Annotated in this window: 35 protein-coding genes; 24 read left to right on the top strand and 11 right to left on the bottom strand. The window is 56.2% G+C overall.

What is annotated here, in order from left to right:
- Positions 1-22 precede the first annotated feature (22 nt).
- Positions 23-271 carry a hypothetical protein gene (locus tag ABSG47_RS05520; RefSeq protein ID WP_424167458.1) on the bottom strand — a complete coding sequence of 83 codons (249 nt, stop codon included), beginning with the start codon at positions 269-271 and terminating at the stop codon, positions 23-25.
- A 451-nt stretch (positions 272-722) separates the two neighbouring features.
- Here ABSG47_RS05520 and ABSG47_RS05515 point away from each other — a divergent pair, with 451 nt between their 5' ends.
- From ABSG47_RS05515 to ABSG47_RS05495, 5 genes are all read left to right on the top strand, one after another.
- Complete coding sequence (locus ABSG47_RS05515) at positions 723-1,955, top strand: ATP-binding protein (protein ID WP_424167456.1); 1,233 nt, start codon at positions 723-725, stop codon at positions 1,953-1,955.
- Positions 1,952-2,983 (top strand): EcoAI/FtnUII family type I restriction enzme subunit R, encoded by a 1,032-nt coding sequence (hsdR, locus tag ABSG47_RS05510; protein ID WP_424167454.1) that lies wholly within the window; start codon positions 1,952-1,954, stop codon positions 2,981-2,983. Before ABSG47_RS05515 ends, hsdR begins: the two co-directional genes overlap by 4 nt.
- A 177-nt stretch (positions 2,984-3,160) precedes the next feature.
- Positions 3,161-3,523, top strand: coding sequence for a PadR family transcriptional regulator (locus ABSG47_RS05505; protein ID WP_424167451.1), 363 nt, complete (start codon positions 3,161-3,163; stop codon positions 3,521-3,523).
- On the top strand, positions 3,520-4,638 hold the full coding sequence (locus tag ABSG47_RS05500) for an alpha/beta fold hydrolase (RefSeq protein WP_424167448.1): 1,119 nt from the start codon (positions 3,520-3,522) through the stop codon (positions 4,636-4,638). The genes ABSG47_RS05505 and ABSG47_RS05500 overlap by 4 nt, the downstream gene beginning before the upstream one ends.
- Positions 4,635-4,895, top strand: a complete 261-nt coding sequence (locus ABSG47_RS05495; RefSeq protein ID WP_424167446.1) for a hypothetical protein — start codon at positions 4,635-4,637, stop codon at positions 4,893-4,895. Before ABSG47_RS05500 ends, ABSG47_RS05495 begins: the two co-directional genes overlap by 4 nt.
- A gap of 49 nt (positions 4,896-4,944) precedes the next feature.
- Here ABSG47_RS05495 and ABSG47_RS05490 read toward each other — a convergent pair whose 3' ends face one another.
- The 3 genes from ABSG47_RS05490 to lpxB form a co-directional block, all read right to left on the bottom strand.
- Entirely contained in the window at positions 4,945-5,346 is a 402-nt protein-coding gene (locus ABSG47_RS05490) for a DUF6262 family protein (RefSeq protein ID WP_424167444.1), read from the bottom strand.
- A gap of 490 nt (positions 5,347-5,836) precedes the next feature.
- Positions 5,837-7,831 carry a M1 family aminopeptidase gene (locus ABSG47_RS05485; RefSeq protein WP_424167442.1) on the bottom strand — a complete coding sequence of 665 codons (1,995 nt, stop codon included), beginning with the start codon at positions 7,829-7,831 and terminating at the stop codon, positions 5,837-5,839.
- 51 nt (positions 7,832-7,882) lie between these two features.
- Positions 7,883-9,103, bottom strand: coding sequence for a lipid-A-disaccharide synthase (lpxB, locus tag ABSG47_RS05480; RefSeq protein WP_424167440.1), 1,221 nt, complete (start codon positions 9,101-9,103; stop codon positions 7,883-7,885).
- 119 nt (positions 9,104-9,222) lie between these two features.
- Between lpxB and ABSG47_RS05475 the strand changes: the two genes are divergently transcribed.
- Positions 9,223-10,140 (top strand): lysozyme inhibitor LprI family protein, encoded by a 918-nt coding sequence (locus ABSG47_RS05475; protein WP_424167438.1) that lies wholly within the window; start codon positions 9,223-9,225, stop codon positions 10,138-10,140.
- Here the strand turns inward: ABSG47_RS05475 and ABSG47_RS05470 are convergent.
- The 3 genes from ABSG47_RS05470 to ABSG47_RS05460 form a co-directional block, all read right to left on the bottom strand.
- Positions 10,126-11,235 (bottom strand): 3-deoxy-7-phosphoheptulonate synthase, encoded by a 1,110-nt coding sequence (locus ABSG47_RS05470; RefSeq protein WP_424167436.1) that lies wholly within the window; start codon positions 11,233-11,235, stop codon positions 10,126-10,128. The genes ABSG47_RS05475 and ABSG47_RS05470 overlap by 15 nt on opposite strands.
- A gap of 24 nt (positions 11,236-11,259) precedes the next feature.
- On the bottom strand, positions 11,260-11,595 hold the full coding sequence (locus ABSG47_RS05465) for a hypothetical protein (RefSeq protein ID WP_424167433.1): 336 nt from the start codon (positions 11,593-11,595) through the stop codon (positions 11,260-11,262).
- A gap of 87 nt (positions 11,596-11,682) precedes the next feature.
- Positions 11,683-12,621: a DUF1684 domain-containing protein gene (locus tag ABSG47_RS05460; protein ID WP_424167430.1), complete on the bottom strand. Its 939-nt coding sequence runs from the start codon at positions 12,619-12,621 to the stop codon at positions 11,683-11,685.
- Between the two features lie 285 nt (positions 12,622-12,906).
- Here ABSG47_RS05460 and ABSG47_RS05455 point away from each other — a divergent pair, with 285 nt between their 5' ends.
- The gene (locus tag ABSG47_RS05455; protein WP_424167427.1) at positions 12,907-13,743 is read left to right on the top strand and encodes a TIGR03435 family protein; all 837 of its coding nucleotides are present in this window, start codon (positions 12,907-12,909) and stop codon (positions 13,741-13,743) included.
- Positions 13,744-13,958: 215 nt separating this feature from the next.
- Here ABSG47_RS05455 and ABSG47_RS05450 read toward each other — a convergent pair whose 3' ends face one another.
- Both ABSG47_RS05450 and ABSG47_RS05445 read right to left on the bottom strand, forming a co-directional pair.
- Positions 13,959-15,752 (bottom strand): VWA domain-containing protein, encoded by a 1,794-nt coding sequence (locus ABSG47_RS05450; protein WP_424167425.1) that lies wholly within the window; start codon positions 15,750-15,752, stop codon positions 13,959-13,961.
- A 27-nt stretch (positions 15,753-15,779) separates the two neighbouring features.
- Positions 15,780-16,904, bottom strand: a complete 1,125-nt coding sequence (locus tag ABSG47_RS05445) for an acyltransferase family protein (RefSeq protein ID WP_424167422.1) — start codon at positions 16,902-16,904, stop codon at positions 15,780-15,782.
- Between the two features lie 159 nt (positions 16,905-17,063).
- Between ABSG47_RS05445 and ABSG47_RS05440 the strand changes: the two genes are divergently transcribed.
- The 6 genes from ABSG47_RS05440 to ABSG47_RS05415 all read left to right on the top strand — a co-directional run bounded on the left by ABSG47_RS05440 (position 17,064) and on the right by ABSG47_RS05415 (position 23,279).
- Positions 17,064-18,206, top strand: a complete 1,143-nt coding sequence (locus ABSG47_RS05440) for an HrcA family transcriptional regulator (protein ID WP_424167419.1) — start codon at positions 17,064-17,066, stop codon at positions 18,204-18,206.
- 164 nt (positions 18,207-18,370) lie between these two features.
- The gene (gene grpE / locus ABSG47_RS05435) at positions 18,371-18,967 is read left to right on the top strand and encodes a nucleotide exchange factor GrpE (RefSeq protein ID WP_424167417.1); all 597 of its coding nucleotides are present in this window, start codon (positions 18,371-18,373) and stop codon (positions 18,965-18,967) included.
- Positions 18,968-19,081: 114 nt separating this feature from the next.
- Positions 19,082-20,221: a molecular chaperone DnaJ gene (gene dnaJ / locus ABSG47_RS05430; protein ID WP_481133018.1), complete on the top strand. Its 1,140-nt coding sequence runs from the start codon at positions 19,082-19,084 to the stop codon at positions 20,219-20,221.
- 118 nt (positions 20,222-20,339) lie between these two features.
- Positions 20,340-21,410 (top strand): type III polyketide synthase, encoded by a 1,071-nt coding sequence (locus ABSG47_RS05425; protein WP_424167414.1) that lies wholly within the window; start codon positions 20,340-20,342, stop codon positions 21,408-21,410.
- 7 nt (positions 21,411-21,417) lie between these two features.
- A complete protein-coding gene (locus ABSG47_RS05420; RefSeq protein ID WP_424167412.1) occupies positions 21,418-22,143 on the top strand; it encodes a methyltransferase domain-containing protein in 726 nt (241 codons plus the stop codon).
- Complete coding sequence (locus ABSG47_RS05415) at positions 22,119-23,279, top strand: NAD(P)/FAD-dependent oxidoreductase (protein WP_424167410.1); 1,161 nt, start codon at positions 22,119-22,121, stop codon at positions 23,277-23,279. The genes ABSG47_RS05420 and ABSG47_RS05415 overlap by 25 nt, the downstream gene beginning before the upstream one ends.
- Positions 23,280-23,283: 4 nt before the next feature.
- On the opposite strand, the gene ABSG47_RS05410 is transcribed toward ABSG47_RS05415, so the two are convergent.
- Both ABSG47_RS05410 and ABSG47_RS05405 read right to left on the bottom strand, forming a co-directional pair.
- The gene (locus ABSG47_RS05410; RefSeq protein WP_424167408.1) at positions 23,284-25,083 is read right to left on the bottom strand and encodes an ABC-F family ATP-binding cassette domain-containing protein; all 1,800 of its coding nucleotides are present in this window, start codon (positions 25,081-25,083) and stop codon (positions 23,284-23,286) included.
- A complete protein-coding gene (locus ABSG47_RS05405; RefSeq protein WP_424167405.1) occupies positions 25,083-25,847 on the bottom strand; it encodes a 4'-phosphopantetheinyl transferase family protein in 765 nt (254 codons plus the stop codon). Before ABSG47_RS05405 ends, ABSG47_RS05410 begins: the two co-directional genes overlap by 1 nt.
- Positions 25,848-26,275: 428 nt before the next feature.
- Between ABSG47_RS05405 and ABSG47_RS05400 the strand changes: the two genes are divergently transcribed.
- The 11 genes from ABSG47_RS05400 to ABSG47_RS05350 all read left to right on the top strand — a co-directional run bounded on the left by ABSG47_RS05400 (position 26,276) and on the right by ABSG47_RS05350 (position 51,880).
- The gene (locus ABSG47_RS05400) at positions 26,276-30,517 is read left to right on the top strand and encodes a non-ribosomal peptide synthetase (protein ID WP_424167402.1); all 4,242 of its coding nucleotides are present in this window, start codon (positions 26,276-26,278) and stop codon (positions 30,515-30,517) included.
- Positions 30,514-31,356 (top strand): ABC transporter ATP-binding protein, encoded by an 843-nt coding sequence (locus ABSG47_RS05395; protein ID WP_424167399.1) that lies wholly within the window; start codon positions 30,514-30,516, stop codon positions 31,354-31,356. The genes ABSG47_RS05400 and ABSG47_RS05395 overlap by 4 nt, the downstream gene beginning before the upstream one ends.
- On the top strand, positions 31,353-32,168 hold the full coding sequence (locus ABSG47_RS05390) for an ABC transporter permease (protein ID WP_424167397.1): 816 nt from the start codon (positions 31,353-31,355) through the stop codon (positions 32,166-32,168). The genes ABSG47_RS05395 and ABSG47_RS05390 overlap by 4 nt, the downstream gene beginning before the upstream one ends.
- Before the next feature lie 60 nt (positions 32,169-32,228).
- Positions 32,229-32,954: a thioesterase II family protein gene (locus tag ABSG47_RS05385; RefSeq protein ID WP_424167395.1), complete on the top strand. Its 726-nt coding sequence runs from the start codon at positions 32,229-32,231 to the stop codon at positions 32,952-32,954.
- Positions 32,951-36,364, top strand: a complete 3,414-nt coding sequence (locus ABSG47_RS05380) for a beta-ketoacyl synthase N-terminal-like domain-containing protein (RefSeq protein ID WP_424167392.1) — start codon at positions 32,951-32,953, stop codon at positions 36,362-36,364. Before ABSG47_RS05385 ends, ABSG47_RS05380 begins: the two co-directional genes overlap by 4 nt.
- Positions 36,361-38,592 carry a type I polyketide synthase gene (locus ABSG47_RS05375; protein ID WP_424167389.1) on the top strand — a complete coding sequence of 744 codons (2,232 nt, stop codon included), beginning with the start codon at positions 36,361-36,363 and terminating at the stop codon, positions 38,590-38,592. The genes ABSG47_RS05380 and ABSG47_RS05375 overlap by 4 nt, the downstream gene beginning before the upstream one ends.
- Positions 38,589-45,104, top strand: coding sequence for an amino acid adenylation domain-containing protein (locus ABSG47_RS05370; RefSeq protein WP_424167386.1), 6,516 nt, complete (start codon positions 38,589-38,591; stop codon positions 45,102-45,104). Before ABSG47_RS05375 ends, ABSG47_RS05370 begins: the two co-directional genes overlap by 4 nt.
- Positions 45,104-49,360, top strand: coding sequence for a type I polyketide synthase (locus tag ABSG47_RS05365; RefSeq protein ID WP_424167384.1), 4,257 nt, complete (start codon positions 45,104-45,106; stop codon positions 49,358-49,360). The genes ABSG47_RS05370 and ABSG47_RS05365 overlap by 1 nt, the downstream gene beginning before the upstream one ends.
- Positions 49,357-49,638, top strand: coding sequence for a phosphopantetheine-binding protein (locus ABSG47_RS05360; RefSeq protein ID WP_424167382.1), 282 nt, complete (start codon positions 49,357-49,359; stop codon positions 49,636-49,638). The genes ABSG47_RS05365 and ABSG47_RS05360 overlap by 4 nt, the downstream gene beginning before the upstream one ends.
- 546 nt (positions 49,639-50,184) lie before the next feature.
- A complete protein-coding gene (locus ABSG47_RS05355) occupies positions 50,185-50,727 on the top strand; it encodes a prolipoprotein diacylglyceryl transferase (RefSeq protein WP_424167379.1) in 543 nt (180 codons plus the stop codon).
- 16 nt (positions 50,728-50,743) lie between these two features.
- Positions 50,744-51,880 (top strand): arabinofuranosidase catalytic domain-containing protein, encoded by a 1,137-nt coding sequence (locus ABSG47_RS05350; RefSeq protein ID WP_424167376.1) that lies wholly within the window; start codon positions 50,744-50,746, stop codon positions 51,878-51,880.
- Positions 51,881-52,128 lie beyond the last annotated feature (248 nt).

The following is a 52,128-nucleotide window of genomic DNA, read 5'->3' as shown; positions in this document are numbered from 1 at the left end:
ACGACGCCCGTCTTTCTGAAGCTCACGAAGGGCGCTCAAGGATGCCGCCATCTTTTGGTTCGGTGTCGCCATGGCAATCCTCCCTGCGGGTTATTACGCGTTTATTATGCCGCGCAAATACAAGTATATTATGATGCGTCAAGACGAGTACAACATGCTGCTCCAACGCAGGTAATTGATGACCAACCACGGTGCAATCGGCACTCTTGCGCTCCCGTTCAAACCGATTTAGATTGTTCCAGTAGTTCTTTTGCCCGCCAGCCCCGATCATCAACACAATCCAGCAAACTCCAGATCGAGGAGATGAACTATGCCCAAACTATGCCTAAACAGCCCAAAATGGGCCTCACAGGACCGCATAGAACCTCACCGTCGCGAGGCTTAACCTATTGTAAATAAAGGAAAACAAGAGGTTTGTTTCTTCACAGATAGGGACTCAAAATCCGCCGAGGGCAACCTCGTGGGGGTTCGACCCCCCTCCAGGCACCAATAAAATCAATGGTTTACAAAATAAACGCATTTTCGGATGCGTTTTTCTGTGCCCAAACTGTGCCCAAACTGCCGAACGCTGTTCTAAATGAATGCCAGCAGCGGTCGATAGAACTTCTGGATCCCCTCAAAAGTCTCTTGAACCGGAAATGTGATCTCAATAGAGCGACTGCTTTTACTCTTCTATAAGTTAGACCTTGCATTTCTGCCGCCGTGTGGAATAATTGCAGGGTATGATCCGACGCGATGCAGAAGAGCGGCTTGTCCAACTACTCAGGCGGTTTCCTGCTGTTGCGCTGCTTGGGCCCAGACAGGTAGGCAAAACAACTCTCGCTCTGAGCCTGGTGGGAGAGGCCGACGTTCCACCCCATTATCTCGACCTGGAGCTTCCTTCAGACCGGGCTAAACTAGCCGACCCCGAGTTGTATCTATCCGCCTATCAAGATCGCTTGGTGATTCTGGATGAGATCCATCGTTTTCCAGGAATTTTCCAGACACTTCGTGGTTTGATCGATCAAAGAAAGCGGAAAGGCAAGCGCACAGGCCAGTTTCTCCTCCTCGGATCAGCATCCATCGATCTTTTGCAACAATCGGCCGAAACTCTTGCAGGCAGGATCGCCTACATGGAGTTGACGCCCTTCCTCGATGACGAGGTCGCCAGTCTCGCCCCCAACGCTACCTCGACACTCTGGGTGAGGGGCGGGTTTCCGGATAGCTTTCTAGCCGAGACCGAAGTTGAGAGCTTCGAGTGGCGCTCCGCATTTATTCAAACCTATCTGGATCGCGATGTGCCGTCTCTCGGGCCGCGCATCCCTGCCGAGACGCTTCACCGCTTCTGGCAGATGCTGGCCCACAACCAAGGGCAGATGTTGAATGCCGCACAGTTAGCATCCGGGTTGGGGATTAGCGGTCAGACGGTCGCTAGGTATCTGGATATCATGGTCGATCTCCTGCTCGTGCGACGCCTGCAGCCGTGGTCTGCCAATGTAGGAAAGCGGCTGGTCCGCTCCCCTAAAGTTTACGTGCGGGATAGTGGTTTGCTCCATACTCTGCTCGGTATACGCGACCAAGAGACCTTGCTAGGGCATCCCGTGGTCGGAGCTAGTTGGGAAGGGATGCTCATCGAAAATATCTTGAGCACAATGCCGGCAAGTACCCCCGCATGGTTTTACCGAACTGCCGTAGGTGCAGAGATTGACCTCGTGCTGGAGGTCAAGCCGAACCAGCGCTGGGCGATCGAGATCAAACGTTCTCTCGGCGACCCAAAGCCGCGGAGAGGGTTCTTTATCGGTTGTGAAGACATCGGGGCTGTAAGGCAAATCGTGCTTTATCCAGGCGATGAGAGTTACAAGCTCGATGCAAAGACTGATGTCATGCCATTGCAGCAACTTCTCTCAGTCGAATTTCCAGGGCTGTTTGCTGCAGATACTTCCCGTTCTGAAGCAGTCCCTGAGGCCAACGGATGAATAAGAAGGATCTTACGGAAGCAGACATCCGCACGAAGTACATCACTCCTGCGGTCCTGGGTCTAAATGGTTCGAAATGGGACTCGATGACTCAGGTCCGCGAGGAATTCTACTTCACCAAGGGCCGGGTGATCGTACGGGGTAAGAGCGTCAAACGCGGCGAAGCAAAAAAAGTCGATTATCTGCTCTACTACAAGCCCAATATTCCCATCGCGGTCATTGAGGCCAAGGACAATGCGCACGCGCTTGGCGATGGCATGCAGCAGGCTCTCGACTACGCCGAGCTCCTAGACATTCCTTTTGCTTATAGCTCCAACGGCGACGGCTTTCTTGAACACGATCGTACAGGAACCGGAGGCCCGGTTGAACGAGAGATTCCCCTGCACCAATTCCCGACTCCAGAAGAGCTATGGGCACGGTACAGCGCGGCAAAGGGATTCTCTCCGGCGCAGGAATCCATTGCGAAACAGGAATATTACGATGACGGTTCCGGGAAGACGCCGCGCTATTACCAACTCAACGCTATCAACCGTACAGTCGAGACCATTGCTCAAGGTGAAGATCGAATTCTTCTGGTCATGGCTACAGGCACCGGTAAGACCTACACGGCATTTCAGATCATCTGGCGTCTTTGGAAGTCCGGGGCAAAGAAACGCATCCTCTTCCTCGTAGACCGCAATATCCTTGCCGACCAAACCAAGACAAATGACTTCAAGCCGTTTGGTCAGGCGATGACCAAAATCACCAACCGCACCGCCGACAAAGCGTTCGAAATCTATCTGGCGCTCTATCAGGCTGTCACCGGGACCGAGGAAGACCAGAACATTTACAAGCAGTTTTCCCCCGACTTCTTCGACCTGATCGTGGTGGACGAGTGCCACCGTGGCAGCGCCGCCGATGATGCAGCATGGCGAAAGGTGCTCACCTACTTCTCGTCAGCCACGCAGATCGGCATGACCGCGACGCCCAAGGAGACGGAGCACGTCTCCAACATCGAGTACTTCGGCGAACCTGCTTTCATCAACTGACAGCGATCTACATGGTCGGGCGAAACCAGAAAGCGACCAAGCCGGTATCGGTGTCTTGCTTTTCCGGCGCTGAGCTTCTCGCTCCAAACCGCTCTTCGCATACCGTTTTTTCCACAGAGACAAATTGACATGTATCGGAAAATGATATATCTATATGTGATATAGGGAATCCTTTGGATGAATCCATCAGCTTCACTCAATAATGACTTGCAAGAGATGCTACCGCTTTCCTCGGCGATCTTCTTCGTACTTTTTGCTCTCGCGGATGGCGAGAAGCATGGATACCTGATCATGCAAGAGATAAAGGTCTTGTCGGACGGCAAACTCCAAATGGGGCCCGCGACTCTCTACACCACGATCCAAAAACTCGCAGACCAGTCGCTCATTGAAGAGGTAGAGAACGACAGCCAGGACCGTCGTCGAAGCTACCGCCTCACACGAACGGGCAAGCAGCTACTCAACGCCGAGTTCTCGCGACAAAACGAAGTTCTTCTTTTAGCGAAAGTAAAAAAGGTGTTTCCACTGAGAGGTAAAGTGTGAGCTCAGTCCTCGAACTCAGTTGCTGGGTCTATAAGCGGATGCTCCCGCTGTATGCAGACAATCTGCGCTACCGGTACGGCGATGAGATGGAGCAGCTCTTCAGGGAGCAGCTCATGGACGCCAGGAAAGAAGGGGTCTCGGGAATTGGCAGGGTCTGGCGATCTGCTGTCTACGATGCGGTCTCTTTAGTGGGGCCAGCCTATCTTGAGCCGGTCAGGCTATGGACTGTGGCGACCCTGCTATCCGCTTCGGTCATCTTTTTAACCACGCTCAGCTTCTGCACCTTCAGGAACACTGGCGTCGTCTACGGTTGTGCGCTGGAGCCAGAGCTGCAGGCAGCGCAGACGAGTGGTCCAGATCCAACCGGCCATCTTGTTCCGATCTCCCAGGGACACAAGATGTTTCTTGAATGCACGGGAGAATCTCAAGGGAAGCCGACCGTCATTCTGGCGACGGGCCGCGGGCTCGGTGCTTCTCAGGACTGGTCCCTGGTCCAGTCGCGTGTCTCGGAGTTCGCCCGTGTGTGCAGTTACGATGCGCTTGGCGTTGGTCAAAGCGATCATGTTCCGGGAGATGATTCGATAAGCGATGTCGTCGAGAACATGCACGATCTCTTTCACTCTGCGCAGTTGCCAGGCCCCTACATTCTTGTTGGGATATCGGCGGGAGGCATTCTCGTTCGACACTATGAGGAGCATTATCCCTCCGATGTGGCAGGCTTCGTCTTCGTCGACTCAGCTCACGAAGAGCAGGTATGGAGAGACGCAGCCATCTCCCCCGCGTTTCCCGGTTCAGACATGGATCTGAAAAGCCTCCAACGTGATGGTCTGCTCCCGCCGCCGCAGCACCTCACCTGGCACGACGACGTCCCGATCATCGTGCTTGAACGGACCGACCTGCCTCCCTGCAGCGCCTTCCCCAGCCTCAGCCAGAGTCAATGCGACCAAATCAATGCCGCCTGGCACAGCTTCCAGGTTGATCTGTCAAGCAGATCGAAATACGGTCAGCTTCGGGCCGTCGTGGGTTCAGGACATGCCATGCACCAGCAGAAACCTGAGGCAATCGCTCAGGCCATTCGCGATGTTTTGGAGGAAGTGAAGCAGCAGAAACTATGACGATTGCGAGAAAGCTGATTTTCCCTTCTGAGCGTCGAGAAGTCTCCAAGCTCCGGGTCACTCCCGAATCACCGCCCACCCGTCAATTACTGGTTGGAAAAACAGCGCCACGCACCTCCGGCGCCGATGATGCTGCCTCAGTCCTTTTTTCCAACTCTGGCGGCATCATGTTGTCCGGAGTGGCGGAATTGAGTGTATTCAGCATCCAAATGGAAATACGTCCAAAAAGGAAAGTTGCCACGAGGTTGCTGGCTTAATCGTCTTGCGCTCCTTTGGTTAGAAGACGCACCCGAACGCCTTAACGCATTATTCTGATGTTTGGTGTAGTGACCCCAGCTTCGGCTGTACCACCGCAAGCCTGCCGTAGGCGGCTTCGAGCTGCTCTTTCAACTCGCGATTGATTACCTCCAGAGTTAGAATGCGGATTCTGAGAGTCGCCACGACTCGTTCGTGCGAGAGCCGCTGCCGATGTTGCAAATTCTCGCCGGCGGAAACGGGCGACGTATTGCGGATCTTCACGATCTTGTCCCGAACGGCCTTCGTTCCGTAGAGCCAGGCCGTCGATACTTTCGCCCGCGTAGCGACACTGCGGAAATTGATCTCCGTTTCTTCAGATAGCATCAGTAGGATCGCCGCGGTCGTACGCCGCATTGCATCCTCGCTGCGACTTCGGGCGTTGCGCTTTAGGCCATCGGTATTCCTAATCATGACTTGCCGGGTGCCCCAGGTCTCCCTCTTTTGGAGACCTGGGATGCCACAAAAGCCAGCCCGTCTTTCTGTCGCCAGCAACCTGTCAGCGGACGTTACTAAAGTCCATTGCCCTTTCGTAACATCCCACCCCAAAGATAATTTGCATGCAATTAAGGGGTTTTGTGCTTTACTCATAATCAGCAGAAGAAAAACCCACGGCCCGAACCCCAAAAGGTTCGGGCCGTCGTCATTTCGCGGAGAATTTATCGATGGCTTTAAGGCTTTTATCAATAACGCTGACCCCTGATCCCTGATCCCTGATCCCTCGGAACTGTGCATACATGCACAGTTCCGAAATGAGGATCGCATAAAGATTTTTCCAGAAACTGTGCAATCCTTCGCAATTCGCACAAAAAAATCATGTTATAAACCAACCCCGCACAGGCTAACTACCGGCATTGTCCGGAACCGAACACTGCACACCAAGCCTGCGGAATCGCCAACCGTCCTATTCAGATTCGGGGCGGGTATAGGGTTTCTGCAGATAGAGGCGGGCTTCGTTGATGGCTCCCTGGGTATTGTCGTTGGTCTGCACGGCAAGGCGGTACTGCTCGACGGCTCGGTCGCGCTGGCCGGTGAGGTCGAAGATTTTGCCGATCTCGATGTGAGCCCAGACTTCGGTCCAGCGGGGCTCGTCATCGCCGCGCAGAGCGTCGCGGTAAGAGTTGATGGCGGACTGGTAGTTGTGCTGGGCGAGAAGAACTTCGCCGATGCGATAGCTGGCGAGCGAGCTTTGCGGATTGGCTTCGAGCGCTTTCTGGTACTCATTGAGGCCGCCGGTGAGGTCGCCCTGAGCGACGAGCTGCTGGCCTTTGAGAATGGCGATGCGAACCTGTAGGTCGGGCGTCGATTTCAGGACCCAGTTTTGCGGGTCGATGCTGATGCGGCGCGGGCGGCCAAAGGTATCCACAACGTACTGCGACTCGGTGCCGACGACATCGACGCGCTTGATCTCGGTCTTGCCTTCGGTTTCGACGCGCAGCTCGACAGGCATGCGGAAGAGATCGAGATCCTGGTTGATTTCGCCGATGGTGCGGAAGCCTTTGTTATTGCCGAGGCGGTAGACAGCGTACTTATTCACGAATGTGGGCGCGCCGGTGCCATCGACCCACTGGGCGAAGAAGGGCGTGAGGTTCTGGCCGGTCTGGGCTTCACACACTTTGGTGAGGTCAGAGCCTCGGATGCCCTGATCGGTATATTGCGAGAGCGTGCCTTTAAGCGAGGCGAGGAACGGCTTGTCGCCGACCTCCCAGCGGAGCATGTGGAAGATCATGGCGCCCTTCCATTGGGTCTGGGACTGAAATTCAGGCGAGAAAGGGCTGAGGCGGCCTGAGGTGGAAAGCGGCGTGATGTCGTAGGCGAGCGCGCCGGCTGCAACATCCTGGAGAGCGGTGTGCATAGCTCCTTTGCCCTGCTCATCTTCGACATACATCAACTCGGCGTAGCTGCTCATGCCGTTGGTGATCCATGCGTCGGAGAGAGTTTTGGGGCTGACCTCAGAACCCCACCACTGACGTGCAAGAGTGTTGGCGAGAAGACGGATGCCGGATTTGTCGCCAGTGCGAGAACCCATGATGGCGGCGATCTCGGGCGCCCAGAAGGCCGGAAGTGTGTCGTCAGGCAGCTCGACAACATTGATATGGGTGGTTTCAGGCTGGCCGAAACTGTCGACGAAGAAGTCGAATTCTTTGGACGCGGTCTGGGCGAGCTGCTCGGCAGCGGCGCGATGCGAGACGGTGAGATAGACCTTGACGGGGCCCGCCGTGGCGGGATCGACGTAGCGGCCGGCGATGACGGTGCCGGGGAAACCGGGTTTGCTCCAGTTGAAGTCGTACTGGTCGCCGGGCTTGCCGTTGGAGAGGCTCACGTTGTGCGGAGCGCCGGTCTGGCCGCTGGCGAAGACGCGCATGCCCTGGGGGACGCGGATTTGCATCTGCGCCGTGAAACGGTTGGTCATGTAGCCGGTGGAAGGGAACCAGCGTGAGGGATAGAAAAGGTAGGTGATGGGCTCCTGAATGGCTGCGAGCTTAAGGCCTTCGATGGGACCATCCTCATTGCCGGTGATGACTCCTTCGTACTCGAAGGTCCAGTGTGCGGGGATGCCGGAGGAGACGGGGGAGTTGGGCACAATGCGGACGGAGCCGTCCGCGGTGCGCTCGCCGGTGAGGAGCTTGCCGGAATCGTCTGTGATCTTGGAGATTTTGAGGGCTGGATGGAAACCGAAGGTGATGAGATCGGAGTTGTCCGGCGCGGTGAAGGTGACGGTAACTTTGGCCTGGAGATGGTGCGCGGTGGGGTCGATCTCTGCGTCAATGGTGTAAGCGGAGACGGTGAGCGTGGGGCGCTCGATGCGCTGGGCCGCGAGGAAGCCGGTGGGGAGCAGGACGAGAAGCGCGAGGATTGATGAGAAGCGGCGGGAGAGAGTGATGGGCGAGCTGATCATGATTGGGTCCTTGCGGTCGGGTCCTGGCGGCGCAGTATCCTTGCGGGAATCTTAACTCTTTTCAACGAGAGCAGTGGCAGCCGGAGTAAGAGAGAGTTGCTGAAGCACGATTTCCGCGACACGGTAGATGGCTGTCTGGCCGTGATGCGGATTAAGCATACCCCTGAGAGCGGCTAACCCCTGCATCATGGACGCTCGTTCGGGGCCATCGGATAGCAAGGGGCGAAGCTCTCTGACGATATTGGACGCGGTGAAGTCGTTTTGGATGAGTTCGGGGACGAGACGGCGGCCCGCGATGAGGTTGGCCATGGCAACGTGGGGGACGGTGACGACGCGTTTGGCAATGGCGTAAGTGAGCGGGGAGACGCGGTAGACGACTACGAAGGGATTGCCGATCAGTGCGGCTTCCACGGTAGCTGTGCCGCTGGCTACGATGCTGGCTCGGGCGTGGTGGAGGGCGTCGCGGGCGTCGTGGACTAGATGGATGGGCAGGCCGGGCATGTGGGTAGCGATGAGCTGGCGGACTTCTTCGCGCTGCGTGGTGGTGAGTGTGGGTGCGAGCGGGAGAAGAAACTCTGGCTCAGGCCATTGCAGGCCGAGGCGGGCGTTTTCGGCGTAATCGTCGTGCAGAAAAAAGGCCGCCTTGAGCGTCTCCGGGAGGTTGGCGCGGATTTCTTTGATGCGGCTGCCGGGGAGGAGGCCGATCCATTGCTTTGTGGAGTCAAGGCCGCTTTCCAGTGCGAATTGATCGCGGGAGATGGTAGGGAGTGGGAGATCAGCTAAGGGATGGCCGACGAATTCGGCGCTGACGTTGCGCTCGCGGTAGAAGGGCTCTTCGAAGGGGAAGATGACGAGCATCTTGTCGATGTATTTCTGAACGAGCTTGATGCGGTGCTTTTTCCAGGCCCATAGCTGAGGGCTGACGAAAAAGATGACGGGGATGCCCTGGGCGTGGAACTCCTTGGCGAGGGCGAAGTGGATGTCGGGGAAGTCGATGAGGATGGCTATGTCAGGTTTGCGACGGCGGATGGAGGCTTTGAGCTTGCGGAATTCGGAGTAGATGCGGGGCAGGTGGCGGACGATTTCCGTGATGCCCATGACGGCTACGTCTTCTGCGCGGACAATGCGGTCGAGACCTGCTTCAACCATGCGCGGGCCTCCCATGCCTATGAAGTTGAGTTCTGCCGGGGATTGTTTGCGGAGGGATTCCATTAGCATTGCGCCGTAATGTTCGCCGCTGGCTTCGCCTGCCGAGATGAAAAGGGTGGGCATGAAAGTACAGGTTACAGGTTTGAGGGGGAGGGAAGGTGGCGATAGGGGGCATTGGTGTAAGCGGGTATTCATGATTCGGAGTCTAAGTTTGCGATAATCTTCGGTCCACAGAGGTTCCTATGAGATTTGACGCTCTATCGAGCGGCTTCCGGGCGAGTTTGTGTTTTGCTGTGGTTCTTGTGATCAGGTGCGTAGTTGTGGCACAAGCTCCCGCTCCGCAGGCAGATGGGCAACAGGGTGCGCAGGTTAATGTGCCGCCTCCGCCGCAGGCTGAGTTCTTGAATCGCATTCCAGCGACGCAGATGACGTTTCTCAATGATTATGCGAACAAGACTACAAAGGAATTGTGGAAGGATAAGCGGTTCAAGGAGCTGTTAAAGGCTATTACGCCGCGGACGACATATCACTATGGGCGCGATTTGGGGCTCTCCGACGCGCTTGAGGAGGTGCTGACTGGAAGCCCGCTGCCGGTAGATGTGCAGGATGGGCGGTATGTGCTGGTGACGAGCCAGGGAGGGCCGATTCTGCAGGGGCGCGGGTTTGTATGGTTCGACATGCAGGAGGGTATTGGGCTGGGCGGTGTGTACTTTCACCCGGTGAATGGTGAGCCTACGCCGACGCTGGCTGTCTTTTCGAAGCAACTGAAGACGGATGCGTTGGCGTGGAGCCAGTTGCCGGCAGCCTTTCGACAGGCCGCGATGGGGTGGTCGCGCAGCTCCCAAGTGCCGGTGATTACGGTGACGTATTTCATTCCGGAGAATGGGAAGAAGTATGCGCTGATTCATGATGAGGATTACTGCGTGCCGAGGGCTGCCGCGGACGATCTGTGCCAGCAGCGGAACGCCGATGCCGCCGACGCGGATATGAATGCAGCCTACTTTATGGATGAGACCGGGCACGCGGCCAATGCCACGGCGTGGATGCTGAATGGCGAGCAGACGGCCTGGATCGGGATCCGGCAGAGCACGTGCGGCGCCGCGCTGGCCTGCCGGATTGCGGTGACGCGAAGAAGGACGACTGTACTACTTCGCCGCTGAGGCGGTGACAGCGACTTCCGCGGGCTGACTGGCGGTGCGGCGGGAGCGGACAGCGGCGGCTAGCTCGGTGAGCATGCCGTGGGTTGTGCGCCAGTCGACGCAGCCGTCAGTAATGCTTTGGCCGTATACGAGTTTGTTGAGGGGCGTGCCGGATTCCAGCTTCTGTGCACCGGCGATGAGATTGCTCTCGATCATGACGCCGAGAATGTCGCGGTTGCCCGCTGCGATCTGTTCGGCGATCTCATGGCAGACGATGGGCTGGCGGTTGTAATCCTTGCTGCTGTTGGCGTGGCTACAGTCGATCATGATGCGCGGGTCGAGGCCGGCGGCTACCATGCGGCGGCTGACTTCCTCGACGCTGGCGGCGTCGTAGTTGGTGGTGTTGCGGCCGCCGCGGAGAATGATATGGGTGTCGCGGTTGCCGGTGGTGCGGAAGATGGCGGATTGGCCGTTCTTGGTGTGGCCCAGGAAGGTGTGCGAGATGGCGGCGGAGAGGAGGGCGTCAATGGCGATCTGCACGTTGCCGGAGGTGCCGTTTTTGAAGCCTACGGGGCAGGAGATGCCGCTGACCAGTTCGCGGTGACCCTGGCTTTCTGTGGTGCGCGCGCCGATGGCTCCCCAGGCGACAAGGCCGGCGAGATACTGCGGGGAGATCATGTCGAGAAACTCGGTGCCGGAAGGGACGCCCATCTCGTTGAGATCGAGGAGCAGGTTGCGAGCAAGGCGCAGGCCGTCGTTGATCTGGAAGGATTCATTGAGAAACGGGTCGTTGATGAGCCCCTTCCAGCCTACGGTGGTGCGGGGCTTCTCGAAGTAGACGCGCATGACAATGCGGAGGTCGCGTCCGAATTCTTTGATGGCGGATTGCAGCTGGCCGGCGTATTCGACGGCGGCTTTGGTGTCATGGATGGAGCAGGGGCCGACGAGGACCAGCAGGCGCGAGTCACGCTTGGCGAGAATCTGCGTGATGTCGATGCGCGAATTGAAGATGGTGGCGGCGGCGTTTTCCGAGACCGGCCGCTCTTCTTCGAGGAAAATCGGGGGGAGAACGACTTTATTGGAGAGAATCCGGAGATCTTCAATTAAGGGCTGCATCGTTATGGGTTCCTGCAAAGAGAATTAGGCGCTTTCAAGACGTACGAGGCGACGCTCGTGGCCTCGGGCGATTTCGGCCAAGACTTCGAGGCCCGCGCGTTGCGATTCGATAGCTTTGTATTGAAATTCGGTATCTGTGCGTTGCGATTCGATGGCTGCCTGTTGAGCAATTGCAGCGTCGCGGAGGGCTTCGCTGCTCATACGCAGAGCTTCAAAATCTGCGCGGTGGGATTCCACTGACTCGCTTAGCCTGGTGGTGGAAGCCTGGAGGGCGTGGACGTCGGCGGTGAGGATTTCGAGCGACTGGGCGAGCGCTTCGTGGCGTTCTGTGAGCCGATCCAGTCTTTCGTCGATTGTCATGCCCATCTCCGTCCGAATGCGCCGTTTCAGATCTGTATGTCTGTTACTTCATATTTTGACATAAAGCAGTCTGAAAGGATGGTGCGTTCAGTGGGAGTAGCGCTGCTCGCCGGCTTCGATGGGGATGGTAAGGCGGTTTTGCGGGGGTGGGAGCGGGCAGGTGGCGTAGGGAGTGTAGGCACAGGGAGGGTTGTAGAGCTGGTTGAAGTCAAGGATGAGCGTGCCGGGCTTGTCGAGGCCGTGATCGGGGAATGGGGTGCGGAGAAAGCGTGCGGCCTCATAGGTGGTGGTCTTGCTGGTTTCATCGCGGAGGATGAAGAAGAGCGTGGAGTCGTGCGGGTCTTCGATGACTGGCTCGAGACGGAGGGTTTTGCCGTTGAGGGTGAATTCGGCGAGGCCAGGCGCGGGCAGGTTGAGCGTGGTGCCGATGATGGTGGGGATTTTTTCAGTGTGCCCCGGCGGATAGGGGATCCATTTGGCTTCAACGGCGTAGTTGAGATCCGGGGCGTACCAGTGGAGGCCGTTGAAGCCAGTACGGGCAGGCGAGTTGGCATCCTTGATGCGGAGGGCGTAGCGGTCGCCGCGTTCGAGGACGACCATGGTGATTCCTTGCCAGGTCATGGTGGAGGGATTGTCGCCGTCGGTTGAGAGCTTGTCCTCGCGGGCGGGCTTGCCGTTGACCTGGAAGTTGGCGGGAAAGCCGGTGGGGTAGGAGAGAAGCTGGATGGTCTTGCCGGAAACGGTGATGATGCCGAAGTGCTCGGGAGCCTTGGCTTTGATGGGGACGGAGTTGTCGGCAGCGGCGCCGAAGCTGTTGCCGCCGGATTTGAGCCATTCGAGACCGATCAGGGTGAGCCAGCCGTCAGGTGCGGAGAGTTCTTTGTCTCGCTGTGCGCGCCAGGTGGCGATGCGCTGTTTCCATTGGGCTGCGGCGTCGGCAGCGTTTTTGGGCGCGGCGGAGGTTTGGGCAGGGAGCGCTAGCGCAGAGGAAAAGATGCTCGCGAGGAGAATGATCCGCTTCAGCATGACGCTTCTATTATGACGCTTTGGCTGTGGCGCCGTTTGGAATTCACTGGTTGATGATCATGGAACGTTAATCGGAGATTGAGCGATGAGATGCACGTTTCCAGGAACCTTTCTCGCGTCATTTCCGAAAACGCAACTTTGTGGGAACCTCGGCGGAAAGACGCAAAACAGACAATGCTATGGGCGTTAGTGCTAAACTTCACCGCATTCAGGCCTGTATGTCGCTGGCGTCATCTGATCATCTTTCTATCGCTTGATGAGGTTTTCAACTCTTGAGGTTTTCGCGTGGATATTATCCTCCATAGGAGCGGCCTCATCTCTCTCCTTATCCTCACAGCACTTGCGAGGCTATCCATCGTAGCGCAGGTCACCGCGCCCTCTTTCGCGGTCGTCTCCATAAAGCCCAACTTGGACGGCCACAACGGCAACATCATGTTCACGCGTGATGGCTTTTCTGGAACGAACTACGAGCTCTCAGAACTCATCCGAGACGCCTTTCGTCTGCGTAGCCCCGTCCAACTCGTTGGTCTCCCATCATGGGCGCGGTCAGCGCACTACGACATTGAAGCAAAGATCGATCCCGACGATGCCTCAACGTTTCAGGCCCTGTTCAAGCAGCCTGACGGCTATCATCACGCGCAAGCTATGCTCGAGCCGGTGCTGACCGACCGCTTCACCCTGCGCTTCCATTGGGAACAGCGCGTGCTGCCCATTTATTCACTCGAACTCATTCACAACAGTAGCCATCTACACCCCTCCAACCCTGCCGACGCAGACAAACCCTTGCACCTGGGCGAAATGACGTTCTATCCGGGAAGCATAGCGCGCACGCGAGACGGCAAAGTCGTTGCACACGGCATCCACCTTAAGTTCCTTGCCGACATGCTTATGGGCGAAACTCACACCATCGTAGAAGACGATACTCATCTCGCGGGTCTTTACGACATCGATATGCAGATACCTGATGCTCCCGCTACTGACGCGCCCATTGCAACATCATCGCTCGATAGCGGAGATTCACTCATAGATGAGCTTTATCAGCTCGGTCTAAAGCTCGTCCCAATCAAAGCGACGGAGCAAGTTCTCGTTATTGACAGCATTCAACGCCCATCGGCCAACTAGGCGCGACGACCCGATAAAGACAGAAGGGTTTCGCGGACTTGCTGGATAATTCCCCCCCAAAGCGTTTTAGGAAACTCCTGGGATTGGTGCCGACAAGTCGGCTTGCAGGAAGTTATGCATAGCGCCAGTGATGGTTTTCCGTAAATCTGAAATTTCAAAATGATCCGCTGCCGAGGCTTTCTACGAAATGGCGCAGACCGGGTGGGTGCGCCAGGTTACTTGCCGGACGGGTGTCGTGCGGCGACGTTGAGAGGGATTTCGATTGATCCGGAGCGATTGCCGCTTTCGTCCACTATGGCGGCGCGGAGGTAGACGTAGCCGCTGGGGAGGTCGATCTCCTGATGAAACTGCAGGCCGGAGGCGAGGTATTTCTGGTACAGCGAAGTATCGAGGCTGATGTCGCCGCCGTCTTTGACCTGGTTGAGGAGTTTTCCGCTGGTGTCATAGGCGACGAGGACGAGCGAGAAGGCGCCTTTGCGGGAGCCGTCCGTCTGTTGCGTGAAGGGGATGCCGTGGAGATCGACGATCCAGTTGATCCTGTAACGCATGGTAGTGGAGTTGGCTGCTGGTTGGATGCCTTCCTTGGGTGTAGCGCTGAGCTTGAAGAGGATTTGCGCAGATGAGGGAGCGCCGTGGAGCAGCACAAAAGAGACGTCTGTGGAAGATGGAATTCTTACGGTAGAAGGCAACGAGGCGGGATCTTCGGCGAAGTAGCCTCGCCGGTAATCGAGGCGAGCCTTCGGGGAATCGGCTTTGATAGCGATCTTGCGGAATTTGCCGTCGTAGGCGGTGTCGGTGGGTGCGTAGGCGATGGTGTAGTAGTGCGAGCCGATCTGCTGCACGGAGCGGATGGCTGCGCCGAGATCGGTACTGGAATAGAAAGCGCGGCCTCCGGTCTGGTCGGCGAGAGCGTTCATTGTGCTGTGCGCATCGATTTCGCTGGAGGCCTGGTCGTTATCCTGACCTAGCGTTCTGCTGGAGTCATGCAGCGTGCCGGTGTTAGGCATATCCGTATTGAACATGGTGTTGCCGGCGGGGCCGCTGGCAAGCACGGGATAGATTGCCACGCGCGCCCGCGATACCAGCTCACTTGTCGAGCTGACGGCCGAGGAATAGTCGCGGGAGGATTCGCTGCGCATTGCATTGTCATGACCAACGCCGCTGAGCGAAAGGGGAAACGAGCCGGAGAACCAGATCACATTTTTGCGCCCTGGCAGCGCACCGAGATAGGCGGCCAGCGATCGTATGGCATCAAGCGTAGGACCTACGCGCGCGTCGTCACGCAATGTCTCCTCGTGTGACACGTAGGTGGCTTTAAGCCCGGTTGCCTCTGCGGCTACAGCGCTGCTGCCGGTGAATGGGTCGGGAATCCCATCGTAATAGGAGTCATGGCCGGGATCGTCGGTGAGGCGGGATTGCTTTGGCCGGGCGTTGAGTTGATTCAACGCGGCGCTGAGGACGGAGGGATCTGCGTTGAAGCCCTGGACCATGCTGAGGTGTTCGTTGAGGGCGAAGATGGCGATCTGGACTCCGGCAGGAACCAGACGGAGGTATTGGAGCATCGCAAGGTGGACTTTTGCCTGGTCAGCTATAGGGGTATTGAGAGAGTCCATGAGCAGGACAAGGAACGGGCCGTGGGTGGGAGCGGATTGGAAGTTTGAGTAGACGTCGGGTGGAAGCTGGAGGGGTGGCGCGTTGGATGCGGGTGTGTTCGAGGGTAGTGCGTCGTTGTGCTCTTCAAAGAATACGACGGTTTGTGGCGCGCCGTTTTCAGTGATATGTAGTTGCTCTTTTGTAAGGCCTCGAATGGGCTGGCCATTGTTGTCGGTGACAACGACGTCAACGAGGACGTTGTTGACGGTTTTCTTGAGGATGGTTTGATTGTCGGGCGACGCGGGAGGCACTTGTGCGGCGGATAGGGAGACGGCGAGAAAGAAAGAGGCAAGCAGGAACGGGTATTTCCGCATGAGAAAGACAGCCTCCGCAGGAAAGAATTTGCTGCCTCTCATTATGACTCCAGGGAGTTGCAGTAAGTTTCAGACGATACGGCGCAGGGCGGGAAGGCGGACGAGCGGATCGCTTAAAAGCCAGCAAGCGACGATGGTAAGCGAGCCTGTGACGGCGAATTTGATGAGGGCGGGAGCAGACCAGCCGTGGAGCAGCAGCGAGATGAGGACGAGAACGGGCGGATGGATGATGTATACGGCGTAGGCGCGGCGGCTTAACCAGGGCCATAGATTCGAGGGCTGGTTCTGCCATTTGCGGAAGGCGAGCAGCCATGCGGCGATGAGGCCCCAGGCTACGAAGGGTTCCCAGAAGGCATAGAAGATGGCGGACCAGGAAAGACCGCCGGAGAAGTTGGATTTGCCGCTGTCGCTATGCGTGGTGGCGAAGTAGGTGGCGACGGGCATGCCGATCCAGAACAGTGTGGCGCGGAGGATCGACAATCGGGCGTTTTTCCAGGTGAGCTGGCTGAGCCAGTCGAAACGCCAGGCGGCGATGGCGATGGCGAAGAGGAAGATGTAGCTGGAGAAATAGGCTAGCTGTAGGCCCCACACGTTGACGCCGACGGGGACGAACTGGCGGATGAGAAGTGCGCCGGCTCCGACGGCGACTGCACTGAGAAACCACCAGATGTTTGACGGGACTGGCTTGGGGGTGCGCTCGGATTGAGTGAGCGGCGCGCCGGCGAGTTTGCGCCAAAGGCAATAGGCCAAAGAGAAGATCAGGAGGGCTTGCGCGAACCAGAGCGGGCCGTTGATGAACTGCTTGTGGTTCCAGAGCCAGACGAAGGTGGCCCAGAAGCTGTGGCCTGCAAACGCTTCGACGATGGCGGCTGTGAGTGGGCCGAGGAAGAGACCGAAGGCGAGCAAAGGGATGCCGAGACGTAGGAAGCGATCCCAGAGGAAGCGGGCGTAGCCTTTGCGTTCGAGCGAGAGCGGCGTGAAGTAACCCGCGAGAAGGAAGAAGAAGCCCATGAAATAGGCTTGGTTAGTGGTGCAGAAAAGAATCAATAGGCGGCTTGCTGGAGTAGCGGAGGGCGGAAGCTCACGCCAGAACCAGCCGCCGATGGCGCCATAAGTGAGGGCGGTGTGGTGGAGGATGACGAGGGCTGTCATGACGACCCGCAGTCGGTCGATGTAGAGCTCACGTTCTGGCATCGGCCCATCGTACACGGAAATAAGCTAAACTCTACGCACACCTTGACAGTAACAGGAGCAGATTTTTAAAATTGAAGAGGAAACCTCCATCCGTATTCTGGTCAAGCTCATTATTTTGTTCGGTTTAAGTCCGGAGTTGGAGAGTGAAGGAGCGGCGCGATGAGTGAGGCGCACGTCAGTCCGCGGGAGCGGCTGGTGCTGATGGCCATCATCGAACTCTATATTGCTACCGGCGAGCCAGTGGCTTCGCAGGCGGTAGCGCACGTTTTCGCGGACCGGGAGGGGATGAGCTCGGCAACGATCCGGAATGTGATGGCGTCTCTTGCCGATGCGAGATTGCTGGAGCAGCCGCATACTTCGGCGGGGCGGGTGCCAACGGCGGCAGCATTTCGCTACTACGTTGAACAGATTACGCAGACGGGGCAACTGGCTGCGGGCGCGGCGACGAGTGAGCCTGAGCGGAATGCATTGAATCCGAATGTGTTGAGTCAAAGTGCATTGAGCCGGGAGCGGCGCGAGCAGATTGAAGACAGCTTTACAGGGGTTGCGAGCGCGAATGAGTATCTGCAGCGAACCTCACAGGTGCTGGCGCTGCTTTCGAACGGGTTGGGTGTGGCGCTGGCGAGCACGACGGGAACCCAGGTGCTGGAGCATATTCACTTTTCGCGGTTGGCTGCCGGGCGTGTGCTGGCGGTGCTGGTGACTCAGGCCGGGGTGGTTCACGACCGGGTGCTGGCACTGGATCGCGAGTTGGCGCATGTGGAGCTGGAGACGGCGGCGCGGTACCTGAATGAAAATTTTCGCGGCTGGCCGGTGGAGCGGATCCGGGTTGAGGTAACGAAGCGCATGGAGGCTGAGCGCGAGGCGTATCGCGCGTTGCTGACCAGCGTGGAGGAACTTTGCAGGAAAGGTGCGCTGACGAGCGACACGAACTCGATATTTGGCCCGACGGTGTTTGTGGACGGAATGGCGAACCTGATTGCGGCGGAGGTAGACCGCGAGCGGCTGAGGCAGATGCTTGTGACGCTTGAGGCTAAGCAGCGGCTGGTGGAACTGCTGACAGCGTATGTGGATGGCCGGGAGCAGGAAGTACGCGTGGTGGTGGGGTTGGATACGGCGTCGCCTGCGATGCAGGATCTTGTGCTGATCGGCGCACAGGCGCGGCTGGGCGATGCGAGTCAGGGCTCGGTTTTGGGAACGGTGGCGCTGATTGCGCCGACGCGCATCCAATATCAGGAAATGATTCACGCTGTGCGGTATATCGCGCAGCTCTCGGAGAGAATTGTTGGAGCGAGGGAATAGGTACCAGGGAATAGAAAACAAAGGCAGCGAGTTAGCGCGCTTTGCGCGCGGCGAGTCAGCAAGTTAGCGGAAAAGCAACAGCGCATCCCGTGTGCGAAAGCGAAGATCTATCCTTGAGACAACGCAGAAATATTGGTGAACAACTAGGGAAGTTGTGGAAACGTATGCCTGAACAGGAAGTGGAAGCGAAGGAAGCGGAAGTGAAAATGGGTGAATTGCAACCTGAGGGGCTGGATGCCTCGGCGGAGGCCGATGCGATTCAGCAGGCCGGAGATGAGAGTGGCCCGCTGGATCAGGCGAAGGTCGAGCTGGCGCAGTTGAAGGGCGAGCGCGATCAGTTATTGGATCGGCTGGCACGGCTGCAGGCCGAGTTTGAAAATGCGCGCAAAAGGGCCGAACGCGAGAAAACGGAGTTTCGGGATTTTGCGACAGGCAACGTGGTGGAGCAGTTTCTGCCTGTGCTGGATAACTTTGAGCTGGCGCTCAAGTCGACCGGTTCGACCGAACAACTGCGGAGCGGCGTGGAGCTGATTGTGAAGCAGATGGAAGAGGCTCTGCAGAAATTGCAAGTGACGGCGATTCCGACAGTGGGCGAGCTGTTTGATCCGCGGGTGCATGAGGCGCTGGGCCAGGTGAAGCGCGAGGATTTACCCGATGAGCATGTGGCAGAGGAGATTCGGCGCGGGTACAAGATCCGTGAGCGGATGTTGAGGCCGGCGATGGTGCGCGTTGTGTCGAATCCGAAACAGGTTAACGAATAGGTTACAGGTTGCGGTGAACAGTGATCCCACCTAGCCGCAAAAACAAATACGCGGCGAGGGTGGGGCACCCAGATGTTTTCGAAGTCAGTCGGCGAATAAGCGAAAAGAGAGACAGTGGCAACAGTGGCGAAAGCGGATTATTACGAGGTGCTGGGCGTCTCTCGCGAGGCGAGCGAGCAAGAGCTGAAGAGCGCATACCGGAAACAGGCGTTGAAGTATCATCCTGACCGCAACCCTGGGGATCATGCGGCTGAGGAGAAGTTCAAGGAGGCCAGCGAGGCCTACCAGGTACTGTGCGACGCGGACAAGCGCGCGGCATACGACCGTTACGGCCATGCGGGCGTGAATGGGTCTGCGGCCGGCGGACCCTTTGGAGGAGGTTTCTCAGGTGCTGTAGATCTGGGCGACATCTTTGGCGATCTATTTGGCGAGATGTTCGGTGGCGGCGGCGCGGCGCGTGGAAATGGGCGCACGCGAGTGCATCGCGGCGATGATCTGCGCGTGGATCTGACGATCAATTTTGAGGATGCGATCTTTGGCCATGAGACGGAAGTGAAGATCCGCCGGCTGGAGGTGTGCGAAACATGCCATGCAAGCGGAAGCGCGTCCGGGCGAGGACCAGTGACCTGCCAGCAATGTCAGGGACGCGGGCAGATCCGGTACCAGCAGGGATTTTTCTCTGTAGCGCGGACGTGCTCGGCGTGTGGAGGGGCGGGAAGTGTGGTGGTCGATCCCTGCACAACCTGCCGAGGTGAGACTCGCGTGAGCCGGGAGCTGAAGCTGAATGTGAAGGTTCCGAGGGGCGTGGAGGACGGGACGCGGATTCGCTATTCCGAAGAGGGCGACGCGGGGCGTAGCGGCGGCCCGAAGGGCGATTTGTATGTGGTGTTGTCGATTCGCGCGCATGAGGTATTTGAGCGCGAGGGCAACGACCTGAAGTGCGTGGTGCCGATCAGTTTTCCGCAGGCGGCGCTGGGAGCGGAGATTGAGATTGACGGCATTGACGGGCCGGTTAGCCTGAAGGTTCCTGAAGGCACACAGAGCAGCAGGGAGTTGCGTGTGCGCGGGCGCGGCGTGCCGATGCTGAATGGCAAGGGCAACGGCGATCTGTTGGTGACGGTAGTAGTGCAGGTGCCGAAGAAACTGAGCAAAGTACAACGCGAGCTGATGCGGCAACTGGAGGATTCGCTGAAGGTGGAAAATAAGCCCGCGGCGCCCTCGTTTATGGACAAGATGAAGGACCTGTTCAGCTAACGCAACTGCGATAATGACAATGAAATGACAGCCCGGCGGGCATCCTGCCGGGCTTTTTTGCGTCCATTGGGCATAGCATCGAACTATACATGCAGGAATTTTCAGGAGAACTGACAATATGACGACAGCACATATTCATCGCATTGCCACAGCAGTTCCACCGAATGATGTGCATCGGCCGTTTGTGGAGTTCGCTGAGACGATGCTGCCGGAGGGAACGACGCGCAGCCTGTTTAGGCGCATGGCAAGAATGTCGGCGATTGAGCACAGATATTCGTTTGTTGAGCCGGTGGAGAACGGGGATAAGACGTGGCGCGACCGCGAAGAGTTGTATGTGGCCGGAGCATTTCCGACAACGGCGCGGCGGATGGAAGTTTTTGAGAAGTTTGCGCCGCGGCTGGCCGGGAATGCGCTGGACAGGTTGGCGCTGAGCGAGGAAGAGCGGCGCGGCGTGACGCATGTGATTGTGACTTCCTGCACGGGATTGTATGCGCCGGGACTGGATTTCGATATTGTGCGGCATCTGGGGCTGAGCACATCCGTAGAGCGGACAATGATCGGGTTCATGGGTTGCTATGCGGCGATCAATGCGCTGAAGGCGGCGCATTACATTGTGCGATCGGAGCCGCGCGCGAAGGTGCTTGTGATGAACCTGGAGCTATGCACGCTGCATTTGCAGGAGACCGAGGATATTGAGCAGTTGCTCTCATTTCTGTTGTTTGCCGATGGGTGCGCGGCGTGTTTGATTGGCGCGGAGCCTCAGGGGCTGGCGATCGACAGCTTTCTGGCTGTGAATTTGCCGCAAACGAGTGGGCTGATTACGTGGAAGATCCGCGATGGCGGCTTTGATATGCATCTTTCCGGGCAGGTGCCGACGGAGATCAAGCGTAGGTTGAAGGGTGTAAGCCGCGAGGTGACGCGGGGAAGAGAGATTGCTGACGTGAACTTGTGGGCGGTGCATCCGGGCGGCCGCACGGTGCTGGATGCGGTGGAGCATGCAATGGAGCTGCCGGAGGATGCGCTGCGCTTTTCACGGAGTGTGCTGGGACGGTTTGGGAATATGTCGTCGGCGACGGTGATGTTTGTGCTGGCGGATGTGCTGGCGCAGGCGCAGAGTGGGCAGTTGGGCTGCGCGATGTCGTTCGGGCCGGGTGTGACGGCGGAGACGATGCTGTTTCATGCATCCTGATATTGATATGTCACTACGATCTGGCAAGCTGGATTTCAGCCGCAGGGCGCAGTTGCGCGAGATTATGGATGAGCCATGCGAGCGCGAGTACATGCGCGCGTATCTCGAAAGTCTGGCGCGGGTGAACCGGTGGCTTGTGGCAATGCGGCCTACGCTGGCGTGGCTGGATGGATTTCATTTGCCCCGCGATGGGGAACCGCTGCGGATTCTGGATGTGGGCTGCGGATATGGCGATGGATTGCGGCGCATTGAGCGGTGGGCGCGCGAGCGAGAGATTCGCGTGCAACTGACGGGGCTGGATCTGAATCCGGATGCATCGGCGATTGCAGCAGAGGCCACGGAGGCCGAGAGCGAGATCGAGTGGGTGACGGGCGATGTGTTTGCATATCTGCCGCAGCAACGCGTGGACATTGTGGTGAGCGCGCTGTTTACACATCATTTGAGCGATGAAGATGTTGTGCGATTTGTGCGCTGGATGGAGAGCCACTGTGCGATGGGTTGGTTTATCAATGATCTTTCGCGGGCATCCATGCCGTATCACCAGTTCAAGTGGTTTGCGCGACTGGCAGGGGTGCATCCAGGTGTGCAGCACGACGGGCCGGTCTCGATTCAGCGGGCTTTTGTGGCGAGTGAGTGGCGTAAGTTATGTGAGGCTGCGGGACTGAACGCGCAGGATGTGACGATTGCCGGATGGAAGCCTGCGCGGTTATGCGTGAGCCGAAGGACGCAATGATGTGCAGAGTGGAGTGCCTGGTGATTGGCGGCGGATTGGCCGGAGCGATGGCGGCGATGCGGCTGGCGCAGGCAAAGCGCGAGGTGCTGCTGATAGAGAAAGAGCGAGCGGCGCAACATAAGGTCTGTGGAGAGTTCCTGAGTCCGGAGGCAGTGGCTTATTTGCGCGAGGCGCATGTGGAACCGCTGCGGCTGGGCGCGGTGCGGCTGCGGCGAGTGCGGTTGGCGGCGGGAGAACGTGTTGTTGAAGCGGTGTTGCCATTTGAGGCGCTGTCGCTTTCACGCAAGATGCTGGATGAAGCCTTGCTGACGAAGGCCGAAGAGGCCGGATGCCTGACTCGGCGAGGCGCAGCCGTGGAGCGGCTGGTACAGGACGAAGACGGATGGCGCGTAGAGCTTGCAGATGGGGCATTGGTGCGAGCGGCGAAGGTATTTCTGGCGACGGGGAAGCACGATCTGCGTGGGTGGAATCGCAGGCGGGATCCTGGTGCAGCGCAGAGTGATTTTGTGGGATTCAAGCTGCACTGGAAGCTGACACCGGCGGCCGCAGAGAAGCTGTGCGACACGATGGAGCTGTTTCTCTTTCGCGGAGGGTATGGCGGGATTTCGTTGATTGAGGATGGGGCGGCGAATCTGTGCCTGGTGGTACGGAAGGCGGCATTGCATGCGTCGGGCGGATGGACTGGGTTGATGCAGGAAATTTGTACGGGGAATAATCTGCTGCGCGAGCGACTCGATGGGGCGGAATCCAAGTGGGAGCGACCGCTGTCCGTGGGGTGGATTCCGTATGGGCATCTGGCGCGGGAGGCTGATGGAATGTGGAGGCTGGGAGATCAGGCTGCTGTGATTCCGTCTTTTACCGGCGATGGGATGGCGATTGCGCTGCACTCGGGCGCACTTGCGGCGGAGATGTATCTGGCGGGAGCGAGTGAGGTCGAGTATCAGCGCAAGCTTGCCGGGCAATTGCGGCGAGGAATGAAACTGGCGAGTGCAGTTGCAGCGGCGATGGTGAGTCCGATAGGGCAGCGCGTGGTGTCGAGAGTGTTGCCGGCTCTGCCGCAGGCGATGCGTTGGATTGCCGCGGGGACGCGCATACCTCATCGGGCACTGCCTACAGCGCAGCGTGAGTTTGCCTGAATGCTCAGCCTGCTTTTTCTGTGAGCTCTGCCCAGCGCGTATAAAGTGTATCGATTGCATGCTGAGCTGCTTCGAGTTCGACGAGTGCTTGCTGGAGTGCCGTGGCGTCGATGGATACGGTTGGATCTTCGACATGCGCATGGGCTGCTATGAGCCGTGCGTCGGCTTCTTCTACGCGCTGTTCAATGGTTGCGAACTCGCGTGCTTCAAGATAGGACAACTTCTTTTTGGATTCCTGTTTCGGTGCAGACGCGGAGTCAGCTCTGGGAGCCGTCGCTGACTTTGGAGCCTCGGACTCGGCCTGCCAATCTTCCCATTGCGAGTAACTGGCGAATTGTGCAGCGCTGCCATTGCCATCGAGGCCGAGCACGATGGTGGAGATGCGATCGAGCAGATAACGATCATGCGTGACGAGCACGAGCGCGCCGGGGAACTCGAGCAGGCTTTCTTCGAGAATGTCGAGCGTGGGGATGTCGAGATCGTTGGTCGGCTCGTCGAGGAGGAGCAGATCGGCGGGTTCAAGCATGAGGCGAGCGATGAGCACGCGGGCACGCTCGCCGCCGCTGAGGCGCTCGACAGGCTGATTGAGCTGTTCGCCGGTGAAGAGGAAGCGTGCGGCCCAGCTTGCGACGTGGATCTGGCGGCCCTGATAGATGACGGCATCGCCATCGGGAGCGAGGGCGCGGCGGAGTGTGAGTGTGGGATCGATTTCGCGGAGCTGACTGAAGTAGACGGTCTTGAGAAATTCGGCGCGTTGAATTTCGCCGGAGGTTGGCTCGATCTCTTCGCGCAACAGGCGTAGCAGCGTGGTTTTGCCGCTGCCATTTGCGCCGACGAGACCGACGCGCGTGCCGGCGGTGAAGACGAAACTGAGATTTTCGAAGAGCGTCCGGTCGCCGATTTTGTAAGAGATGTCTTCGAGCGTGATGAGGCGCTTGGTCTTGCGGTCGCTGGCCTGGAAATCGATGCCTGCATTGTTGACAGTGGAGCGCGAGTCCATGTCAGCGAGCTTGCGGATCATCTGCTGAGCCGTGTCGATACGGGCTTTGCTCTTGGTGGTGCGAGCTTTAGGGCCGCGGCGCAACCATTCGATCTCTGTGCGCACGCGATTGCGCAGGCTCTCCTGCTCACGCGAGTTCGATTCAAGCCATGACTGGCGCTCTTCGAGGAAGCGGCTGAACTTTCCGCGCACGCGCAGCAGGCCGTCAGGGTAGATGCGATTCAGTTCCACGATTTCGTTGGCGACGTTTTCAAGGAAGTAGCGGTCGTGGCTGACGATGACGGTTGCGAAGCCGGCGTTTTCGAGAAGCTCTTCGAGCCAGCGGATTCCGGTGAGATCGAGATGGTTGGTTGGCTCATCGAGAAGAAGCACATCGGGAGAAATGACGAGAGCTTCTGCGATGGCGAGGCGCTTACGCCAACCACCGGAGAGCGATGCGGCTTCGGCCGTAAGTTCGATGAAGCCAGTGCGGCCGGCAAGCTCGCGGAGGCGGCCTTCGCGATCATCTTCAGCAATGTGCGCTTCAGAAAGCGCGCGTTCGAGTACATTGCGCACGTTGAGCCCTGCTGGATAGAACGAATCCTGCGCGACATAGGCGACCCGGGCGCGTTTGCGCGCAGCCACTTCTCCGGAGTCAGGCGACTGAATTCCCGCGAGCACGGAGAGCAGAGTCGATTTTCCCGCGCCATTCGGGCCGATGAGGCCGATGCGGTCGCCTTCACTTACAGTGAGCGAGATGTTGCGGAAGAGTGGCGCGGCACCGAAGGCCTTAGAGATAGTTTGAGCGTTAAGAATTGGAGGCATTACATATTCAGTGTAATTTCTGACAGCGACGAAATGGCGTCAGGCTGGCGAATCGGCGCTTTCGTCGGGAGTTGTGCCTCCCAAATGTGCAGGTGTGGATCAATCCTGCTTTCGACCGCAAGGGCTGCGCGGTGTTCCGCGAGATTGAAGAGGCGAAACTGCCAGCGCGCGGGATCGTCGTCGTCGAGAACGCGGTCTATCTCAAGGTGAAATTTGTTTGATTCTTCAAAAACGAAGGAAAAGTGTTTGAGTGGCAGGGAGAGGCCAAGTCCTCTTGCCTTGATGTAAGACTCCTTCAGCGTCCACAACGATAATGCGCGATTCCGTCTTTCCGGCTCGGACAAACTCTCGAGCTGTGCTAATTCGCGAGGCGAGAAGACATCGGAGGCAAGCTCTACTACGTCTTCTGCGCGATTAAACGGCTCAATGTCGATACCGAGTTCGATGTCTTTCCCGATGAGACAAACAACTAACTCTGCGCAATTCGACAAATTGAAGCGCAGACCGCAATCCGGGTCGATGGCGGGTTTTCCGTAAGGGTTTGCCTGAAACTTCCAGGCATGCGGAGGAAGTGGGTGATAGTGAGACAGTGCGGTGCGCACCAGGAGCCGGGTGGCTAGATATTCGCGACGATGCCTTTCAAAGCGAAAGGTTTTGCTGTGCAGGAACTCTTCTTCGCTGAGGATACGTTCGCAATCCTCGGCGATTGTCTGCGCAGGCAGATTCTCAGGACGGGTGTACCAGAGATTCAATGCAGTTCCCATCCGGAAGATCTCCCAAAGCTATTTTTTGCAAGTAGCTGAAAACACTATAGAACCATGGTAACTGAGCCGTGGACGAAAGGGGATGTTACTAAGTGGCCATTGAAAATGGCTCTGGAGTGCTAAAGTCACGGTAATGAAAGGTTGCTAACATAATGATTGCCTTGGTGGTTGTCTGACGAATTGAATCAATTATTCCCAGTGTTTGCACGGCCGTAATGGTCCGTATGCAGTTTTGCCGGGTGGATTCGCAGACAAGGCGCAGCTCTGAATTCTCTCCATACGGCCGATGAAATTAGTGAGCCGGTAGGAGTGAATGCTGATGGAAGCGTCAGAAGGAAGTTACGTCAACCACCGCTGACGATATGTGCATGATCCCGGCAGGGTTCTCTGCCGATGTTTTTTCCTGACGGGATACCAGACGAGATTACATGGTCAGCTCTGTGGAGTATTTGAGTACCGTAGAGTTCTTATCGGAACTTCGCCGGCTGGACATTCATGTGAGTGTCGAGGAGGGGAGACTGCGCTGTAACGCTCCCGCTGGCCGCCTTACGAAAGAACTGGAAAAGGCTCTTGTCGCACGCAAAACAGAAATCATCCGGACTCTCTGCGTATCTAGCGCATCCCCATCCATCCCCAGACGATACGAACCGAACAAGCGGATGCCTCTGTCCTTTGCCCAGGAGCGCTTGTGGTTTCAGCAAAATCTAAAACCGGAGAGCACAGCCCACAATATCACTGCCAGGCGACCTTTTCAGAGTGCTGTGAATGCCAATTTGCTGGAGCGCGCTTTGCATACCCTTGTGCGGAGGCACGAGATTCTGCGCACACGTGTTGTAGAGGCGGACGGTGTTCCCGCCCAAGAAGTTCAACCGGATATGTCGCCCACTGTTGAGATTTATGACCTGTCTCATCTTGCAGGAACTGATAAGATGACGGCGGCAGAGTCAACGATACGGAAGTTCTCAGCGCGCCGGTTCAATTTTGCAAGTGGATGTCTCTTCCGCGTGGCCCTCATTCGTCTTTCCAGCGATGATTGCCAGCTTGTGATGACCGCTCATCATATCGTCTGCGACGGCTGGTCATTGGGCATCTTTTTTACTGAGTTCTGCTCACTGTATGAAGCGGTGCGTCGCGGACAGGCGATCGAATTGGCTGGGCTTCCGGTTCAGTATGGCGACTACGCACTGTGGGAGCGCGAGCGGATGAGCTCGATAGCGGTGGCGCCCCAGCTTAAATACTGGAAAGACAGGCTGAAGGGGGCACCCGCTTCTCTTGAGATTCCTCGGGATCATCCGCGCACAGCATCGCTAGAATACAAGCCGCGACTTGGTTCATTTCAGTTGGATGAAGTCACATCGGAATCCCTGAGACGACTGGCTCGGGAGAGCGCCGCGACTCCATTCATGATGTTGCTGGCGATTTTCAAAGCGCTTCTCGCCCGGTACACCGAACAGGGCGATATTGTTGTTGGCACTCCGGTATCGACGCGGACCGTGCCGGAGCTGGAAGGGCTGATCGGATGCTTCATCAATACACAACTGCTTAGAACCGCAGTGGACCAGAGCATTACGGCGAGAGAACTGGTTAATCGCGTCCGCACTACGGTGCTCGAATCGCTGAGCCATGCGGATGTTCCTTTTGAGGTATTGGTTCGGGAGCTTGTGACAAAGCGCGATATGTCCCGTTCCCCGCTTTTTCAGATTGCGTTCGTGCTGCTCAATACACCGGGGGCTCAGGAATACCAGGTGGTAAGCGGCGGGACCGATCTGGACATGACGTTGTATATGTGGGAGGCCGAAGGGAAATTTTATGGCTCGCTGGAATATGATGGCGCGCTCTTCGATCCGGCCACCATTTCGTGCTTCACGGGCTGCTTCCAAACTCTGGCGGCGCAGATGGCGTCTCAGCCTGATACGCAGCTAATGGATATTGCTCTGGTGTCCGACGTGCAGGCTGAAGAGTGGTTTTCCGAAAAGAACGGTCCATCTATACCGTTACCTGCCGACACTGCGCACGAGTGGGTGCGACGGCAGGCGGCGGCATCTCCGGAAAAGATTGCGGTTATCTGTGGCAAGGAGCAATTAAGTTTTCGAGATCTGTGGGCTCGGGCGGCCAAGCTGGCTCATCAGTTGCGGCTGTTAGGCGTGGGGCCCGGAAGCCGGGTTGCACTTTGCCTGAATCGAACTGTGGATCTGGTTGTCGCTCCACTTGCGGTCTGGCAGGCTGGCGCGGCGTATGTTCCGCTTGATCCTGATTATCCCGCTGGCAGGCTGGCCTACATGCTCAGAGATGCGGCGGCTTCCGCTCTTGTGACTGAGAGCGACCTGCTCAAGCGCTTACCCAGCGCGCTGCCTTCCTTCATCTGCCTGGATCGAGAGCGGTATGGACATCTGAATGAGGCTGAAAGTCCGCCCCCGGTTTCTGTGATGCCCGATGACCTTGCGTATCTCATCTATACGTCCGGATCGACAGGGAATCCTAAGGGCGTGGAGATTCGCCACCGGTCGTTGGTCAACCTTTTGGCCTCAATGATGCGGGAGCCGGGGATTACCTCCGCGGACCGGCTGCTGGCGGTAACAACCCTGTCTTTTGATATTGCCGGCCTGGAGCTGTTTCTGCCGCTTGTGAGCGGTGCTCAAGTGGTTATCGCGCCGAGGAGTGCCGTCGCAGACGGAACTGCTCTGGCCAGGCTGCTGACGGAATTCAAGATCACCGTGATGCAGGCTACGCCGGTCACATGGCGGCTGCTTCTTCAATCCGGCTGGAAGGGAAAGCCGGGGCTCAAGATTCTTTGCGGCGGTGAAGCGCTTCCGCTTGATCTGGCGGAGCAACTGTTAGAGACCGGAGCAGAACTGTGGAACCTTTACGGTCCGACGGAAACTACCATCTGGTCGACTGTGCAGCGTATTGAGGGACCCGTTGATCGAATTGCGATTGGACATCCTATTGCCAATACGCAGATATGCGTTCTGGATGAGAGCGGCCGGCTACTTCCGCCTGGACTGACGGGAGAGCTCTTCATTGGCGGAGAAGGACTGGCAAGGGGTTACTGGAATCTTGAGAATCTGACCGCGGAACGGTTTGTAGAAAGCCACGTCCGGTGTTCGGGAACGCGGATGTATCGGACGGGCGACCTGGTGCGAAGGCTTTCTGGCGGCGATGTGGAGTATGTCACCCGCGCGGATGATCAGGTGAAGTTTCGTGGCCATCGTATCGAGCTGGGCGAGATAGAGGTTGCGCTGGGACGCCATCCGAATGTGGCACAGGCGGTGGTTACTGTTCGCGAAGATAAGCCGGGCGATAAGAAACTGATCGCTTATTGGACAATGCGGGGACATGCCAGGGTCGATGCCGCTGAACTTCGCAAAAATCTGCGCAGACAGTTGCCGGACGCAATGATTCCCGCGGTATTTATCAAGCTTGATAGCTTTCCTTTGACTCCCAACAATAAAGTCGATCGAAAGGCTCTCGCCGGCTCCAAGTTTCGCGCGATGCTGGAAGAAAATGGGCATGGCAAACGGGGACGCAGTGAGTCGCAGCCGGCTGATGGATGGATGGCGCCAGAGCGCGTAATGCCAAGCAATTATGTGGAAGCTGTTTTAGAGGAGATCTGGCGGGCTGTGCTGCAGGTTGAACAGATTTCAGTACATGACAATTTTTTTGAACTTGGGGGAGATTCCCTGACTACGGCTCGAGCTGTCTCCGATATTCGAGCCGAGCTTGATATGGATTTGCCTCTGCGATCGATCTTTGTTTATCCGACAATCGCCAGTCTAGCGAGCCACATTTCTTTTGAGCCATCCACTCGCAGGTACAGCTATACGAGCGAGCAGACACACTGGCCGCGCCTGGTGGCTGCGCAACCGCACGGCAGCCGCACGCCGTTCTTCTTCCTTGCGGGATTTTATAGACCGGATGGCCCGCTGCTTGTTCTTGCCCATCTGATTCCTCACCTTGGCAAAGATCAGCCGGTCTTTGGGTTTCAGCCGCGATGGATGGAGGAAGGCGGAGCCGACTATGACAACGTGGAGGAACTGGCGCACGAATATATAGCGGAATTGCGCAAGGTTCAGCCTGCGGGACCCTATTTGCTGGGGGGCAACTGCGTGGATGGTATCGCGGTTGTGGAGATGGCAAGGCTACTTCAGGAGCAAGGCGAGGAAGTCAAACTGGTGGCGTTGCTGGATACTGTACGGCCATCGCAGCGGCGGCTGTTGCACATGGATCTGTTTTTCTTCAAGAAAAGGCTGGAACACATCCGCGATGTGCTTTTTGGGATTGTCCGCGCCAGGAGCGGAGAACGGCTCCGCATGTTTCTCCAAGTGGCGAATCGAAAACTGGGAATTGCAATATCCGCAGAAGATCGCGAGATGGGCCGTTTCGACACGCGCAGAGATCGCTACCGGCGGTTGCTGAGCAGACACAAGCTTAAAAGCTGGTCTGGGCGGATAACTCTGATCAGGAATGAAGAAGAGCTTAACCTTGGCCACGATTTTGGCTGGACTGGATTTTCCGAAGCCGGATACGATATTCACGTCGTCCCAGGGGAACATGAAACGATGCTGAGCGAGCACGGAAAAGAGGTTGCCCAGATCATCCGCCGATGCCTGGACGAGGCTATGGCTGAGCCGTCCGAAGAGACGGAATATAGAGAGGCCGGGATTTTGTGACAACAGCTAACGTGGCCTCTGCCACGATCTCGGATAGCTGCCCGCGTGAATCAGCGCTCATTGCGGTTGAGAATGTGACGATGCGTTTTCCTATCCCGAAGCGCTATCGGGAATGGGTGCTGGCACCCTTTCGGCGGCGGCGTGTAGGTACAGCGCTTTCCAATGCGAACCTCGACGTGCAAACCGGTGATCGCATTGCGGTGATGGGTCCGAACGGCGCCGGCAAGACGACTCTGCTTAAGTTGATAGCGGGAGTCTTGCTGCCCACCGAGGGGAAGGTGTTGGTGAACGGGCATAGCACGCTTGAGCAGAGCGCGGCAGCCCGGAGATCGGTGGGATTTGTCTTTAACGAAGAGCGCAGTTTTTTCTGGCGATTAAGCGGCGTGCAGAATCTTGAATTCTTTGGAGCGCTCGACAACCTCTACGGGAGACAACTGCGCGAGCGCATTGAGTATGTTCTGGAACTCGTGGGTCTGTCGGACGCGGGAGACAAAGCAGTTTACACATACAGCAGCGGAATGAAGCAGCGTTTGGCAATTGCGCGGGTGCTGATTGCGGAACCGGATCTATTGATTCTGGACGAGCCCACCCGCGCACTCGATCCGGTGGCCTGTGACCAGATTGTTGAACTGATTCTGTCTACGATTCATCGCAATTCACGGAAGACGCTGTTGATCGCCACGCACAGACCGGATGAAGCTTCATTGCTATGCAACAAAGTCCTGGTTGTTGGAGGCGGAAATATCCTGGGCAGGGAATCGATTGAAGGGCTCAATGCAAGAGGTACTACCGTGCTTGAGTATTACCGGCAGCTCATGGTGAACGGAGAGCGCTCATGATGCCGTTGCTGAGAAAAGCATTTGCATTCATCCGACGCGATTTTTGCATAGAGTCCGGCTATCAGGCCTCGTTTGTGATGGGCTTGATGGAATCTTTGATGCTGCTGATCATTTTGCGCTTTGTGGGCCGGCTAGTTTCTCCAACGGCGTCAAGTACCCTTAGCCATTCGGGACTGGCCTACTTTCCCTTTGCGCTTGTTGGGGTGGCATTTGCCCGCTACTTTGACCTGATGCTGAGGATGTTTTCTGATTCGATTCGGACGGCTCAAGTCACGGGCTGCCTAGAGGCAATGCTGTGCAGCCAGACGGACAGTATTACGATCGTGATGCTGTCATCGCTTTACAGCCTGATTTCCGGAGGAATACAACTGCTGCTCATTCTACTAGGCGGAGCATTTCTGTTTGGAGTGGATCTGCGGCATGTGGATGTGCCTGCAACTTTGCTTGTGCTGCTGGTCTCGGTTGCGATCTTCATAGCGTTCGGAGTTCTCTCGGCAGCCGCTATTGTCTGGCTGAAGAAGGGCGATCCGATCACATGGGTTCTAGGCGGCCTGGGGGGCATTCTGGGCGGGGCTTATTTTCCAATTGACGTGATGCCGGTGTGGATGCAGAAGATTTCCTTTTTGATTCCAGTGACGTATTCCCTGGAAGCACTGCGGCTCACCATGCTCAAGGGGGCATCGTTAGCCGAGGTGGCGAAACCGGTTGGCACACTGGCGATTATTGCCGTGGTGATATTGCCCGCCAGCGCTGCCATATTTGCTGCAACTATACGTAGAGGCAGAAAAGAAGGCACTTTAACGCAGTACTAACTCCTTCGGCAACCGGCGGTATACATGCTCAGGCGAACTCGATATCGGAACAATTCAGTTGTGCAGCTGTTCTGTGTTCCGCATGCCGGAAATGGGCCTGCTGTATTTCGAGAATGGGCAGACCGATTAGTTCCTGAGATTGAAACTATTGTCGTCGAGCTGCCGGGACGAGAGTCGCGCTTCTATGAGGTTCCCTATCAGCGCATGGAGCCGCTTGTGAATGATCTTGCCGATGCGGTGATCGACTGTCTGTCTGTAGACCGGTCATTTGCGTTTTTCGGCAACAGCATGGGCAGTTTAATTGCATTTGAGACATTGCACGAGATACGACGGCGGATCGGCCGCGAGGCTCTGCATCTTTTCGTATCGGCTTGTGGCGCTCCGCAGTGCCAGCCTATTTTACCGCCCATGGGCCATCTGGAAGATGAGGCGCTTATTAGTGAAGTGGACTCGCGCTACGGCGGTATTCCTGCACCTGTTCTGGCTGACAAAGAGTTCCTTGCGCTGGCTCTTCCCACTTTACGTGCCGACATCTGTTTGCTCGAAGCGTATCCCCAGGATGGACATCAATCCCTGGATTGCCCGATCACGGCCTTCGCCGGCAGGTTCGATGCAACTATACCTTTGGAGCAGGTAGAGGCGTGGGGCGAGCAGACTTCAGGCAAGTTCGAGAATTTTGTCCTTGAGGAGGGACATCTTTATCTGGATAGCGCACGTGATTTCTTGTTGCGCAATCTGAGTCAGGCTTTGTTGGCGGCCGCTTTGGAAGAAAGAGGTTCCCAGTGATCAGCAACGAGCAAATGCGGGAACCGATTGCGATTCTTGGGACTGCTTTGCGGCTTCCGGGCGGAGTTTCATCGCCGGAGCAGTTCTGGGAGGCTCTTGAGAAGGGGAAGGATCTGATAGGCACGGTTCCACCAGAGCGCTGGAACGCTTCTTCCTTTCAAGGCTCTGACCCGGATGAAATCGGCACGGCATACGACGTTCATGGCGGGTTTATTTCGGATGTGGATGCCTTCGATGCGGAGTTCTTTGGCATGCATTTTCGAGAGGCCTCGAAAGCTGATCCACAGCAGCGGCTGTTGCTAGAACTCACATGGGAGGCGCTTGAGCGGTCATTGATTCATCCGCACAGTCTGGCTCGTTCAGCGACGGGAATATGGATCGGAATATCCAACAATGATTGGACGCGCATGCTGTTGGAAGATCCGCGGAAGATGGATGGTTATACGGGGATTGGTGGTGCAAGCAGCGTTGCGGCTGGGCGGATTGCGCACTTTCTGGGGACGTACGGTCCGGCCGAGGTGATCGATACGGCTTGCTCCTCATCGCTGGTGGCCGTTCATCACGCGGTGCAAAGTCTCCGCATGGGAGAGACAAACCTTGCGATTGCTGGTGGCGCAAATCTGATTCTCTCTCCGGATTTGCACGTCTGTTTCGCGCGGAGCGGCATGCTATCGCGTAGCGGACGGTGCAGTACATTTGATAATGCCGCCGATGGCTATGTGCGCAGCGAAGGTTGCTGTGTTGTTGTGTTGAAGCGGCTGAGTGATGCGCGGCGCGATGGCGACCCGGTGCTGGCGGTAATCCGTGGAACGGCGGTGAATCAGGATGGACGCAGCGCGAGGCTCACTGCGCCGAATGTTCGGGCGCAGCAGAAGGTGATGCGATCGGCATTGGAGAATGCTGGAGTCGAAGCCACTGCAGTGAGTTATGTTGAAGCACATGGAACGGGCACGCCGCTTGGCGATCCGATGGAGTTTCTCTCGATAGGGGCGATCTACGGCGAGAAGCGTGGCGCACTGAATCCGCTTCGCATTGGATCGGTGAAGACTAATCTGGGGCATGGCGAAGGGGTATCGGGTCTGACTGGCCTGATCAAGGTCGTTCTCATGTTGCAGGCAGACCATTGCATTGCGCCGCATCTTCACTGTTCTTCGCCGAATTCGCGCATTGACTGGACGCGTTGGCCGATTGAAGTCCCTCATACCTTGACGCGCTGGCCGGAAGAAGAGGGCGTTCATTTTGCTGGCGTCAGTTCATTTGGATTTAGTGGAACGAATGCACATGTGATTGTAAGTTCTGTCGAGGACGCGATGGATGAAGTCCCGGCTGTCGCAATGCGCTCATCTCAAGAGGCGCTGCTTTGCATCTCTGCAGCGAGTCCGCAGGCGTTGCGGTCGCTGGGCGCCAGCTATGTCGAGTTTCTGCGAAAGACGGACGAGAGTTTTGATGATATTTGCAAGAGCGCGTTGCATACGCGTGCCAGGCTGACACAGCGATTGGCCGTGAGAGCTTCCAAGGCATTGGCCGCAGCCGATTCCATGGAGACGTGGCTTGCGGGAGATGTGGCTTACGGAGTGACGATCGGAAGCGGAAGCGCGATGGAAGGCACGACCTCTGATGATGCGCTGGAGCGGTTGGCAGTGAAGTTTTTGACGGGCGAGGAGTTGCCGGTTCAATCGGCGAGTGCAAGACGTACTGCATTGCCGCTTTATTCCTTTCAGAGGCAACGGTTCTGGTTTGGAGAGGCTCCAGAGATTCAATGGAGGCGCGAACGCGAGCGAGTTTGGCAAGAGGTTTGTGCAGAGGCTACGCGACAGAGCTGGCAGGGGCCTCTTGGATGGAAACCGGAAAGTTATCCCGAGCGTTGGGCGGCTCTTGGGCGGCTGACTATGGCATATGCGCGCAATGTTCTTTTGGACGCCGGTGCTTTTTCTGACGGAGCGGCGGCTACAGTGAGTGATGTGATGCGGAACTGCGGCTTTCAGCCGCTCTATCACAGGCTGGTTGAACGATGGCTGAAGGGCCTGGCTGCCGCGGGAGTACTTGTCGAATCCAATGAGCGATACAGTGCAGTAGGAAGTTTGGGCTCTATTGCGCTGGATGATCTCTGGCGCGATGTGGAGAAAGCATTAGAGACAGAGCCGGGCCTGCTGGCCTATTTCAAGCGTTGTGGGGCGCTTCTAGGAGATGTGCTGACCGGAACAATCAGCCCTTTGGAAACACTTTTTCCGGCGGGGTCGTTCGATCTGGCGGAGGCGCTCTATCGGCAATCCCTTGAGGCACGATACAACAACGCTATTGTGGCGAATGGTATTCGGGCCGCGGTTCAGGGGTGGGGAAGGAAGCGCAATGTACGCGTCCTGGAGATAGGAGGCGGGACGGGAGGTACAACGTCCGCCGTGGCGCCTCTGTTGCCACCGAACGAGACCGAATATTGGTTTACCGATGTCTCTGAGCTGTTCCTGCGTCGTTCGCGACAAAATTTCGGGCAGTTTCCATTTATTCGTCATGGTCTTTTCAATCTCGACCGCGAGCCCGAGGAACAGGATCTACCGGTCGAATATTTTGATGTCGTGGTGGCGGCCAATGCCCTTCATACGTGCCGCAATCTTTCTCTGTCTCTGGGCCGAATTAGACGAATGCTCGCTCCCGGCGGCATTCTTGTTTTGATTGAGACTACGGTTCACCAAACATGCTTTGACATGTCGATTGGGTTGATCGAAGGATGGCAGCATTTCGAAGATTCAGAGCGCGCTGAACACCCGCTGCTCTCTGAGAGCAAATGGCGCGATGTTCTGATGGACAGAGGATTCGAACAAGTGACAAGCCTTCCGGCGAAGGACTCACCGGCGCGTTTTGTAGGTCAGCATGTGGTGCTGGCGCAACGCGATTTCGGATATTCGCATGACGGTTCTCATGTTGAGTCTGAGAGCGGTGGAACAAGAAAGGATGCCAGCGGGCAACCGCAAATGGCGAGAGAGAATTTGATCACAATGCCTGCTGAGCGTGCGGAAGCTCCAAGTTCAGAGCTGATTGGCGGCGTTGTGCGTCAGGTGATCTGCCGGGTATGCCGACTGGCGATTTCACCGGAGGAACTCAGTGATCGGGATCGACTGGGAGATCTGGGGATGGATTCTTTAATCGCGCTGGAGCTTCGCAACGAACTGGGCAAGGCTCTGGGCCTGGAAGGAAAGATTTCGGCCACAGTTGCTTTCGATACCGGCACTGTAGGGGAACTGACAAATTGGTTAAGAAACCTCATGTCGCCAACGATGGTGACCGCATCTCCGGCACAAGGGCTGGAAAATGTTGCTGCTGCAAACCCGAAGATGGTAAGTGCCGAGGCTCTGCAGGGCATGACAGATGCCGAGGTGGAAGAACTGCTGAGGGAGCGATTGGCGGAACGATGAACTATCCGGAACAAGCAAAGGAGCCGCTCTCTCCGTTGAAGCTGGCATTTCTGAAACTGCAGGAGGCGGAGGCGCGCATTCGCGAGCTGGAAGCTGAGCAGTCGGGTCCGATCGCCATTGTCGGGATTGGCTGCCGTTTTCCTGGCGCTGAAGATGGGCCCGATTCATATTGGCGTTTGCTGCGCGATGGACATTGCGCGATCTCAAATGGAGTGCAAGATCGATTACGCACTACGGATAGCGAAGTGCAGTTGCCGGATTCCGCGCACTGCGCGGCGCTGCTGAGGCAGGTTGATCTCTTTGATCCGCAACACTTCGGAATCTCTCCGCGCGAAGCGGGCGCGATGGATCCGCAGCAAAGGCTTTTGCTGGAGGTTAGTTGGGAAGCGCTGGAGCACGCCGGTATTGATCCCGTCTCGCTTTATCAGACGAGAGCGGGAGTTTACATCGGGATTACTTCGCATGACTATGCGCAGTTGCAGATAAGAAGCGGTGATCTCAAAAAGCTTCATCCGCATTTTGCTGCTGGAGTAGCGTCGAGTGTTGCCGCTGGCCGGATTGCTTACACTCTGGGGCTGCATGGCCCGGCGATTTCAGTGGATACCGCGTGTTCATCGTCACTGGTTGCGGTGCATCTGGCATGCGAGGCGTTGCGGCGGCAGGAGTGCTCGATGGCTTTGGCCGGAGGCGTGAACCTGATCCTTGCTCCAGAAGCGTCTGTCGCATTTGCTCAAGCAGGCATGCTGTCAGCAAGCGGAACCTGTACTCCATTTCTTAGTTCGGCAGACGGATTTGTGCGCGGCGAGGGTTGCGGCATTATTGTATTGAAGCGACTGAAGGATGCCGAAGCAGCCGGTGATCGAATCCTGGCGGTCATTTTAGGGTCTGCGGTCAATCAGGATGGACCTTCGAGCGGCTTGACGGCGCCGAATGGTTTGGCTCAACAAGCGCTGCTTCGTGAGGCGCACCGGCGTGCCGGTGTTGCGCCGTCGGAAGTGAGATATGTTGAGGCGCACGGCACAGGTACGAAACTGGGCGACCCGGTGGAAAGTGAAGCGCTGGGGGCCGTGTTTGCTGGGAGATCAGAAAAGCTCGCTGTAGGTTCTGTGAAGGCAAATATCGGGCATCTGGAAGCGGCTGCAGGAGTGGCTGGACTCATCAAGCTGGTATTGAGCCTGATTAATGGAGAGATTTCAGGGCAACTACAGAGAAACTGCTTGAGCGAGTACATTCGGTGGGATGAACTTTCTCTTGAATTACCGTCGAAGACAACCGCCTGGATGCCTATTGCTGGCCGTCGCATCGGCGGAGTGAGCTCATTCGGATTTAGCGGCACCAATGCACACCTGGTGGTGGAAGGGTGGGCGCGTGACGAAAGGCAAAGTGAGATGCCTGATGGCGCCGACGCTTTAATGATTTCGGCGCGGACTGAAGATTCACTGCGGCGGCTAGCTGGAAAATATTCGACATATTTGAGAGACACCAAGTGGATCTGGCGCGAGATTTGCCAGACTGCTTGCACGGGACGCGCGGCGCTGGCGGAACGGCTAGCTGTGGTTGCAGGCAGCCGAGAAGAGGCTGCGGAGAAGTTGTCGGACTGGCTGAATGGGAAGGCGGCGGGCGGTGTTTATCGAGGATGTGCAAAACCTGCGCGCCGCGAAGGCCAGGGGCACACGGATGAGTTGACTCCAGATGTTATTGCGGAAGGTTTTGTTCGTAACAGTGGTGTGAAGTTGAAGCGGATCGGAGCGGGTAAGGAATTGCGCAGGGCGGAGCTGCCTCTGTATCCATTTGAGCGGAAACACTACTGGTTCAATGAACGGAGTTTGGATCGCGAAGAGACGCCAGCGATTTCGGCCAGGGCGGCGGACGTCGCTCTACACCTTGAGGACCTGCGATTCTTACTCGCGAATGCATCTGACGAAGAGCGGCTGAGAATCATCCGCAACTTTCTGCGCAACGAAGTTGCAAAGGTTTTGGAGATGGATGCAGCCACTGAGCTGAATGAAGACAAGCCGTTCGCAGAAATGGGGATGGATTCATTGATGGCGCTGGAGCTGAAACACCGTGTTCAGCATTCCTCTGGAGCTACGCTGCCCGCCAACTTCATGTTTGAATATCCCACGATTCAACGGGCTGCCACCTATCTGAATGCGATGGTGGGGGCAAACCCCGGCGAGGTACGTTTGCCAGATCAATCTGCCGATTATGAGGACATAGCGCTATGAGTTCGCTGATCCAGATGCTTTCCGATTTGCGCTCGCGCGGGGTGGTCCTCTCGATGGAGGGAGACCGTCTCAAATGCAATGCGCCCAAGGGGGTGATCACTCCGGAAGTTCGCAATGAGCTAGCTGCGCGGAAAGAAGAGATTCTCAATCTGCTAAAGGCTTCGACTGAAAGCAACTATCATGAGCTCGACGGAGACGCAACCGAATTTCCACTGTCGAGTTCACAGCGCAGGCTCTGGTTTATTCAAAGAATGGACCCGCAGAACCCGGTTTACCACATGGCGGTGGGCATTCAGATGACCGGTGAACTGCAGCGGGGCGCTCTCGAGGATAGTCTTCGCGTTTTGGTAAATCGGCATGAATCTCTTCGAACGGCTTTCCATGAGAGCGATGGCAAGCCATTCGCGCGAGTTGTAAATGGCAATACCTGGAATCCTGATTTCGTTGATCTTTCCGATCTGGAGCGCAAGTACGCTCAAAACGAAGCAAATCGGCGCGCAGTTGAAGGGGCTCGGGCGCCGTTCATGCTGGAGAGCGCACCGCTCTTTCGCGCAACTCTATATCGCACTGCTTCTGATCAACATCTACTGACGCTGGTAATGCACCACATCATTTCCGATGGTTGGTCGCTTGGCATTCTCGCCCGCGAGCTTGGAACGATTTATTCCTACCTGCGCTCAGGCAAAGAGCCATCGCTTCCGCCTCTCATCTCGCGATTTCGAGATTTTGTACGGCTGGAGAGTGACGCGACACAGCAAAATTCTGAGACCCATCTTGAATATTGGGTTGACCGCCTCAGAGGGCCTTTGCCGCTTTCTCAACTTTCCGGCCGACGCAGACCTGCTGTGCCTAGTTTTCGCGGGCAGCATTCCTCTCTGACGATCGATGCGGATTTGCGTGATTCAGTTGAAAAGCTTTGTCGCGAAAGAGATGTTACTCCATTCATGTTTCTGCTCGCTGTCTTTGAAGTGTTGCTCTACCGCTACACGCGACAGACGGACCTGTTGGTAGGAACTGCGAATTCCAATCGATCGCGAGGGGAGTTTTCTTCGGTCGTTGGATTTTTTGTCGACAATCTGGTCCTCCGTTGTGACATGAGCGGTAATCCGCGATTTCAGGACCTGCTGCGGCAGGTTCGGCGCGTTGCGCATGAGTCTTATGCTCATGAGGAGCTTCCATTCAGCGTGTTGATGGAAAGGCTGCAACCGGCCAGGGAATTGAGTCGAAATCCTCTGTTTCAGATTGCCTTCATCATGCAGAATGTCCCATTGGAGCCTATCCAGCTAGAGGGCCTTCGAATTGATGCGAAGCCACTCGACATTGGTATTTCTCCAATGGACCTCTCGATCGCAGTATGGCCAGAGGGCGGTGCGTACCGCCTCGATCTGGAGTATTGCACAGATCTTTTCGATAAAGAGTTTATTCATGGCCTTCAGTCACAATACTTGAATCTGCTGCGACAGTTGTTGGACGATCCCAGGCAGCACATTGACGATGTGCAGCTTGTGACGGAAGTGGAAAGCCGCAGGTTACTTGTCGATCTGAATGCTACAGCGCATCCGTATCCGTCTTCGCCCGTACATTCTGTTTTCGAAGAGTTCGTGCGGACACAGGGAAACGCGACAGCTTTGACGTTTGCCGACGGCGAATTCAGCTACGAGGAACTGAATCAGAAGGCGAATGCGATCGGCGCATGGCTTTCAGAGTACGGTCTCAATGCTGGATCCTTTGTGGCGGTGTGTGCGCCTGGAAGTCCGCTCGGCATTGCTGCCTTCCTCGGCATACTTAAAGCTGGGTGCGCGTACTTTCCGGTCGCACCCAGTGATCCACCCGAACGGCTCAGAAAGATGATGCAAGATGCGGGGACAACAGTTCTTCTGACCACCGCTGCTTTTCGAGAACGATTGATTTTACCCGAGGCCGTGTCTACCGCTTTGCTTGAAGAGATTTCCGCAAAACCTTACGCCGAGTTTGTCGGCCCGGCTATCCATTCCGATGATCCGGCATGTCTGCTGTTCACTTCCGGATCTACGGGGAGGCCGAAAGGGGTTGTGGTTCCGCATCGGAGTATCATGCGGCTGGTGCGAGGAACAGACTACGCGCGGTTTGCGTCCGATGAAGTCTTTCTGCAAGCTTGTACGCTGTCTTTTGATGCTTCAACTGCAGAGATTTGGGGAGCACTGTTGAATGGGGCGCGACTTGTGCTTATTGACTCGGAGCGGCCCAGTGTTGAGGAAATCAGTCGAGCGATTCGTGATCACGGCGTGACAACGTTGTTTATCACAACGGCTTTTTTTCATCATTTCGCCGCCTATCATCCAGACGCGATTGCTTCTTTAAATCAGGTTATTGTTGGCGGAGATGTTCTCTCGCCCACTCACGCAGCCCAGTTGCTTTATAAGTCGCCTGATATTCATCTAGTGAATGGTTATGGGCCGACGGAGAACGGGACGTTCACGACGACTTGTAAAGTGAAACTTGATTCGCTGGATGGAAGTGCCATCCCGATCGGGCGTCCAATTTGCAACACTCGTGTTTTTCTACTGGATGCAAATCGAAAACCCGTTCCTGTTGGTGCGACCGGTGAGTTATATACAGCCGGTGACGGCCTTGCGCTCGGCTATTTAAATGCGCCCAAAGAAATAGAATCACCTTTTGTGACGCTGAATTTTGATGAGGTGGGAACTCTACGGGCGTATCGTACCGGCGATCTGGCGCGCTATCGGTCGGACGGTATGTTGGAGTTTCTGGGACGAACGGACAAGCAGGTAAAGGTGCAAGGTTACCGTGTTGAGCCTGCAGAAGTGGAAGAAGCGCTACTCTCGATTGATCGCGTCAGAGCCGCAGTGGTTTCGACGCGTATAGCAGCAGATGATAGTAAGCAGTTGGTTGCCTACGTTATCAGTCAATCCGAATCTGTTTTGTCTTCGGGTGATTTGCAACTTCAACTTCGCCGGGTTTTACCTCGCCATCAGATTCCTTCAACGTTTTTATTCATCGAGGAGATTCCGCATACTCCAAATGGCAAGATCGACTATGCGGCGCTTGACGCGCTTCCTCTTGAGTCAAAGATGGAAGGACGCGAGGTTCGCCTGCCGTCGGGTGAAATAGAGAAGAAACTTCTTGGCGATTTCAAGGACTTGCTCCACGCCAATGCGGCGACGGTTGAGGATGATTTTTTCTCTTTGGGCGGACATTCTCTGCTTGCGATGCAGCTTCTGTCGCGCATCACAGCCGCTTTCGGGGTGACCCTGTCTGTAGCAGATATTTTTCAGAACCCCACAGTGGAAGGGCTGGCGGCTCGCGTTCAGGCTGCGGGCGGAGTACCGGCGAAGGCACCATCCAAGAACACGAGAGTAAAAGATCCAGTCAATAGCAAAGAGCATGGGCTATCGCGTGCGCAACGGCGGTTATGGTTTCTTGATCAGATGGACCCCGATAATCCGGTCTATAACATCGCAATAGCCCTTCGCCTTGATGGTCCACTTAATTGCACTGCTTTTGAAGAGGCATTACAGACGATCTTCAGCAGGCATGAGTCGCTGCGCTCACGGTTTTTGCAGCGGAATGGTTTGCCCTATGTAGTTGTCGACGATACGCAAAGATTATCCATTGACTTCATTGATCTTGCCTCTCTTGCTTCAGAAGCGCATGAAGAGCAGTTGAAGCAGTTGTTTTCCGCTGAATCTCAACGCCCCTATCGGCTCGATCAGGGGCAGCTATTCCGTGTATCGCTGTACCGCAAGACTCACGCTGAACATCTGGTTCTGCTGGGAATGCACCATATCATCTCTGATGGCTGGTCTATAGGTGTATTGGCGCAGGAGCTTGGCTGCATTTACGAAGCAAGCGTCAGGAAGCTGCCCTGTCCTCTGGCTCCATTGCCAATTCAATTCCGTGATTTTGTTCAATGGGAGTCGGAGCAGGAAAAGCTTTCATCCGGTAACGATCTAGCATATTGGCGGGATCAACTCGGCGGTGAACTGCCTCTACTGGAATTGCCCTCTGATCGCATCAGGACGCCTGTGCAGACTTTTCATGGCCAGCGGATTTTAGTTGACATTGATGCAGGCATTGAAGAAAAGCTGCAAAAAATGGCGCGAGAACACAACGCCACATTCTTTATGGTTCTGCTGGCCGCCTTCGGTGTGATGTTGCAGCGCTACACGCGCCAAACAGATATTCTGATTGGCACACCGACTGCCGGGCGTATGAAGAGCAGTTTCGAAGGCCTGATTGGTTTTTTTGTGAACAATCTGGTTCTACGTCTGGGCCTGGCAGGTAATCTCAGCTTTTCAGAATTGCTGCACCACGTGCGCAATGTGGCGCTTGAAGCGTTTGAACATCAGAGCACTCCATTTGATCAACTGGTGGAGATACTGCAGCCGGAGCGCAACCTGGATCGAAGCCCCCTATTTCAGGTCCTTTTTACGTTACAGAACACGACAATGCCGCGCCTGCAATTCGATGAGCTGGTCATGACGCCACTGGAGCTTGAGAGGTTTCATGCCCGCTACGACCTTGCAGTGGATATTTATCCGTATGAAGGGCATTTTCGCTGCAGTTTCGAATTCAACACTGACATTTATGAAGAGACAACTATTCGGCGAATGCTGCGGCATTACATTCGCATTCTTGAGATGGTTTGTGATAACGCGGAGGAGCAGATAGGCAACCTGCATCTGCTCGATGAGGCAGAACGGTCTCAGCTTATCCATGATTGGAATCGCACTGCGATGCCTGCGCCTGTTTATTCCACTGTGCCGTCATGGTTCCGGGCGCAGGCTCGCAGCAGTCCGGAAGCAATAGCTGTTGAGATGGGTGATCGGTCGTTCACATATCGGGATCTCGATGTTGAATCCGACAGGGTCGCCGTGCATCTGCGCTCAGGTGGCATTGGACGCGGAACGATTGTTGGGATCTATATGCAGCGCAGTCCTGATATGGTGGTGGGTCTGCTGGGCATTATCAAGTCGGGGGCGGCTTACCTTCCTCTCGATCCGGCGCTGCCCTCTTACAGAATTGAGTTCATGCTCTCGGATTCGCAGGTTCCTCTCATACTGACGGAGCGCGAACTGAGCGATGCCTTGCCGCCTACAGCTGCCGTGATTCTGCCGATTGAAGAAGTGGGTAGGGAAAGCAATGAGCAGCCTCCTGATGATGTGTGCAGCTCGGACCTTGCGTATCTGATCTACACTTCCGGATCAACCGGAAATCCGAAAGGAACTGAGATTCAGCACGGAGCCGTTGTCAATCTCTTGCGATCCATGCTGAAAGAGCCTGGCTTGAGGAAAGAAGATACGCTGGTGGCGATCACTACGATTTCGTTCGACATTGCGGGACTGGAGATATTCGGCCCCCTGATGTGCGGTGCGAAATTAGTATTAGCAACGCGGGAGCAGACAGTTGATCCTGAACTGCTCGCCGAACTGCTTTGCTCGGTGGGCGCCACGGTTATGCAGGCGACTCCGTCTACATGGCGCATGCTCGTTGAATCCGGATGGACGGGCGAACCGATGCTGCGCATGTGGTGCGGCGGTGAAGCGCTGTCGTTGAACCTGGCCGAGAGCTTGCTGGCACGCGGCAGTGAGCTTTGGAATCTGTATGGTCCTACCGAAACGACGATCTGGTCATCGGTTCATCGTGTTCGAAGCGGTGAGGCCCAAATTTTGATAGGATGCCCAATTGCAAATACCCAAATGTACATCTTGGATGACAGTCTTGAACCGGTCCCGCCGGGTGTTGCCGGAGAGTTGCACATAGGCGGTGACGGAGTAGCGCGGGGATACTGGCGACGCCCGGAACTCACAGCGAGCCGCTTTTTGCCTGATCCTTTCGATACGACTGGTGCTCGCAGAATGTATCGAACTGGCGATCTTGCGCGCTATCGACGCGACGGCCAGATCCAGTTATTAGGGCGAACGGACCATCAAATCAAGTTGCGCGGTCATAGAATCGAGCCTGGTGAGATCGAGATTGCAATGGAGCGGCATCCGGCTGTTCGGCAGGCCGTGATTGTGCTGGATGGCGAGGGTATTGAACAGCGGCTGGTTGCATATGTTCGTTTCGAAGGCTCGGACGATGGAGATCAGCTTCGATCCTGGCTGCATCCAATCCTGCCTGACTACATGGTTCCTTCCATGATTGTGCCGCTTCAAGAAATGCCTTTGACACCGAACGGCAAGATTGACCGTAAACGCCTGCCTGCTCTTCGAGGGACATTGCCTGATCAGAGCGTCGATTCCATTCCAGCCCGAAACCGCACCGAACAGAGACTGAGCGAGCTTTGGTCTGACCTTCTGCATGTCGAGAAGCCAGGCATCCGAGAGAATTTCTTTGATCTTGGCGGGCATTCGCTTCTGCTCGTCCAACTCCACGCACAACTGAAACGTGAATTCAGCGCCAACATTGCTGTTGTGGATTTGTTTCGTTACCCCACAATTGAGGCACTCGCATCGCATTTGGATCGCAGAAGTGCCGAAGCCTCGTTGCCTGTGGGAGCTAATGTCTGATGAGTTCATCAAATGAAGTCAATCTGCTGACATCAGCCACATTTCCAGAATCCGTATCGAGTCCGGAACAGTGGCCCGATGGTATTGCCATCATTGGCATGAGCGCGCGCTTTCCGCAGTCACATAATGTGCAGGAATTCTGGCAGCATCTGGTTGCCGGTGACTCACTGATCGAAAATTTCAGCGAGGATGAACTTCGTCGAGCAGGCGTTGATTCATCCATGCTCAAAGATGCGAACTATGTTCGGCGTGGCAATGTCATCGAGGATGCAGATCAGTTCGATGCTGGCTTCTTCGGTCTCAGTCGTCGTGAAGCAGAAATCCTCGATCCACAGCAGAGGATATTCCTCGAGTGTGCCTGGGAAGCTTTGGAGAGTGCAGGCCGTACCGGCGAAGGTGAGCGCGTTGGTGTCTTTGCGGGCGTCGGAATGAACACCTACGTTCTTCAATTACTCCGAGACCCCGGAGTGCTGGCGAGTGTGGGCGAGTACCAGATGATGCTGGCCAGCGATAAGGACTATCTTGCTACACGCGTTGCGTACAAGCTTAATCTGCGCGGGCCCGCTGTTACGGTGCAGACTGCCTGCTCCACATCGCTTGCCGCTGTGCATCTTGCCTGCCGCAGCCTTTTAAGCCGCGAGTGTTCGATGGCGCTCGCCGGCGGAGTCTCGATCTCTTTTCCGCAGGGAATTGGTTATTCCTATATTCCGGGCATGATTCTTTCGCCAGACGGGTACTGTCGCCCTTTTGACGCGAATGCGGAAGGAACTGTACCGGGACGCGGTGCCGGTATTGTTGTTTTAAAGCGACTGTCAGAGGCGATTGCTGATGGAGATTCCGTTGTTGCGGTTATTCGAGGTTCCGCTTGGAATAACGATGGAGCGGGCAAGGTGGGCTACACGGCCCCCAGCATCGACGGGCAGATAGAGGTCATACGAGCAGCACAAGCCGCGGCGGGTGTTGATGACGCGCGCGTGGGATATGTGGAAACGCATGGCACGGCCACTGAACTTGGAGATGCAATTGAGTTCTCCGCTCTTGCGCAGGTCTTCGCTGCTGCAGAGCGCAAGCGTCCGCGCCCTCTTGTACTTGGCGCTGTGAAGGCGAATATGGGGCATGCCGATGCGGCGGCGGGCATTGCTGGTTTAATCAAGGCTGCACTTGTAGTGGAAACCGGCATCGTTCCTCCTACTCCCGGATTCGAGCTTCCCAATCCTGTGCTCGGGATCGAGAAGACGCCGTTTGTAATCAGTTCTTCCTCTGTGAATTGGGCCGACGATACAGAGCGTTGGGCAGGAGTCAGTTCCTTCGGGATCGGAGGGACCAATGTACACGTTGTCTTGAGTGGAGCGCCTGCGGCTGTAAGCAGCAATGCTGAACCGTTAAGACCGCATATCTTTCCCGTCTCGGCTAAAAGCGCCTCTGCAATGAACACTGCGTGCGGGCAGTTAGCTCAACGGCTGGCAGTAATGGATTCTTCTTCCAGTTCTGATGTCGCCACAACGCTGCAATTGGGCCGCCGATCTTTCGAGTTCAGACGAGCGGTGGTTGCAGATAGCTGTAGAGAAGCTGCAAAGCTTTTGATCAAGCCTGCTGGAAAACTTCAGCCAGGAACCTTTTTGGACCGCGATGTCATCTTCCTATTTCCGGGACAAGGACAGCAATTTCCAGGCATGGTCGAAGGCTTGTATCGCGAAGACAGCGTCTTTCGGCGGACTATCGACGCAGGGTGCGACTTATTGAAGGAATATGCAGAGCTGGATGTGCGGTCACTCCTTTTAGGCGTGGAGAAGACGCCAGAATCATCCACTCGTATACGTGATACGCAGATTGCACAGCCGATGTTGATGCTTGTGGAATACGCTCTGGCGGAGCGGTTGCGCTCGCTGGGCATGGAACCTGCGGGTTTACTTGGGCATAGCATTGGTGAACTCACTGCTGCTTGTGTTGCAGGTGTGTTCTCGTTTGAGGACGGTCTTCGACTTGCTGTCGAACGCGGCCGACTCATGGCGCAGACTCCGCCAGGAATCATGCTGGCTGTGATGCTGCCTCCAGAGGAACTGGCTCGTTATCTTGATCATGGTCTTTGGCTCGCTGCGGAAAACGGTCTGAAGATGTCAGTAGCATCGGGACTTGTGAACGCAGTGGAACAGCTTGAACGCAGGTTGGCTGCTGATAGAGTGGCAACGATTCGCCTTGCTTCAAAAAATGCATTCCATACGCCACTCATGGCCGAGCCAGCAAAGACATTCCGGGGAATCGTAGCCTCTACCGCCCGCCATGCGCCGAGTATTCCCTGGATATCCAATGTGAGCGGCACATGGATCGGACCAGCGGAGGCGCAGGATCCACAATACTGGGCAAATCAGATTATTTCGCCAGTGCGATTTACTCGTTGTCTGACTACCTTGGCTGAGCGGCGCAGGCTGCTGGTCGAGGCAGGACCAGGCGAAGCTCTGATCGGGATAGCGCGACAGCAGTTATCGACCAGTGTCATGGTTGCTGCTCTTGGCGCAGAAAATCGTAGAGTAGCTGATACCGTGGTTTTCCATCAGGCTGTGGCCACTGCGTGGGAATGTGGCGTTTCTATCCAATGGGAACGACTTAGTCCCAAACCAACGGGACGCCGCGTCCCTCTTCCGACATATCCATTTGAACGGCAGCGCTATTGGATTGATCGCGCATCGGCTGTTAACAAGACTGTGGTTTCGACGGCACAGTCGTTTCCATCTCCCTTGCCAAATTCCGATAGCCATTCTCCGGCGAGGCATGACGACATTTCGAAGTGGTTTTATGCTTCCTGCTGGCAAGGCACGCCACCGGCTGGCAATGTCTTGCGGGCATGGAGCAAAGTTTCTGAGTGCTGGCTGGCGCTGGACGGGGAAGATCCGCTTAGCAACGCATTGGTTTCGGCTCTTCGCGCACAGGGATCAAAGGTCATTTGTGTGAAAGCGGGTGAACGGTTTGTCTGGCAGGACGGAAACGTCAGTGTGAATCCGTCCAGTCCGACCGATCTGAAGTTGTTGTGGGAACAGATAGACGCTGCCGGATTACGGCCGGATGGACTTCTTTTTCTTCCCGGTTTCGGGAGCGAAGGCGACGAGGTTTCTCGCTACGATTTCATGCTTCAGCTTCTGCAGATGTCCGGTCCGCGTCGGCGCTATATACGAAGGTTTGAGTTCATTACGAACTCGCTGGAAAGTGTGAATGGAGAGGCCGTCACGAATCGGGACGATGGCGAACTACTCGGCCTGGCACGTGCCATTCGGGCCAACCTGGCTGGTGCGGAATGTCGCTGCATTGATGTCGAACCGCCGGAGGGCAATGTTGAGCTGCTAGTTCAGATTCTGCTGGAGGAACTGGCTACGTCCGGTGCGGGCCTCACGATCGCGTATCGGCGCGGGCAGCGATGGCAGAAGATATGGACACCGGCAGCTCTGAAGGCAGATGCTAAGTCGCCGTTCCGTAACGGAGGTGTTTACCTGATTACGGGTGGCGTGGGAGGCATTGGCTATGTTGTAGCTAAATATCTGCTGCAGGATCACGGTGCCCGTGTGGTTGTTGTGGGGCGCACCATTCTTCCGAACCGGAATGAGTGGGAGTCCTGGGTCGCCGCACATGGAGAAGATCACACAACGTCACGGCGTATTCGCAGAATGCAGGAACTCGAAGGCGCTGGTGGAGAAGTGTTGTTTATGGCTGCGGATGTTGCCGATCGCGATGCGATGACGGCCGTCATAGAGAGGACACAACGTCAGTTCGGACCGATCCATGGGGTGATTCTTGAAGAGGCCCGTGAGATTCGCAAGCCGAAGGTGGAAGGCTCGCGTGTGCTTGCTGAGTTACTACGCGGCAGCAGTATTGATTTCCTCCTGTTCTGTTCTTCCATCAGCGCCAGCTTTCCGCTTGCTTCGCAGAGTGCTTATGCTTCTGCAAATGCTTTTCAAAACAGCTTTGCCGAGTACTGCCGTGGAACCTTGAAAATTCCTGCGTTCGCCATTGGATTTGATGCCTGGCGAGAAGTGGGAATGATGGCTGACCTCGTGGTTCCGGAAGGAATGGAATCTTTCCACGAGCAGGGAATGCGTCGTGCCATGACGAATGCTGAAGGTATCGAGGTTATCCACCGGGTGCTGGGACAATGGCGCGGGGCGCACATGCTTGTCAGCACATGCGATCTTGATGCGTCCGTCAATTCGACTACTCCTGGTCCTGTTGAGTTGCCAAGCTTGCTGTTGATGGATCCAGTGAGTTGAGTGTCATTCTTGAGATCTGGAAGGATTTGCTTGGCACGGATTCCATTGATCCGTCGGATAATTTCTTCAATCTGGGCGGGCATTCGCTCATGGCGACGATGATGATCTCGCGTATTCGGGAGCGTCTGGGCGTTACGCTTTCGCTGAAAGGTATCTTCGAAGCGCAGACGCCTGCGGCACTTGCTGAGCTTGTGCAGATTGTGGGCGAGCAACGGTCTGCCGGAGAGCGTTCGGAAGCGCCGGCTGAGGGTGAGGATCGCGAGATATTTGAGATCTGATGCGAGCTTAGCTGCGGTGTTCGATTGCGGCGGTTGTCTGAGTTATCCTGTGCAAGCTCGATTTCGAAGTGATTTGGGTTGTGTGGTTTGCGACAGTTCGCACACTTCTTACAGGAATCTTTATGCGATCTTCATTCCGAAACTGTGCAGCTTCGCTGCTCAGTTTCGAGGGACAAGCGTTATAGATAAGAAGCTTGAGAGCCATAGATATCCTCGACAACACTGTTTACTGTGGCAATGAAAAAAGAGGGAGGGTCTCTCCCAAAATGACGACGGCCCGAATCCGTAGTGGATTCGGGCCGTATTTTTTCTTTGCTTATTTTGAGTATGGCATATCCGGTGGAAATTATGTGCAAAGTGCGCGAAGTTTTTTGGCCTTTGGGATCAGTGAGTTACAAAATATTTTTCGTTTGACCCCTTGACAAGAAAAAGCGGAGGCAAAAAAAGCCGGACGCAGGGTTCGGGTCTTTCCATTCCCGCCCTTCGGTCGATTATCGAACGGGCAATTTGCCGGTTACCGGCATCCAACCGGCTGAGGTGCGGAATATGAATGTTGAGCTAGCTAAGGAGCTGGTGGATGCGCTGGGGTCGTCTCTGGAGGATATTGAGGCCAGTCAGGCTGCCCTTCTTCAATTTTTGAAAGATCAGGGCATAGTGACAGAGGAGCAATTCGCCGCCTATCTAAAGCAGGCGGGCAAGGCGAGCAGCGTGAGGTGGCGTGTCGCGCGCGTCAGGCTGGAGCACCTTATCGAGGGAGAGAAGGCAATAGAGGAAAAAGCTGCCGAAGATAAGAAGCGCGAGGAGCAGGGAAAAGAGAGTCGAAAGAAGGAAGAAAAGGCTCCCATGAGCGATGGCGGCGACAGCGCCGCACCGAGGTCCGATCCGCCAAAGGAGAACGCTTCCGCGCAGCCCGATCAGGGCAAGGATGATGCCTCAACGAAGCGCGATGAGCCGAAGGGCAACGCCCCGCCACAGAGTGAGCAGGCTAAGCCACAGAGTGAGCAGGCTAAGAACGATGGAGCCAAGGCGGAAGGACAAGGCGCGGGTGCGCAACCCGATTCCACAAAAGATAAAACGGACCCAAAGTAAAAGCACAGGTGGACGGATGAAGGCATGGAACCTGCGTTGGGATATAAAATTGCGCCGATTTAATTTTGCTCTCGGAGGCTTGATATTCATGTCATGGAGTCAACGTACTTTGGCCCTGGGGATATTGGGGTCTGTTTTCCTATTCACTGCCCAATCGCAGACAGCAGGGGCACCCGCGCTGAAGAAGCCATCGGCGTCATACGCTCTCTCGACGCGATCAAGGAATCTGCCGTGTGAAATCTATCGAGCAGCCAATACACCTTGCGTCGCCGCATTCAGCACGGTTCGAACGTTGTATGTGTCCTATTCGGGGCCCCTGTACCAGGTGACGCGTGAATCCGACAAAACTAACAGGGATGTTCGAGTGCTTCCAGATGGATATGCGGATGCGGGTCAGCAGGACAGCTTTTGCGCGAAGACGGCTTGTACGATTACTAAAATTTACGATCAGTCACCGAAGCACAATGACCTTTTTGTTGCTCCTCCGGGCGGTGCCGCAAAGGGTAAGGGTCCAGGCGGCCACGACCTGCCCGCAGTCGCAAACGCATTGCCGATTATCGCGGGCGGCCACAAAGTCTATGGCATTTATATTGCCGCGGGAATGGGCTACCGGAACGATAAGACATCAGGCATTGCCGTGAAAGGCCAGCCTGAGGGAGTGTACATGGTTAGTTCAGGGACGCACGTCAATAGCGGCTGCTGTTTTGACTTTGGGAATGCAGAGACGAACAACCTCGATAATCGCGCGGGTCATATGGATGCGATCAGTCTCATGTGTGACAGGGCCAATCCTTGCAAGCCGCATGCAGGACTCGACATGGAGGATGGAATCTATCCTCTTTCTCCAGTGCCTGCGAAATTGGCCTTTGTAACAGCCATGGGCGCGAACGATGGTCAACACAAATATGCCGTCTACTGGGGCGACTCACAGAAAGGCAGTCTCACCTCGACCGGTTTGATTCCTTTGCCGAAAGGATACTCGCCGATGAAGCAGGAGGGAGCCATTATTCTGGGCATTGGCGGAGACAACAGCAATGCATCCATAGGGTCTTTCTTTGAGGGCGCCATGACGGCGGGGAAACCATCGGACGCGACTATGAAGGATGTGCAGGCCAATATCGTTACGGCAGGCTATGCAATTCCCCATTCATAATTCCGTGGGCCAGTCGCCGAAAATCAAGGACGATTTGAAGAGAATTTTTGCGTGTATTGTACTGATTCTTCCGATGCTTTCATGACGCTTAGAGCATTTCTCCTCTTGCTGTAGAGCGACCCCACCCTAGTGTCCCGTCTCTAAAGTCCGTGTACAAAATCGGGCGACGGAATCGAGGATTTGGTCTGCGGTCTTGTGCCAGACGAAGGGCTTTGGGTTTTTGTTATGTTGCAGGATGAAGCCACGGA

Source organism: Occallatibacter sp. (assembly GCF_049510455.1).
GTDB lineage: Bacteria > Acidobacteriota > Terriglobia > Terriglobales > Acidobacteriaceae > Telmatobacter.
This window is presented reverse-complemented; position numbering and strand designations above follow the sequence as displayed.

Excerpts from the sequence above, each read along its gene's own strand:
- ABSG47_RS05375 (WP_424167389.1), top strand. The coding sequence starts at position 36,361 with ATGAACTATCCGGAACAAGCAAAGGAGCCGCTCTCTCCGTTGAAGCTG.
- ABSG47_RS05405 (WP_424167405.1), bottom strand. The coding sequence starts at position 25,847 with ATGGGAACTGCATTGAATCTCTGGTACACCCGTCCTGAGAATCTGCCT.
- ABSG47_RS05440 (WP_424167419.1), top strand. The coding sequence starts at position 17,064 with ATGAGTGAGGCGCACGTCAGTCCGCGGGAGCGGCTGGTGCTGATGGCC.
- ABSG47_RS05410 (WP_424167408.1), bottom strand. The coding sequence starts at position 25,083 with ATGCCTCCAATTCTTAACGCTCAAACTATCTCTAAGGCCTTCGGTGCC.
- ABSG47_RS05445 (WP_424167422.1), bottom strand. The coding sequence starts at position 16,904 with ATGCCAGAACGTGAGCTCTACATCGACCGACTGCGGGTCGTCATGACA.
- ABSG47_RS05400 (WP_424167402.1), top strand. The coding sequence starts at position 26,276 with ATGGTCAGCTCTGTGGAGTATTTGAGTACCGTAGAGTTCTTATCGGAA.
- ABSG47_RS05495 (WP_424167446.1), top strand. The coding sequence starts at position 4,635 with ATGACGATTGCGAGAAAGCTGATTTTCCCTTCTGAGCGTCGAGAAGTC.
- ABSG47_RS05470 (WP_424167436.1), bottom strand. The coding sequence starts at position 11,235 with ATGCAGCCCTTAATTGAAGATCTCCGGATTCTCTCCAATAAAGTCGTT.
- ABSG47_RS05390 (WP_424167397.1), top strand. The coding sequence starts at position 31,353 with ATGATGCCGTTGCTGAGAAAAGCATTTGCATTCATCCGACGCGATTTT.
- ABSG47_RS05355 (WP_424167379.1), top strand. The coding sequence starts at position 50,185 with ATGAATGTTGAGCTAGCTAAGGAGCTGGTGGATGCGCTGGGGTCGTCT.
- ABSG47_RS05370 (WP_424167386.1), top strand. The coding sequence starts at position 38,589 with ATGAGTTCGCTGATCCAGATGCTTTCCGATTTGCGCTCGCGCGGGGTG.
- ABSG47_RS05465 (WP_424167433.1), bottom strand. The coding sequence starts at position 11,595 with ATGACAATCGACGAAAGACTGGATCGGCTCACAGAACGCCACGAAGCG.
- ABSG47_RS05515 (WP_424167456.1), top strand. The coding sequence starts at position 723 with ATGATCCGACGCGATGCAGAAGAGCGGCTTGTCCAACTACTCAGGCGG.
- ABSG47_RS05475 (WP_424167438.1), top strand. The coding sequence starts at position 9,223 with ATGAGATTTGACGCTCTATCGAGCGGCTTCCGGGCGAGTTTGTGTTTT.
- ABSG47_RS05490 (WP_424167444.1), bottom strand. The coding sequence starts at position 5,346 with ATGATTAGGAATACCGATGGCCTAAAGCGCAACGCCCGAAGTCGCAGC.
- ABSG47_RS05485 (WP_424167442.1), bottom strand. The coding sequence starts at position 7,831 with ATGATCAGCTCGCCCATCACTCTCTCCCGCCGCTTCTCATCAATCCTC.
- ABSG47_RS05365 (WP_424167384.1), top strand. The coding sequence starts at position 45,104 with ATGAGTTCATCAAATGAAGTCAATCTGCTGACATCAGCCACATTTCCA.
- ABSG47_RS05350 (WP_424167376.1), top strand. The coding sequence starts at position 50,744 with ATGAAGGCATGGAACCTGCGTTGGGATATAAAATTGCGCCGATTTAAT.
- grpE (WP_424167417.1), top strand. The coding sequence starts at position 18,371 with ATGCCTGAACAGGAAGTGGAAGCGAAGGAAGCGGAAGTGAAAATGGGT.
- ABSG47_RS05450 (WP_424167425.1), bottom strand. The coding sequence starts at position 15,752 with ATGAGAGGCAGCAAATTCTTTCCTGCGGAGGCTGTCTTTCTCATGCGG.
- ABSG47_RS05420 (WP_424167412.1), top strand. The coding sequence starts at position 21,418 with ATGTCACTACGATCTGGCAAGCTGGATTTCAGCCGCAGGGCGCAGTTG.
- ABSG47_RS05425 (WP_424167414.1), top strand. The coding sequence starts at position 20,340 with ATGACGACAGCACATATTCATCGCATTGCCACAGCAGTTCCACCGAAT.
- lpxB (WP_424167440.1), bottom strand. The coding sequence starts at position 9,103 with ATGCCCACCCTTTTCATCTCGGCAGGCGAAGCCAGCGGCGAACATTAC.
- ABSG47_RS05460 (WP_424167430.1), bottom strand. The coding sequence starts at position 12,621 with ATGCTGAAGCGGATCATTCTCCTCGCGAGCATCTTTTCCTCTGCGCTA.
- ABSG47_RS05415 (WP_424167410.1), top strand. The coding sequence starts at position 22,119 with ATGCGTGAGCCGAAGGACGCAATGATGTGCAGAGTGGAGTGCCTGGTG.
- hsdR (WP_424167454.1), top strand. The coding sequence starts at position 1,952 with ATGAATAAGAAGGATCTTACGGAAGCAGACATCCGCACGAAGTACATC.
- ABSG47_RS05505 (WP_424167451.1), top strand. The coding sequence starts at position 3,161 with ATGAATCCATCAGCTTCACTCAATAATGACTTGCAAGAGATGCTACCG.
- ABSG47_RS05520 (WP_424167458.1), bottom strand. The coding sequence starts at position 271 with ATGATCGGGGCTGGCGGGCAAAAGAACTACTGGAACAATCTAAATCGG.